The 57,671-nt window shown below is 42.6% G+C and carries 56 protein-coding genes (1 of these 56 running past the window's edge); 26 read left to right on the top strand and 30 right to left on the bottom strand.

The genetic code is table 11. From position 1 onward, the window contains the following. On the bottom strand, window positions 1–64 hold the beginning of the coding sequence (locus AC04NP_RS21195) for a TonB-dependent receptor (protein ID WP_482861946.1). Its footprint begins 2,111 nt before the window's first position; only the first 64 of its 2,175 coding nucleotides appear in the window; its start codon is at window positions 62–64; its stop codon lies beyond the left edge, outside the window. 76 nt (window positions 65–140) lie between these two features. After that, window positions 141–464, bottom strand: coding sequence for a hypothetical protein (locus tag AC04NP_RS21190; RefSeq protein WP_482861945.1), 324 nt, complete (start codon window positions 462–464; stop codon window positions 141–143). 353 nt (window positions 465–817) lie between these two features. Between AC04NP_RS21190 and AC04NP_RS21185 the strand changes: the two genes are divergently transcribed. Continuing rightward, window positions 818–1,111: a type II toxin-antitoxin system HigB family toxin gene (locus tag AC04NP_RS21185; protein WP_482861944.1), complete on the top strand. Its 294-nt coding sequence runs from the start codon at window positions 818–820 to the stop codon at window positions 1,109–1,111. Window positions 1,112–1,122: 11 nt separating this feature from the next. Continuing rightward, on the top strand, window positions 1,123–1,485 hold the full coding sequence (locus tag AC04NP_RS21180; protein WP_482861943.1) for a helix-turn-helix domain-containing protein: 363 nt from the start codon (window positions 1,123–1,125) through the stop codon (window positions 1,483–1,485). 34 nt (window positions 1,486–1,519) lie between these two features. Here the strand turns inward: AC04NP_RS21180 and AC04NP_RS21175 are convergent, their stop codons facing one another. Next, entirely contained in the window at window positions 1,520–1,843 is a 324-nt protein-coding gene (locus tag AC04NP_RS21175; protein ID WP_482861942.1) for a hypothetical protein, read from the bottom strand. Window positions 1,844–2,025: 182 nt separating this feature from the next. Between AC04NP_RS21175 and AC04NP_RS21170 the strand changes: the two genes are divergently transcribed. The 12 genes from AC04NP_RS21170 (at window position 2,026) to AC04NP_RS21115 (ending at window position 14,123) form a co-directional block, all read left to right on the top strand. Further along, the gene (locus tag AC04NP_RS21170) at window positions 2,026–2,454 is read left to right on the top strand and encodes a helix-turn-helix domain-containing protein (protein ID WP_482861941.1); all 429 of its coding nucleotides are present in this window, start codon (window positions 2,026–2,028) and stop codon (window positions 2,452–2,454) included. Between the two features lie 330 nt (window positions 2,455–2,784). Continuing rightward, a complete protein-coding gene (locus tag AC04NP_RS21165) occupies window positions 2,785–3,720 on the top strand; it encodes an ABC-three component system protein (protein ID WP_482861940.1) in 936 nt (311 codons plus the stop codon). Then, window positions 3,713–3,952 carry an ABC-three component system middle component 8 gene (locus AC04NP_RS21160; RefSeq protein ID WP_482861939.1) on the top strand — a complete coding sequence of 80 codons (240 nt, stop codon included), beginning with the start codon at window positions 3,713–3,715 and terminating at the stop codon, window positions 3,950–3,952. Before AC04NP_RS21165 ends, AC04NP_RS21160 begins: the two co-directional genes overlap by 8 nt. 185 nt (window positions 3,953–4,137) lie before the next feature. Beyond that, window positions 4,138–5,712, top strand: a complete 1,575-nt coding sequence (locus AC04NP_RS21155) for a DUF2326 domain-containing protein (protein WP_482861938.1) — start codon at window positions 4,138–4,140, stop codon at window positions 5,710–5,712. Between the two features lie 169 nt (window positions 5,713–5,881). Then, window positions 5,882–6,457 (top strand): Crp/Fnr family transcriptional regulator, encoded by a 576-nt coding sequence (locus AC04NP_RS21150; protein WP_482861937.1) that lies wholly within the window; start codon window positions 5,882–5,884, stop codon window positions 6,455–6,457. 156 nt (window positions 6,458–6,613) lie between these two features. Then, window positions 6,614–7,027 (top strand): RidA family protein, encoded by a 414-nt coding sequence (locus AC04NP_RS21145; RefSeq protein ID WP_482861936.1) that lies wholly within the window; start codon window positions 6,614–6,616, stop codon window positions 7,025–7,027. 419 nt (window positions 7,028–7,446) lie between these two features. Next, on the top strand, window positions 7,447–8,106 hold the full coding sequence (locus AC04NP_RS21140; RefSeq protein WP_482861935.1) for a response regulator transcription factor: 660 nt from the start codon (window positions 7,447–7,449) through the stop codon (window positions 8,104–8,106). 297 nt (window positions 8,107–8,403) lie between these two features. Then, complete coding sequence (locus AC04NP_RS21135; protein WP_482861934.1) at window positions 8,404–10,734, top strand: TonB-dependent receptor; 2,331 nt, start codon at window positions 8,404–8,406, stop codon at window positions 10,732–10,734. A gap of 32 nt (window positions 10,735–10,766) precedes the next feature. After that, window positions 10,767–12,029 (top strand): DUF4374 domain-containing protein, encoded by a 1,263-nt coding sequence (locus tag AC04NP_RS21130; RefSeq protein ID WP_482861933.1) that lies wholly within the window; start codon window positions 10,767–10,769, stop codon window positions 12,027–12,029. A gap of 108 nt (window positions 12,030–12,137) precedes the next feature. Then, on the top strand, window positions 12,138–13,370 hold the full coding sequence (locus AC04NP_RS21125) for a PepSY-associated TM helix domain-containing protein (protein ID WP_482861932.1): 1,233 nt from the start codon (window positions 12,138–12,140) through the stop codon (window positions 13,368–13,370). A gap of 387 nt (window positions 13,371–13,757) precedes the next feature. Further along, complete coding sequence (locus tag AC04NP_RS21120; RefSeq protein WP_482861931.1) at window positions 13,758–13,958, top strand: ABC transporter permease; 201 nt, start codon at window positions 13,758–13,760, stop codon at window positions 13,956–13,958. After that, a complete protein-coding gene (locus AC04NP_RS21115) occupies window positions 13,959–14,123 on the top strand; it encodes a hypothetical protein (protein WP_482861930.1) in 165 nt (54 codons plus the stop codon). A gap of 149 nt (window positions 14,124–14,272) precedes the next feature. On the opposite strand, the gene AC04NP_RS21110 is transcribed toward AC04NP_RS21115, so the two are convergent. Both AC04NP_RS21110 and AC04NP_RS21105 read right to left on the bottom strand, forming a co-directional pair. After that, window positions 14,273–15,133, bottom strand: coding sequence for a ChaN family lipoprotein (locus AC04NP_RS21110; protein WP_482861929.1), 861 nt, complete (start codon window positions 15,131–15,133; stop codon window positions 14,273–14,275). 13 nt (window positions 15,134–15,146) lie between these two features. Next, on the bottom strand, window positions 15,147–15,482 hold the full coding sequence (locus AC04NP_RS21105; protein WP_482861928.1) for a DUF6686 family protein: 336 nt from the start codon (window positions 15,480–15,482) through the stop codon (window positions 15,147–15,149). 377 nt (window positions 15,483–15,859) lie between these two features. Between AC04NP_RS21105 and AC04NP_RS21100 the strand changes: the two genes are divergently transcribed. Together AC04NP_RS21100 and AC04NP_RS21095 are read left to right on the top strand one after the other, a co-directional pair. After that, a complete protein-coding gene (locus AC04NP_RS21100) occupies window positions 15,860–16,048 on the top strand; it encodes a hypothetical protein (protein WP_482861927.1) in 189 nt (62 codons plus the stop codon). Then, the gene (locus AC04NP_RS21095) at window positions 16,038–16,364 is read left to right on the top strand and encodes a DUF6686 family protein (protein WP_482861926.1); all 327 of its coding nucleotides are present in this window, start codon (window positions 16,038–16,040) and stop codon (window positions 16,362–16,364) included. Before AC04NP_RS21100 ends, AC04NP_RS21095 begins: the two co-directional genes overlap by 11 nt. Window positions 16,365–16,701: 337 nt before the next feature. Here the strand turns inward: AC04NP_RS21095 and AC04NP_RS21090 are convergent, their stop codons facing one another. From AC04NP_RS21090 to AC04NP_RS21045, 10 genes are all read right to left on the bottom strand, one after another. Beyond that, entirely contained in the window at window positions 16,702–17,931 is a 1,230-nt protein-coding gene (locus AC04NP_RS21090; RefSeq protein ID WP_482861925.1) for an SMP-30/gluconolactonase/LRE family protein, read from the bottom strand. A 75-nt stretch (window positions 17,932–18,006) separates the two neighbouring features. Beyond that, complete coding sequence (locus tag AC04NP_RS21085) at window positions 18,007–19,260, bottom strand: PepSY-associated TM helix domain-containing protein (RefSeq protein WP_482861924.1); 1,254 nt, start codon at window positions 19,258–19,260, stop codon at window positions 18,007–18,009. A gap of 125 nt (window positions 19,261–19,385) precedes the next feature. Further along, window positions 19,386–19,649: a hypothetical protein gene (locus tag AC04NP_RS21080; protein WP_482861923.1), complete on the bottom strand. Its 264-nt coding sequence runs from the start codon at window positions 19,647–19,649 to the stop codon at window positions 19,386–19,388. A gap of 21 nt (window positions 19,650–19,670) precedes the next feature. Beyond that, on the bottom strand, window positions 19,671–21,737 hold the full coding sequence (mxcH, locus tag AC04NP_RS21075; RefSeq protein ID WP_482861922.1) for a TonB-dependent siderophore myxochelin receptor MxcH: 2,067 nt from the start codon (window positions 21,735–21,737) through the stop codon (window positions 19,671–19,673). A 45-nt stretch (window positions 21,738–21,782) separates the two neighbouring features. Then, on the bottom strand, window positions 21,783–22,016 hold the full coding sequence (locus AC04NP_RS21070; RefSeq protein ID WP_482861921.1) for a carboxypeptidase-like regulatory domain-containing protein: 234 nt from the start codon (window positions 22,014–22,016) through the stop codon (window positions 21,783–21,785). Between the two features lie 499 nt (window positions 22,017–22,515). After that, window positions 22,516–25,764, bottom strand: a complete 3,249-nt coding sequence (locus AC04NP_RS21065) for an ABC transporter permease/M1 family aminopeptidase (RefSeq protein WP_482861920.1) — start codon at window positions 25,762–25,764, stop codon at window positions 22,516–22,518. Between the two features lie 11 nt (window positions 25,765–25,775). Continuing rightward, window positions 25,776–26,663 (bottom strand): ABC transporter ATP-binding protein, encoded by an 888-nt coding sequence (locus tag AC04NP_RS21060; RefSeq protein WP_482861919.1) that lies wholly within the window; start codon window positions 26,661–26,663, stop codon window positions 25,776–25,778. A gap of 101 nt (window positions 26,664–26,764) precedes the next feature. After that, window positions 26,765–28,135 (bottom strand): MATE family efflux transporter, encoded by a 1,371-nt coding sequence (locus AC04NP_RS21055; RefSeq protein WP_482861918.1) that lies wholly within the window; start codon window positions 28,133–28,135, stop codon window positions 26,765–26,767. Continuing rightward, window positions 28,126–28,542 carry a MauE/DoxX family redox-associated membrane protein gene (locus AC04NP_RS21050; RefSeq protein ID WP_482861917.1) on the bottom strand — a complete coding sequence of 139 codons (417 nt, stop codon included), beginning with the start codon at window positions 28,540–28,542 and terminating at the stop codon, window positions 28,126–28,128. The genes AC04NP_RS21055 and AC04NP_RS21050 overlap by 10 nt, the downstream gene beginning before the upstream one ends. Beyond that, complete coding sequence (locus AC04NP_RS21045; RefSeq protein WP_482861916.1) at window positions 28,543–30,942, bottom strand: TonB-dependent receptor; 2,400 nt, start codon at window positions 30,940–30,942, stop codon at window positions 28,543–28,545. 149 nt (window positions 30,943–31,091) lie between these two features. On the opposite strand from AC04NP_RS21045, the gene AC04NP_RS21040 reads away from it, so the two are divergent. Further along, window positions 31,092–32,096, top strand: a complete 1,005-nt coding sequence (locus AC04NP_RS21040; RefSeq protein WP_482861915.1) for a helix-turn-helix domain-containing protein — start codon at window positions 31,092–31,094, stop codon at window positions 32,094–32,096. Window positions 32,097–32,245: 149 nt separating this feature from the next. On the opposite strand, the gene AC04NP_RS21035 is transcribed toward AC04NP_RS21040, so the two are convergent. The 6 genes from AC04NP_RS21035 to AC04NP_RS21010 all read right to left on the bottom strand — a co-directional run bounded on the left by AC04NP_RS21035 (window position 32,246) and on the right by AC04NP_RS21010 (window position 40,986). After that, window positions 32,246–32,989, bottom strand: coding sequence for an alpha-2-macroglobulin family protein (locus AC04NP_RS21035; protein WP_482861914.1), 744 nt, complete (start codon window positions 32,987–32,989; stop codon window positions 32,246–32,248). Between the two features lie 69 nt (window positions 32,990–33,058). Then, the gene (locus AC04NP_RS21030) at window positions 33,059–35,980 is read right to left on the bottom strand and encodes an alpha-2-macroglobulin family protein (protein WP_482861986.1); all 2,922 of its coding nucleotides are present in this window, start codon (window positions 35,978–35,980) and stop codon (window positions 33,059–33,061) included. Between the two features lie 49 nt (window positions 35,981–36,029). Then, on the bottom strand, window positions 36,030–38,639 hold the full coding sequence (locus tag AC04NP_RS21025; protein WP_482861913.1) for an MG2 domain-containing protein: 2,610 nt from the start codon (window positions 38,637–38,639) through the stop codon (window positions 36,030–36,032). Between the two features lie 580 nt (window positions 38,640–39,219). After that, a complete protein-coding gene (locus AC04NP_RS21020; protein WP_482861912.1) occupies window positions 39,220–39,483 on the bottom strand; it encodes a hypothetical protein in 264 nt (87 codons plus the stop codon). A gap of 165 nt (window positions 39,484–39,648) precedes the next feature. After that, entirely contained in the window at window positions 39,649–40,518 is an 870-nt protein-coding gene (locus AC04NP_RS21015; RefSeq protein ID WP_482861911.1) for an HAEPLYID family protein, read from the bottom strand. An 84-nt stretch (window positions 40,519–40,602) separates the two neighbouring features. After that, entirely contained in the window at window positions 40,603–40,986 is a 384-nt protein-coding gene (locus AC04NP_RS21010) for a hypothetical protein (RefSeq protein ID WP_482861910.1), read from the bottom strand. Window positions 40,987–41,277: 291 nt separating this feature from the next. Between AC04NP_RS21010 and AC04NP_RS21005 the strand changes: the two genes are divergently transcribed. Next, complete coding sequence (locus AC04NP_RS21005) at window positions 41,278–41,715, top strand: Hsp20/alpha crystallin family protein (RefSeq protein WP_482861909.1); 438 nt, start codon at window positions 41,278–41,280, stop codon at window positions 41,713–41,715. A gap of 46 nt (window positions 41,716–41,761) precedes the next feature. Here the strand turns inward: AC04NP_RS21005 and AC04NP_RS21000 are convergent, their stop codons facing one another. Then, window positions 41,762–42,319, bottom strand: coding sequence for an SRPBCC family protein (locus tag AC04NP_RS21000; RefSeq protein ID WP_482861908.1), 558 nt, complete (start codon window positions 42,317–42,319; stop codon window positions 41,762–41,764). A gap of 105 nt (window positions 42,320–42,424) precedes the next feature. Next, complete coding sequence (locus AC04NP_RS20995) at window positions 42,425–43,510, bottom strand: WD40/YVTN/BNR-like repeat-containing protein (protein ID WP_482861907.1); 1,086 nt, start codon at window positions 43,508–43,510, stop codon at window positions 42,425–42,427. A 209-nt stretch (window positions 43,511–43,719) separates the two neighbouring features. Here AC04NP_RS20995 and AC04NP_RS20990 point away from each other — a divergent pair, with 209 nt between their 5' ends. Continuing rightward, entirely contained in the window at window positions 43,720–44,757 is a 1,038-nt protein-coding gene (locus AC04NP_RS20990; RefSeq protein ID WP_482861906.1) for an XdhC family protein, read from the top strand. On the opposite strand, the gene sufU is transcribed toward AC04NP_RS20990, so the two are convergent. Then, a complete protein-coding gene (sufU, locus tag AC04NP_RS20985) occupies window positions 44,751–45,206 on the bottom strand; it encodes a Fe-S cluster assembly sulfur transfer protein SufU (protein WP_482861905.1) in 456 nt (151 codons plus the stop codon). The two genes, AC04NP_RS20990 and sufU, sit on opposite strands and share 7 nt — an antisense overlap. After that, window positions 45,203–46,411: an aminotransferase class V-fold PLP-dependent enzyme gene (locus AC04NP_RS20980; protein ID WP_482861904.1), complete on the bottom strand. Its 1,209-nt coding sequence runs from the start codon at window positions 46,409–46,411 to the stop codon at window positions 45,203–45,205. Before AC04NP_RS20980 ends, sufU begins: the two co-directional genes overlap by 4 nt. 115 nt (window positions 46,412–46,526) lie before the next feature. Between AC04NP_RS20980 and AC04NP_RS20975 the strand changes: the two genes are divergently transcribed. The 3 genes from AC04NP_RS20975 to AC04NP_RS20965 all read left to right on the top strand — a co-directional run bounded on the left by AC04NP_RS20975 (window position 46,527) and on the right by AC04NP_RS20965 (window position 49,605). After that, entirely contained in the window at window positions 46,527–47,723 is a 1,197-nt protein-coding gene (locus AC04NP_RS20975; protein ID WP_482861903.1) for a molybdopterin molybdotransferase MoeA, read from the top strand. Window positions 47,724–47,921: 198 nt separating this feature from the next. Beyond that, a complete protein-coding gene (locus AC04NP_RS20970) occupies window positions 47,922–49,181 on the top strand; it encodes a sensor histidine kinase (protein ID WP_482861902.1) in 1,260 nt (419 codons plus the stop codon). Between the two features lie 184 nt (window positions 49,182–49,365). After that, the gene (locus AC04NP_RS20965) at window positions 49,366–49,605 is read left to right on the top strand and encodes a LytTR family DNA-binding domain-containing protein (RefSeq protein WP_482861985.1); all 240 of its coding nucleotides are present in this window, start codon (window positions 49,366–49,368) and stop codon (window positions 49,603–49,605) included. Between the two features lie 57 nt (window positions 49,606–49,662). On the opposite strand, the gene AC04NP_RS20960 is transcribed toward AC04NP_RS20965, so the two are convergent. Then, a complete protein-coding gene (locus AC04NP_RS20960) occupies window positions 49,663–50,694 on the bottom strand; it encodes a threonine aldolase family protein (RefSeq protein WP_482861901.1) in 1,032 nt (343 codons plus the stop codon). 392 nt (window positions 50,695–51,086) lie between these two features. Between AC04NP_RS20960 and AC04NP_RS20955 the strand changes: the two genes are divergently transcribed. From AC04NP_RS20955 to AC04NP_RS20940, 4 genes are all read left to right on the top strand, one after another. Continuing rightward, a complete protein-coding gene (locus tag AC04NP_RS20955) occupies window positions 51,087–52,376 on the top strand; it encodes a M20/M25/M40 family metallo-hydrolase (protein WP_482861900.1) in 1,290 nt (429 codons plus the stop codon). Between the two features lie 18 nt (window positions 52,377–52,394). Next, the gene (locus tag AC04NP_RS20950; protein ID WP_482861899.1) at window positions 52,395–53,975 is read left to right on the top strand and encodes an N-acyl-D-amino-acid deacylase family protein; all 1,581 of its coding nucleotides are present in this window, start codon (window positions 52,395–52,397) and stop codon (window positions 53,973–53,975) included. Window positions 53,976–54,088: 113 nt separating this feature from the next. Beyond that, entirely contained in the window at window positions 54,089–54,301 is a 213-nt protein-coding gene (locus AC04NP_RS20945; protein ID WP_482861898.1) for a hypothetical protein, read from the top strand. 18 nt (window positions 54,302–54,319) lie between these two features. Then, on the top strand, window positions 54,320–55,411 hold the full coding sequence (locus AC04NP_RS20940) for a serine hydrolase domain-containing protein (protein WP_482861897.1): 1,092 nt from the start codon (window positions 54,320–54,322) through the stop codon (window positions 55,409–55,411). Here the strand turns inward: AC04NP_RS20940 and AC04NP_RS20935 are convergent. From AC04NP_RS20935 to AC04NP_RS20920, 4 genes are all read right to left on the bottom strand, one after another. Beyond that, window positions 55,395–55,556 (bottom strand): hypothetical protein, encoded by a 162-nt coding sequence (locus tag AC04NP_RS20935; protein ID WP_482861896.1) that lies wholly within the window; start codon window positions 55,554–55,556, stop codon window positions 55,395–55,397. The genes AC04NP_RS20940 and AC04NP_RS20935 overlap by 17 nt on opposite strands. Window positions 55,557–55,577: 21 nt before the next feature. After that, complete coding sequence (locus AC04NP_RS20930; protein WP_482861895.1) at window positions 55,578–55,880, bottom strand: hypothetical protein; 303 nt, start codon at window positions 55,878–55,880, stop codon at window positions 55,578–55,580. Window positions 55,881–55,923: 43 nt separating this feature from the next. Further along, window positions 55,924–56,955 carry an efflux RND transporter permease subunit gene (locus tag AC04NP_RS20925; RefSeq protein WP_482861894.1) on the bottom strand — a complete coding sequence of 344 codons (1,032 nt, stop codon included), beginning with the start codon at window positions 56,953–56,955 and terminating at the stop codon, window positions 55,924–55,926. Window positions 56,956–57,067: 112 nt separating this feature from the next. Beyond that, window positions 57,068–57,481 (bottom strand): MarR family winged helix-turn-helix transcriptional regulator, encoded by a 414-nt coding sequence (locus AC04NP_RS20920; protein WP_482861984.1) that lies wholly within the window; start codon window positions 57,479–57,481, stop codon window positions 57,068–57,070. Window positions 57,482–57,671 lie beyond the last annotated feature (190 nt).

The following is a 57,671-nucleotide window of genomic DNA, read 5'->3' as shown; positions in this document are numbered from 1 at the left end:
GTTGGGCAAAGACGGCCTGGCTCAATAGCAACGTAAGGCCGCCTAAAAGGTATTTTAGTTTCATTTTTCAGATTTAAACAATGGACAATAAGCGGACTGCTGCTCCTTAAGCAGGTCCGGTTTTACTGGGTTGCGTTAGTTTAAATCTGTATTGGAGGCTTGTTGGGTGGATGCAGGTGGCTTCCGTAAAAGCTTTCCGTATAAAAGCTGTTAAAGTCCTGTTCGATGAATGACAAGCAACAGGAAACAAAAGAGGAAGCCTGCTGGTAGACAAAGCCGAAACAGCTCCCACAGGCATAGAAAGGAGAAGAAGGCCGGTCATGATCGGCGTCATCCTGGCCTGTATCCGAATGTTCGGCGCATTCAGTAGCTGTTTCTTCCATACAATGGCTGTCTCCATCGCAACAGGGTGTCATGGAGAGCAGGAGGGTTATCAACGCGAGGAAGAATGCTAATACCTTCATGTGTGTAAGTTTATTTCCAAATGCAGGATGACCAAAGTTTATAATTGTTTCATGCGGTCAAATATAGTTAAATGGACTGAAATACTGGTACAGGCAGAAAACATTTTACGCTGATAAATCTGTAACCTGTCTTCTAAGACTAAAGCAAACAAATAAGTATAATTTTTTTAACAACTAAGCGCAGTTGGAAATTGACAGTTGACAATGAACAATGGACAATTATTTTATGGTATGCACCCTTGGACCCGCGATTATGAAATCATCTCATCATTAAGGCCAAAAACGGGACATTCCAGAACAAAATCCAAGCATTGTTTTTTATTAGTTACATAAAATGTAACTTTGTATCATAAATGAGGGTGGTCAGTAGAAAAAAGATAGTAGAATATTACAGGGATCATGCCATGAGCAAAACGGCTTTGGAAGTATGGTACAAAAAAGTATCTAAGTCTTCATGGGAAAATCTCAACGATTTGAAACAAGACTATTTGGGTGCTGATTATGTGGGTAATAATAGGGTAGTATTCAATATAAAGGGCAATGACTATCGGTTGGTTGCTATCATAATTTATATTTCTCAAAAGGTATACATCAGATGGATTGGTACCTATGCTGAATATGACAAAACAGATGTCAAAAATATTTAATATACAGTGCCATGAAAGCAGTAGAAACTAAAAAACAATATGAAGAAGCGCTCAAAAAAATTGATGCGCTAATGATTAAAATCGGAAATAATCACAGTTATGATAATCCGGATTTTGTAATGATGGACAGGCTCTCCGATCTGGTTGCTCAATATGAAGACAAACACTTCAAAATTGAAACGCCCTCCCTGATTGATGTGATTAAACTAAGGATGTATGAGTTAGGGTTGAAACAATCGGATTTGGCTCAAAAGCTTGACGTCCCCAAGACAAGAGTTAGCGAGTATTTAAGAGGTAAACGGGATATCACTATGGATGTGGCCAGAAAACTTCATAAACAACTAAACATCGATGGCGATATAATTTTGCAATAAAATCGTCACTAAACCTGCCTTATCTTTTGAATTTTTATAAATTAGATGGTTCAGTGAAGTCTAAAGCACGCTTTTTCGCCATTAAATCAATATAAAAATCAAAAGCCCGCTCCCGGAATTCTTTGGCGTCTTTAGGGTCGATGTTTTCAACCAGCTTGTTCTGGCAATTGGTGTACCAGGTATAAAACTCATCTGAAGTTTTATGTCCGGTAAAGCCTGTAATCTTTAAAATCAATGCACTGAGGTCAGACAAGTGGAAACTTGCGTCAATACCCGCCCGGTTCAGGTCGTTGATCAATTTCAAATTATGCAATTCCTCCTTGATCAAGGATATGGCAAACTCTGTAGTGTTAAGCATTTTTAAAAAATTTATGTGACCTTAAAAAATAAAAAGGGGGGCGTTACGAATTGGAATTAAGCAAAGGAATTGTGAAAATCAGTTGTATCCCACCCTGCAAAGTTGTATTTTACATTTTTTTAATTCCCCCTTCAACAAGTCCGGATTTTTGTTACAACCCTGGAATTAAATATATTTGCTTTATGAAACATAAAACCAAATCCCGTCCAAAACACCTGGGAAGGAAGATCGGCCGTATGCGTGAAGTATTAGGAATTAAACAGGAAGTAGTAGCCGATAAATTAGGCATCAGTCAACAGGCGGTTTCTAAAATTGAACAGAGTGATAATGTTGATAATGTTATGCTGGAAAGGATGGCTGAAGCCTTGGGAGTCAACCCGGAGGTAATAAAGAATTTTAATGAAGAGGCCACCATAAATTACATTCAACAAAATTATGAAGGGTCTAATCAAGACGCTTCCAATGTATTTGGATCGCACAATCAATTTACCTATAACCCACTCGACAAGTTGATGGAAGCCCTTGCAGAAAACAAAAAACTGTATGAGGAATTGTTGAAAAGTGAGCGGGAAAAGGTGGCGTTGTTACAGAAGCTTTTGGATGAAAAGTAAATTTCGGCCCAAAATGAGGTCTTTAATAGAATATAATACAGCACATACAATTTTTTGCATCAGTTTGATCTTCAAACCTCCTTTGTTCTGAATATAGCAAGGTGAGAAGTCAGACAGTTGTGTAAGGCGTATTGATTATTTTTATTCACTCCAATTCAGGGAATGGGGCATAAGTGCTTTACACAAATCATGTTAGATGTAGCTGTCTGAATTAAATTACCGGTTAACCAATATCGCTATACCTGGCAAGGGAAATTGATGTTGCTTTAAAGGAGATTTGTAGTTTATGCAGATCAGTTAATTTTTTAAACTTGCTATAAAATAAGATGAATGGATTATCCGCTCTATTTTTTGACAGATGAGGAATTTGAAGATCTTGTCACTTTAATTTGCCAGAAAATTCTTGGTGAAGCGACTGTAAATTTTGCCAAAGGTCCTGATGGAGGAAGAGATGCAAAATTTCACGGAACAACGAATGGATTTCCAAGCGCCACACAACCCTGGAGCGGTAAGCTTGTAATTCAAGCTAAGCATACAAATGTAGCCAACGCAAGTTGTTCTGATTCCAGGTTTCAAACAATCATAAAAAAAGAGGTATTACCAGCCATTCATAGGTTGATAAAAGCTGATCAGATTGAATACTACCTTCTTTTCACAAATCGGAAACTTCCAGGCAAGCAAGAAGAAAGTATTCATAAAACAATCATCGAAGAAACACAGATTAAAAATGTAATTTGCGGCCTTGAGTTTATTAACTTAAAACTAAAAGAATTCCCTGAAGTAGCTCGCACATTAAGTTTAAATAAGCTTTTACTCCCTTTACAATTTGATGAAGAAGACCTGAAGCATATAGTGCTTGCATTTAAGGAACAGAAGTTCCGGGAGATTCAGGAAAATATTAAGCATATTGAAAAAAATTTTGCTTATGTTGATATTGAGAGAAAAAATAAAATTAACAAATTAGGCAAAGATTATTTTGGTCAACACATGGTCAGGTATTACAGTTATTTTGAGTCAATAAAAGAATTTTTTACTGACCCGATTAATCATGAACTGAAATATTATTACGACAACACTGTTGATGAAATAAATCAGTTAGTGACTGTTAAAAGAAAGGAATTTGGTGCATTTGAGGAGATTATTAAATTTTTATTTGACTTTGTAGTAATGAACAATCAGGATTTGAAAAAGCACAAAAAATTAGTAAATGTTTTTTTGCACTATATGAATTGTATTTGTGATATTGGCGTCAAAGAAAATGATTAAACCCGATAAGCATACCGACCCCAAGCTAACAGCTATTTACGTAGCTGGATTAATTGTGAAAGAGCTAAAGTTAGCAGGGACATCCCGCTATGATGAGTTGCTTGATAAAACTGTATTACTTCTTGGAAATAAAGCTAAACAACTGTTTATTCCGGCTACTTCTTTATTATTTTTAATTGATAAAATTGAATATATAAGAGATAGTGACTCTTTCAGCCTTAAGTCGTCATGAAACTAAGCCGGATATATGCTAACAAAAAATTCAAAACAGTAAAGTTCAATGAAGGATTCAACGCGGTTCTTGCTACGATTCATGATGTGTCAAAAAAAAAGGACACCCATAATTTAGGGAAGACATCGCTAATCTATGTTATAGACTTCTTGCTTTTGGGAAAATTTGATAAACGCCGACATTTATTGAGTAATAGCAAGTTCTCAGGTTACCAATTTTATGGTGAGTTTGTCCTTAATAATGGTGAATATCTGATCATCCATAGAGCTGTTGATCTCCCAACTAAGGTATCTTTTAAAAGAAGGAACGCCAGGCTTAAGGAAAATCAGCTTAAATTTAACTGGGACTACCAGGAATTACCATTTAATCAAGCTAAACACCTATTAAATGAGTACCTTCGGTTTGATGTCCTTCCAAATTGGATATACAGGCAATCCATTACCTACTTTTTAAGAACTCAAAAAGATTTTGGTGATGTGTTTCAACTAAATAAATTTAAAGGTCAACATAAAGATTGGAAACCTTTAGTCTTTGACTTAATTGGATTTAACGGTGAACTAATTAAAGAAAAGGCAAATTTAGAAGAAAATAAAAGTGAAATTAACGAACGGATTAAAACCATTAAAAGTGAAATAAATGTAGATCTTTCTGAAAGGGATAAACTGCTTGGATTACTCGACATTAAACAAGGTGAGATAGCAAAACTGTCAAAAAGTTTAGACCGGTTTAATTTTTTTGAAAAAGATAAAAATATTAACGAGGATTTAATCCGGAAGCTTGACTTTGAATTGCAACAATTAAACTCACATCGATATACACTGTCCTCCGAATTGGAGAAAACAAATACGTCCATTCAATCCATAGAAGACGATGGCTTGAGCTTTGGTGATTTGGAAAGATTGTTTAATGAGACAGAAATTTACTTTGAAAGACAGCTAAGAAAGGAATTTTCCGAACTAGTGGCGTTTAACAGGAGTATTTCTGAAGAAAGATTAAGGTTCTTAAAGATAAATGCCTCAGAACTATCAAAAGAATTAAAGGCTGTGAACGTGCAAATAAAATCACTGGAGGAAGAAAAGAGCGCACTTCTTTCTTTTTTAGTAGAAAAAGACCGCTACCAAAAGTTTAAATCATATCAACAGGATTTAGCAAAAACAGCATCTGATGTCGATAGGTTGCAAGACAAAATAAAATACCTGGATCAGGTACAGCAGTATGAGGAAAAACTTGATTCGATAGAAAAAAAAATAAAAAAACAAACTGAAGTTTTAAGAAAGGCCATTGCTAACAGGAACCATGCCGAGGTAAATAAACAATTCGATCATATAATTTTTGATGTATTGCATACGCATGCTTTATTAATTGTAAACCAGAATAAACAAGGTAATGTTGAATTTAATGCTGAATATCAAAACCCGGCAGATCTCCTTGAGAACTCACAAAGTAAGGGATTTACATACAAGAAATTTCTGTGTATGGCATTTGACCTGTCAATTCTGATGAAGTATTCAAAAAACTCATTCTACAAGTTTGTGTATCACGATGGTGCCTTGGAGGCAATAGATGATAGAAGAAAAATCAATTATCTGAACAAGATTAAAGAAATCTGTGAAGATTATAAAATACAATATGTATTGACCTCCATTGATTCGGATTTACCCTACGAGGATGGGCAAAGGGTGGCTTTTCAAAATGACGAAATATGCCTGAAATTACATGATAAAGATGATTCCGGTAAATTATTTATGATGAGCTTCTGATCCTGACATACTTATATAGTATCTGTCAGGTTGTGCACAATGAAAGATAAATCTAGCATCTTGCAAGAAATAACAGGACTGATTCAGCCAGCTCATCCGGAATATTAAATTTGATGTAGCTTTATTAGGAATTTCTGGTAAAGCTACATAACAACCTCTGTTCAATAGTATGATAAACACATTCTCAGATTATTTTGAAAAATATGGTGCGCTCTCCGGAGAGACCAAAATAGCTGTCGAAAGTATCTCTACTCATGTTTCCCTCCCGGGTAATGAAAAAATACTTACCGCAGGAAGTACTATGAGGAGTATATACCTGGTCTTAAATGGATCAGCGAGACTTTATTACTATCATGAAGGGAAGGAAATCACCAATGAATTTTTCTTTGAGGGGGAAGTAATTGCCGACATGGAAAGTATTTACTCAAAAAAACGGAGTAACTATTACATTCAATTACTTGAAAACTGCCAGCTCATTGAAATAAAGTATCCTGAACTAGAAAAATTATACAGGCAGCACCACGACCTGGAACATGTAGGCAGAATGATCGCCATAGCCTGTTACCTTGAAGAGAACGAACGCAACCGGTCGTATCAAATGTTAACAGCTAAGGAAAGATATCTGAAATTGCTTGAAACACATCCGGATGCAGTGAACAGGGTAAACCTCGGTCATATATCATCTTATATCGGTATTACCCAGGTGCAGCTTAGTAGAATCCGATCAGAATTGGCTTCTTTTTAACAAATGTAAAAAGAAAAGGATACCGGGTTTTAGACATTTGCATGGTAAAATTCAAACATGAAATCGACATTAAAAATTCGGACTCGATTTTACACCAACCGAGGATAGATTTTTAATCAAAAATTCCATGTGGCCATTGAAAATCAACTCACACACATGAAAAATTCTATGATATCTAAAAAATTAATTAATCCCGACAAATTGTATGATGGTTCCGCATTTGGACTGTCTCAGGCCGTTCTTGAGCCGAATTCAAAGCTTGTATTTATCTCAGGCCAGGTGGACTGGAATCATCAATTTGAGGTGACATCTCATTCGGTAGAAGGGCAGTTTAAGAAAGCCCTCGAAAATTTGAGTATCGCTTTAAATGCCTCGAACTCGTCCATTGAAAATCTTTTACAAGTAAGGATCTACATAAAAGGTGAGCTTGGAGACCACCTGAATGTAGTAGGGCCACTACTGGCAGAATACCTCGGCTCATCCAGACCTGCAGTTACAGGAATTGGCGTCGCATCTCTTGCCTCGCCGGATATTTTAGTAGAAATAGAGGCCATGGCAATTTCAGCATAATATATAGTAAGCTGATCATCGAACTAATCATGTAGCTTACGACAACTACAATTCGCTCAACAATTTGAAGGGCTGTTGTCAGGCGATGACAAATCTTTATACACCGGTCCTGAAAGAACGCTTTTTCCTTTTTATCTGTTTCTATTCCTATCGACTTGCAATAGTCAACAAGTTCAGATTTATTCAGTCGTTCAACATTCATTCTTTAAATTTCGTGCTTTTATTGTATTTCTCCCAACTTGCCGGAAAATCAAATAAAAATACACGCTTTGACACAAAAAAGCTTGAGTTATACCAAGTATTTGATGGCCATTAGGTACCGATTGATTCCAAAAGATTTTTTTGAATGATTGGACAAATCGTTTCCGGGTAGTATTTTTATTTTTTGTTTAGAATAAATCTAAATAATTAGCCAAATAATGTCCCATACTACCTTGTTTATCGCAGATGCTCAGCATTTATTTAGAGATGGATTAAAACTATTACTTAAAAGTAAAAGAGATATTAGGATAATAGGAGAGGGAGGTGACAGGGAACAGCTTTTCACAGCTTTGAAAAAAAGCAAGCCAGACGTGGTGATTATCGACTGCAATCTTCCAGGCTATTTTATGCATAGGGACATTCAACATATTCACAGGTATTCTCCTTTAAGCAAAATACTTGTTATATCATCCGATAATGATAAAATGAACATATTCCGGATCCTCGAATATGGCGTAAACGGTTTTCTTACTAAAGAATGTGGTAAAGATCAAATTATCAAGGCCATTTACGCACTCGCCAAAGGTGAGAAATTTTTTTGTGACAAGGTATTGGACATGCTACTGACAAAAAAGATACCCGGCGGTGGCAGAAGCTATAAACCAGTGACTTTATCCGGTAGGGAAACAGAAATTGCAAAATCCATAGCAGCAGGGAAGACGACAAAAGATATAGCCAAAGAATTTTATATTAGCATACATACAGTTCGTACGCACCGCAAGAACATCATGAAAAAATTAGGGGTAAAATCTGTGTCGGAACTGGTGCTATATGCGGTTGAAAACGGCATGGTGAACCCTGAAAATTTCAATGCCTGAGCGTAAATCGTGTCCGGCAGCTTTCATATTGTACGGCCTTCGCATGTTTTGATTGTAAAAGGTCAGTAATCCAATGCTTCAAACCTTCGGAAACATCCTCGATTAGGGATACAAAGAAGGTAGTATCCCACTTTTAAGGTATACTAAATACCAAATGATAGGTATTGCAAGAAATCTTTCCAGGAAAGAAATTTGCAGTAAATGGAATTTATTTAGACTTGATCTAAATAAATTGTATTTAAAAGAGTGATATTGTATTTATCGAATGTGACAAAGAATAAAACAATACGGTTAATCATGATACTAGTCGGTATCTCGCTTGCAAGCATGGTAAAGGCGCAACAGGCGGGAATTCAAGGGAATGTTATCGATGAAAGAGGGAACCACCTTCCTTTCACCCTGGTTTCTTTAAATGGCACCGGAAAGGCGGCAGTTACCGATACTACCGGAAGATATCGGATACAGAACATCTCACCAGGCCGATACCTGGTCGGAATTACGAGAATCGGGTATAAACCGCAGGAAAAATCTGTAGAACTTTTACCGGGACAAGTACAACAGGTCGACTTTATCATGGAGGAAGATGTGACGCAACTCGAGCAGGTAGAGGTAACCGCTAAATCCGAATCGGAAGAGCTAAAAGAAACAGGATATGCCGTAGAGGTAGTGGAGGTCAAGGAACGCAAGAACCTGACTTCAGACATTAACCAGGTGCTTAAAAGCACCGCTGGAATCCACATCCGGGAAACCGGTGGTGTAGGTTCGGGATTCAGGTTGTCACTGAACGGATTATCGGGTAACCAGATCAGGTACTTTATCGATGGGGTTCCGATGGAGAACTTCGGGTCGGCATTGACTTTAAACAATTACCCGGTAAATCTCATTGAGAAAATCGAGGTCTACAAAGGGGTAGTACCTGTTTCACTGGGAGCCGATGCTTTAGGAGGCGCCATAAATATCACTACAGGTTACAGAAGGAAATCGTTCCTGGATGTCGCTTATTCCCACGGATCTTTTAATACACACCAGGCATCGGTCAATGGCCGGTACGTAGATCAGGAAAGAGGATATTTTGTCAAGCTTTCTTCATTCTTCAATCATTCTGACAATAACTACCGAATGGAAAATATGCCGGTTTTTGATCTCGAACTGGGCAACAGGTTAGGTACCATCGATACCCGGCGATTTCACAATGAATATACCTCCGGTATGGTCCAGGTAGAAGCCGGCTTACTCGATAAAAAGATGGCCGACAGATGGTCTCTTGCCCTAACCACGGCCGGTAACAGAAAAAACTATCAACATCCTGATAATACTATCACCCGTGCGTTTGGAGCGTTCCACACTAAGAACAGGACACTTTTAGCCTCTTCAACCTACAGGAAATATTTTAAAAACCTGGAATTGAGGGGTTATGCCTTAATGGGCAGGATTATGGAAAGCGTGGTAGATACCAGTTCGAAAAAGTACAATTGGGCGGGCGACTACATCATTCGTAAAGCCGATGACCCCAAAGGGGAATTATTTGAAAGAAGATCACTGATGGAATTAACCGACTTCGTGCTTAGGAGTAATCTGAATGCAGATTACCAGCTCGGTAATAACCATGCGTTGAGCGTAAACCTGACCCAAAACTATTTAAGGAGAACGGGTGAAGACCAAGTGGATGAATTCAATCGTTCTTTCGAAACGCCTAATTATATCCACAAAAACCTTTTGGGGATGGCTTACACTTTTAAAAACGAAACGGGAAATGTAGAAGCCACGGCGTTTGCCAAGCAGTATTGGTTTAGCGGTAACATCATTACCCAAGATTATCAGGATAACGACATTACAACCCGACCGGGTTTCAACAGCACCGGATACGGATCGGTATTTACCTGGCATGTTACCAAAGCGTTTCAAACAAAATCCTCTTTTGAACGAACTTTCCGTATACCGGAAAGCTATGAAATACTTGGAGATGGCGTCTATATCCGTCCTAACCCAACGTTGGCGCCTGAAACCAGTTATAATGCCAATCTGGGCATGCGGTATATAAAACAGTCGGGCAAGATCGGTTTGACGTTGGAAGCCAACTATTTTTATCGCTTTTCCAAAGATTTTATTCTGTTTAATCCCATAGGACCTTTTGGGACATTCGAAAATCTCAGCAATGTGAGGACCATAGGCACAGAAGGTGGACTCGATGTAAATTACAATGAATTTATTATGCTCAATGCCAATTTCACCTGGCAAAACCTTACTGATCAAACCGAATTCGACGAGGGACTCCCTAATACCAATTATAAAAGCAGGGTACCAAACACGCCTTATCTATTCGGCAATGCGCGTTTGGGTATAAACCCCATGAAAGGAACCGCCGGAAACAATGTTGTGATTTACTGGAACACCCGGTATGTACACGAGTTCTTTTTTACCTGGGAAAATCTGGGCGATGCTGATGGCAAAAGTACGATCCCCAGGCAACTGACCCATGATTTGCACTTGGAATACGCGATGGACGAAGGAAGATACAACCTATCTCTTTCTCTCATCAATATCACCGATGCGCTTGTCTTTGATAATTTCAACATTCAAAGACCGGGAAGGGCCGTATATGTCAAGTGCAGGTATTTTTTAAATTAACACATTTTATTTTAACACTTAATTAAAAGATAATGAAAAGTTACCTTAACCATAAATTCAGCACCTATTTAATCATGGCTTTAGCTGTAAGTAGTGTCCTATTATCAGCCTGTGACGACGACGATCCCAGCGCAGTACCCGATGATGGTGCTACTTCGACATCATCCGGGGGTATAGTCATGGCATTTAAATCTACCGGGGGCAATGAAACTGAATTTATCATTAGCCAGGACGATATCATGACAGGTGAAATTTCAGCCATAGGCACCGGTATTGAGCAAACCGGTTGGCGCTTCTTCTATCCTGTAGGTAAAACACTTTTTTCATCCGGGTTTAGTGTAGATAATCAAATGGCAGGATATGCCGATAACGGGGCCGGCTATATCACACAAATCGGTGAGTTTATTTTTGAAAATGCACTCGAAATGTTTGGTGCATCAGACGATGATCAAACTTTGCTGGCCATGGAAATCCCGCGATCCGGCTTTATGAACCGGCGTTTACATTTCGTAGATGCTAACACAATATTTGTCAAAAAAATTGTGGGAACAAGGATTTTTGAGTCTACCACCGACTCGCTGGTGGCCTGGCCGACTGCTCTACAAGTAAGAGGGGATAAACTGTTCATCCCATTCCAGGTATTGGATGCGAAAGGTAATTTCACCACGCCCAGGCCAGATACCGCCTACGTAGCGGTGTATTCTTATCCGGAAATGGAAACTGAACCTTTAAAGATCATAAAAGATGGAAGAACCTCCAATATAGGGGTAAATGGCGCTACAACTGGTTTGATAGAAGCCGATAACGGTGACTTGTACTCCTTCTCATGCGGTACCGAAATGGCAGGGTTCGCACCGGCTGCCACCAAGCCTTCAGGTATCCTGAGAATAAAAAACGGGGAAACGGACTTCGATAATTCTTATTTCTTTAACGTTGAAGCAGCTACAGGCGGAGGAAAACTCTTTTGGTTCGATTATGTAGGTGATAACAAAGCCATTGCCCGTATCTTAACACACGACGACGGAGGCCCATGGCAAGCATTTGAAAGAAATTACTTTAACCAGCGTTTAGTGATCATCGATCTGGAAGGTCAAACGATTACAGAGGTGGCTAACGTGCCCCTGCATGCCAAACGCTATACTTCGCCTGTGCTTGTAGAGGACGGAAAAGTGTACACAAGTATCGAAACAGACACCGAAGCATACGTATACCAGGTAGATATTGCCAATGCTACCGCTACTCAGGGAGCCAGGATTCTCGGAAAGACCATAAAAGGGTTTTTCAGGCTGCAGTAGGCCCGGGCCAGGCTTTGTCCCTGTCCTGTATGGCTATTTTAAGACCAGTTCGCTGGTGCCGGGGTAAAGCCCTGTTGTTATAGTACTGAATGAATAAAATGATATAGTATGAATAAAAAAGCCGCTCAAAACAGTTTTCGTAACATCGTTAGAAAAATACACCTGGTATTGGGGTTTTCTACGGGAATCGTTGTATTCATCGTGGCCATGACAGGTTGTTGTTGGGTATTTCAGGAGGAGATTCAGAGCTGGTCTCGCGATTATCGACAGGTCAGCGAAGAAAACAAACCATTGATTAGCCCAAGCGAAGCAAAGCAGATCGCAGAAAAGGTATACCCGGGCAGAAGTATCCACGGTGTACTCTACGGCAACCGCCGGGAGGCGGTCGAGGTAATCTTTTATCAAGAAAACCCGAAGTTTTACCGGGCAGTTTTCTTAAACCCATACAACGGTGAAATCATTAAGACTGAGGATTATTTGAGCGGCTTTTTTGCTTTTGTTTTGGACGGCCACCTTAACTTATGGCTACCTGAAAGCATCGGTTCTAAGATAGTTTCCTGGTCTACGTTGATATTCGTGATCATACTCCTCACCGGTATTGTGTTGTGGTGGCCACGCAATAAACAGGGCAGGAAACAGCGATTCAGGTTCGATTGGAAATCGACCACCCAATGGAAAAGAAAGAATTACGACCTCCACACTGTGATCGGATTCTACGCCAGCTTTATAGCAGTAATTATTGCATTTACCGGCTTAGTCATGGCCTTTGACTGGTTCGGAAAGGCAGCATACCAGGCATTCGGAGGCGATAAGCCACTTACTTTTACAATCCCGGATCATAAACCGCTATATGTTCCCGATACCACGGACACTCCGCCTATTGACCGTTTATTGCCGATACTTAAGACAGAATTTCCTCAGGCGCGACAGTTTGAAATCCATTATCCTTATACTGACTCGGCAAGCATATATGTCGAGATTTCTTATGAGGAAGGTATCCATTATAGTTCCGACTATCGTTACTACGATCAATATACACTTATGGAACTGGAAGCGACCAGCCTCTATGGGATTTATGAAAATACCGACCTTGCGGATAAGATGATCCTTATGAATTACGATACGCACATTGGTGCTATCCTGGGATTACCGGGAAAAATACTGGTTTTTTTCATCAGCCTCCAAATAGCCAGCCTACCGGTAACAGGCTTTATGATCTGGTGGGGCAGGAAAAATAAAGCCCGGAAAAGCAAAAAAACCCGTAAGGCACCTGCCGTGCAGCTTAACCTGGAATCAGCCAAGGAAAGAACTTCCTGGGTCACCTCATCTAAGGCTGACTAAGTCACCATAGGCATCGTCCCATAAGGTCCCATTTCCGGAAGGTTCGGGTTTTATATAAAAAAACAGTTTGAGCCGGTAGTACATTGGCTATGAAAAAAATTCCGACAAACAGGCCAGGTAGTTTTTGGTGGGGTTTCATATTTAAATTTATATACCTACAATTTCGTTCCATGATTTCTATGCGAGAGCAATCACAGATAAAATTGAGTTAGCAATGAATGAGGTTTTGCTGCCTGCCTGCACTCCCCATAGGTAGATTTTGATCAGGCCCTATTGTTTCATACCGGGCCATCTGTTCAATTTCGTACGCTTTAGCTCATTTTCAGGTTTTGATTCCTGGCCACAAACACTTATTTTTTAACCAAAGATTTTCTTTTGCTGGTGCTCATGGCCTTCTTTATTATCAGTCCTGTAGCCTGGTACCGGATGAGCAGATGGCTGGAAAACTATGTATACAGGACGGAAATTCATTGGTGGATCTTTGCTGTTACCGGGCTGGTGGTTTTAACGATTTCTTTGCTGACTATCAGTTATCAGTCCATCAGGACCGCCCGGGTTAACCCCGCCAGGATTTTACGCAGTGAATAAGTGCGGATATTACTTATTAACAATGTCAACCCCGATGAGGCGGCCGATCAAAATGGCAATGTGACACTGAACCCGGACTATAACAATGCTGAAGTGCTGTTCCCCACCGGTTCATTATTGGCCTTACCGATTTGGGCTACAGTTAATAAGCCGCATAAGCAATAATGCGACGATGAAGGATTGCGGGAAGCAATTAATTTCGGTGTACCTGCAATGCCAAAGACAAATTCCCGGGCATTGGCTCTTGGCAGGAATGGGAAAAAGGGTGCCGTGCCTTACAATAATTGATTAGAAAAAACAGGCATATAGAAAACTTAATACGTTTTAGTCATATCCTCTGGCACACATATTACAAAATCTGCCAGGCCATTATTTTTCTCATCGAGCTTCTTTATCTCTTTTTGTTCAACTACCTGAATTGTTTTAACAGCTAATGATGGCGCTGATTGATTAACATACCAAACAATCCCTTCTCTGTTTTGGCTATGATAGGAGCCATTGTAATGAATAATTTTGTCCGTACCTTTTAGATTTCGAATCAGAAAATGAGCCATGGTAGCATCTTTTATGGCCTGCGCTTTTGCTATATTCTGCGGATTGCCGCCGCCATGACCTCCCATCTGTTCAATCATATATTTGTAACCCGGAAGCTCAGCGTCAAACTGAATAGGCAACGGTGCTATCCATGCCTTTGATCGATCGCTCAAACTATCGAGGGCACTGAATCCCTCCCGGTAAACCAAATTTGCATAGCGTCTTGGAATATTTGAAGCAATTACACGAATACCATTCAATTTTGCATATTCGATGATCGGTCTATAATCGGTTGCATAATTATTCCAAACTTTTGCTTCGTTAATCAGGTGCTTTTCCTTAATGAAACCTTGCAAGTATTCGTCCAACACAATTTGGTCATCGGCTTCGAACATTTCCATAGCGATAGTTATGTTCTCGTACGTAGCAAAGACACTTTTAAGTAGCTGTAGCTTTAGCCAATGTGCCATAGCATTATTATGTAACTCTCCGAAGAATACTATTCGAGCATCCTTTATGCCTTTCTGCATTTTTTGATAATTACTTTTTTTTCCGCTTCCTTCAAAAATACTGTAGGCTTCAATGTTTTGCGACCATGAATGCAACGAAATGAATAATGCGCCAATAAGATATTTTGTCATGGGATAGCCTCTTTTAACCAAACATAATAATCCTTTTGGCTTCCACAATGATCATGGCCTCCTCGATCATGCCAAGGATTTCTTCAACTTCCTCATCATTAAAGGCCATGTAAAAATTGCTGGCGGGACCTTTGTATACCCTGTTTCTGTTGTGTTGTAAGGAAATGCTGGTATCAGGCTTTTTGATTCCTGCCTCTAACCAATGATAAAAATTTACCATACCATCCTCAGGAAAGGTGATAAGTAAATTTTTGTAGGCAAGATTAAACTCCCGGCAACATGTGCAAACCCCGATATACCCCTCTTTACAACTTGAGAGGATTTTAAACTTTTTTGATTCGGTATGCATTTTAAAGGATTTGGTGAATTAAGAAAATCATTTTCGGATTGTTCTCAAAGCTTTAAGATAACGCTGTCGGTCACTAATGTCAATCGCTAACAGTCGTGAAAAAAATAGCTATTGATAGTTATGAAAGAGAAGTTACCATAAATGGCCGCCTCAATGCAACCTTCTTACAGGAAAAACTAAAAATCGATCAATAATAACTACCAGTAGTGACTCAATATACCTAAGCATTGGGATTGACAAGTATATCACAGAAAGTGATATTTGTATTGTTATTTATTTAGAATTAATCTAAATAAAAATAACCGATTATTTTGAAGGCTGTAACCTGCCATGCAGGAAACATAACAGTTTGTCGGAAGACATAAACCTCCTGAACCATGAATAATAGTTATGATTATTTGATAAGCCAGTTGATACTTGAGTTAGACCATGAATATCCCAATATGTTAAAACTACAATCCATCATAAAGGAATCCAATTGTCCTTACCTGAAGGAAATTGTGCTAACAAAGGTCAACGCATTTAAAAATAAATTACCTTCAAAAAAAAAGAAAGATGACTTGTAACCCTGAAATGCTTTTAAATGGGACATATTTTAATGTTTCCCAATGCACCGGTTGTCAGCGTATAGGTTTATATTACAAAAACCTGCTGGTTGGTTTTAATCCTGAAGAATTTATAAGATTCGGTCGGTTATTTAGTGATATAGATTTTAAACTGGCGGCGTCAAGGTTTCCTGACGGCCTGGATCATATCGTGGTAAATACCTGCCACCAGGATATACAGTTTACTTTTACGGAAGCCGAGTTTGAAGAATTTAGGGACATAATGCAGAAGGCATTAATTATCCTGAAGGCTAATCAAATCATAAGAGTAAAATGAGACAAACCCCGGATCGGTCTTTTTTAATAGTCAACAACAATAATTAATCCCCGCTTCTATCGATAGCACCCAAATCCAATGCTTAAAGCGCCCCGCCTTCTTTTCTATCAGGCGGGTGCTTTTTGAATAGAGCGAGTATTTGGTATAAAAGCTTAGGCCACCTATGATGTATGGTATATCCATAGTCTGTACAATTGCTCATCTTTTTGAACCCAACCGCCAGCCTGACAAAAAAGTCCGGGCTGGCGGTTATACATATTTGTTTTTACCTTTTAAAAGGGATCATCGGTTAGTAAGTACTAAACTTGCTTAGCCGAAGATGATTTGTTCAATAATTTTAGCGCACTTTAACCACCAAATTTAACAAGCCACCTACTGTCAGCTTTTCTTCATGGTTGCCGTCTGCATTTAGCTTGAATACCGTGGTGCTGCCAAAATCGCTGAAGCTAAATATATACGGTTCACCGTCAATCAGCCGGGTATCGGCTCCGGGACCGGCAGCGGGAAGCCCCTGTTCCGGTTCAGCCTCACCGGTCCTCAGGTTAATTTTCCATTTCTCCCAGCCTGAAGAACTGATGTAAGAGCGAAAATCGGTAATGCCCGACCACGCAGTAGTCTCTTCTTTTAACAGGGTAGTGTAAGCGATCCCATCTCCGGGTGCACTGGCCAAACTTACCCCAATCCTATCCCCTGCGGTAAGGCTGGAGTAGGGAAGGTAATAATTGTCGTCAAAGGTTGTCTCTCCTGCCTTTACACGCAGTATGGCGCCATTTGGCCGGTTGATCCCATCCTTCACAAAGCCATGTGCCATATAGTAGCCGCTGGTTCCGAAATAAATATCCCCGTTGGTATCTACGACAAAGTTAGTGGCTGCCGGTGCTTTTTCAGTTTCCGTGTAGGAAAGTACCTGATCGGTTTGGGTGTTAATCACGACCAATCCGGTGGCTGGCCGTCCTTCATTTGTATCGAAGTTCAACCATTCCAGTGGAATGTACATTTGGTTACCCACCATTGGAAAATCATAAAATCCAACCGATGTATTGTACCCCTGATAGCCATCGGCTACTTGTTCCGGAAGCATAATGGTTTTGGTGATTGACATCTCTTCCGGATTCCAGACCACAATCTGCCCCTGTGTCACATCTACGTAATAAGCTTTCACAGGACTCAGGAACTTGTTCCGCCAATGCATTTGCGTGACACCTTCACCGGCAAATGAAATGCGATTTCCCCGGACAAACTCATTGTTCTCATTGATAGAATAACGGGTAATAGTCATATCTTCTCCGTCACCGATGGCAAAGAAGCCACCTTCCTCCGGGGCGTACATGCGTGAAAATCCGAGTACTTCAAGGGCTGTGGTAAAATCTACGGCTGTTTCTTGTTCCAGATCTTCGGTCAGGGCTACATAGTTAATACGCCCATCGGGATTGTCTACACGAATGAAAGTCGCATAAAGTGCCTCGTTGAATCGGCTATCGAGCCCTGGACCGTCATCGTCGTCACAACCTGAAAAGAAAAGGCCCAGAAGCAACAGTAAGCTAAATATTTTAATGGTTAAGTTCATAATTTTACTAGTAAGAATTTAGAATTGTAAGTATAGTTTTTTGATCTTTAAAGGGTATTGTGGAGAATTTTGTATTTAAACTTTTTCCCGTTCGGAATACGGAATTTCCGGATGAATGGCCTGCTCTTTCTCAGCATGTCTTTTTACCGGGACTTTGCGTGTTATCCGATCCTTGTTGTGTTTCTTTTTCTTCCTGCGTCCCCACCAGATCATGAATCCGGTAACAGGCTGGCTGGCCGAAACCAGGCTGGCCAAAAAGGCGATTATCTTACCAGGCAGCCCCAGGATACTGCCTACGTGGATGGGAAAATTCAACGCACGCACCTTCTCGCCATTGTTCATGTCCTCAAAATCTTTTTGCTCTAATAGCCGGCCTGTGTAAGGATCGAACTGGTAATTCAACCGGTTACCGTAACCCGACTGACTGAGCATTACATTGATGAATAACGGGGCGTCAGCCTTTCGGGGAAAACGTAAATAATACGACTGGGCTTCAGGATGAGCGGTAAACATTCCTGCCATGATATGATCGAGCGCCTCCTCGCTTTCTGTTGGGGATATCGTATATTCCGGCGCAGGCTTTTTAATGGTTTTACCTCCGTTAGCAAGCCATTGTATGCTGTGGTCTACCCAGTCAAAGGCCCACACCAAACCGGTGAGTGCGATAAGCAAGGCGACAATCATTGCATAAAATCCTGCAATATTATGCAAATCATAATTCTTACGCTTCCAGCGGGTAGCGGACTTCCATCGAAACCAAAAACGTTGCCTCGCAGCCGCTTTATGCTTGGGCCACCATAAGATTAATCCCGTAATAAGCATGATGACAAAAATAAGTACTGCGTAACCCACGATTACATGGCCAATGGAATAGCTTAGCAACAAGCTAAAGTGCAACCAAACAACGACATTAAAAAATTCCCACTTCGTATTCTCAATCTTGACTACCTCTCCCGAATAGGGGTTAAGAAATACCCTATAAAAATACGCCATGTAGTCTGCATACCATATCGGGCCACGCCCGTTTTCTTCTGTGTTAAATTTTCTAAACTGTACATAAACACTTTCATCCGGCCGGGTAGGAATGTGCATTCGTTCGGCTGAATATTGATTCCCCAACGCCGCTTCTGCCCGTTGTATCAGCACATCGACCGGAAGCCGGTGTGCCGAGGGAGGCACCTCCACATACATGCGGTCAGCATACAACAAGGGGCGAAGCTCCTCCTGGAATACCCAAAGGCAGCCTGTGATCGATACGATAAACGCCACGAGCCCTGAAAACATACCGAGGTAAAGATGGACCTGACCAACGGCTTTTTTAATTGTCATATCTTTGGGGTTTGGTTATCATGTCCGAAAAACCGGTTACCATAAGTTTCTCTTCAAAAATGTAAGGCAGGCGATTCATCCCTCCCCCGAATGGTAAGCTCAGCGTTTTAATCAATGATTTCATACTATCGACGCACCCTCGGAATTTCCAGGAAAAAACCAGGAAGCTCAACAGGCGTCTCGTAGTTTACTTCCGTCTTACTTTCCGGTGAAGTCAATGGCATATAATAATTGTTACGGCCACCAGATGTGCTCACACCGGCATGATGCCTGTAAAGTGTACCGTCATTATCGCCCCCCGGTCCCGGTCCATCATTGTCTTTATCAAAAGCCGTTACGAATGGTGTAGTAACCAACGATATTCCGGATATTCTTGAAATTGATTTCATGATTTTGTTTTTAATAACGCATTAAAATTGTGTTGTTAACTTGACAAAATAGGCCCTCCCCGGTCTTTGTACGCCAAAGAAATCAAAAACCTGCGCGTTTGTTAAGTTTTGAACCTCTGCGGTAAATGCTGTCTGGGTTGAAGCCCGTGTCAATTTATAGGTAAATCCCGCATTTTGTACTAATTGCGAAGGAATGGTCTGCTTAAACTCCCGCAGCCCGGCACTTTCCCAGTTTCTGAAAAATTCGTGTACATAACGACTGTTGATAAAGAAGCTCAGCTCATCGTTAGTACGAAGCACTTCCGGCAGCAGATACCTTGCCGCACCATTGGCAAAGAGATAGGGTCGGTTGGGAATCCGGTCTCCTTCAAAAGCTCCGAATGCCCCTTCATCGGCGCTATTGCGGAAGTCCTGGCCTGTCGCATTGGCTTCCAGCCTCAGCCGGTCATTGGCAGACGTCCATCCAAAGGTCAATTCCACGCCCAGAGAGGTCGCAGCAAATACATTCTGGTAGCTGAATACCTGGTCATTGCCCAGCAGTACAATGAGTTGATCAGCGCGTCTCAAAAAGCCGTTAACGCTCATGTTCCAATCTGCACCTGAAGGCGTAACACGTTGATAATTCAGCTCGAGGTTAGCATTATGACTACGTTCAGGTCGAAGTTGCAGATTGGCAATGATAAGTACGCCATTGCCGAAAATCTCACGTGGTCTGGGCATACGGGTAGCCCATTCGTAGGATGCCTTTGCGGTCCAATGGTCGTTCAGACGCACGCTTAAATTGTTACCAATACCTATATCGTGCGATTGGCGGTCCTGATGGCGGACACGATCCCCGGGCAGTGGTTCTTCGGCCTGCACATCTTGCAGGTAGTGCTTGACAAACAGAATATTTGCTAATTGTTCGTTAGCAGACTTCCACGCATACTCAATACCATTGATAAAGGTAAGCACATCCCGCTGAGCAGTCAGCGGATCACGGGCTTCCGGATCAGCTTGCAACCTTTCGTCACCGGTACGGGTTACGTAAGTCGGTGCCGATGAAAAACCGAGTACATGTCCGGGACTTAAAGTATATGCGAGGTTAACACGTCCGTACACGTTATCGTCCCATAACACCTGGTCAGAGGCCAGTCCCAACTCACCCGGACTTGCCCGCTGCCGGATACAATCACCCAACCAATTATACACACAAGCGCTGGTATCCACAAAGGCAATGCGGTTGTAGGAATATCCGCCCACCGTTTCCAGTGATAGTCCGGATTTAAAATCTCTCTGCCAGCGTATCAGTCCGCCATAAGTACGCTCGGCAGAAGTAGGCGCACCATAAGGTATAGTCATTACATTGTTGTGTTGAATATCCCTCGAATAATTGTTGGCAAATCCTTTTACCGACACCAAATCAGCCCCTAACCTGTTGGGCAGGCCCACTTCGAGGTTTACACCCATGGCTTCATAGTCATCATGAAAACGCGGTACGGTGACCTCCGAGAGCCTTCCACGCTCGTCAGGCACTTCCACGTTTATCTCATAATTATTTTTTGAAAAATCGTAAAATGCACTTCCCCGTATCAAGAAACCGGAGCTGTCGGCCTGGTGCTGCAGATTGAGTGCGACCCTGTGTGTTCCGAACGAACCCATCTGGTAGGAAGCTGACCCACCGGTACCCAAAAACCCTTCGGGAGAAACCAGATTAACGGCTCCACCCAAAGCATCGGCCCCGAAGCGTATCGGTACCACACCTTTGTATATTTCAACCCGGTCAATAAGATTTACAGGCACATTGGCTATACCAAAAGAGTAACCGACAAAATCCAATGGAATACCGTCTGAAAAAAACCGGATTTGATCGTCGGTGAGACCATTGAGTGAAAATCGGGTATCTGAGCCTAACCCGCCGCCGCGCTGTACGTTCACCCCTTGCACCTTGGCCATCACTTCACCGAGATCCGCTGTCTGAAGGCGGGCCGTCTGCGTCTCCAGTACTGCCACTGCCTGAGGCGATTGGCGAAGCGCAGTGGCTTCGCTTTTGACAATGACTACAATTTCATCTAATGCTTTATGAGACGCAGACAGTGTAATAGTCAAAAAGGATGGGTTTTCATTCCGGACAAGAACAGTAATGACTTTTTTTTAGTATCCCACCATTGAAACTGCTAACTCATAACTTCCGAACGATACTTTACTAAGCTTAAAATTTCCGTTATTATCGCTCGCAACACCTGATTGTGTTCCGGTTATCATAATCGTCGCGCCGGGCAAAGGCTGACCTTCCTGATCGGTTACCTTTCCGGAAAGTACGGCAAATTGGGCTGAAACACTGAAATTAAGCCCCAGGACAATTATTAAACTTATAAAAATTCTCATGCATTCAGATCAATTCTAGGAGGGTAAAGATAGCAAGCATAGTACTGCATGTAAATCGCCATTTATAGGTAACCGGGATAACTACAGGTAGGTATAATTACTCACCTGAGCGCTCAATGCCTGCTTAACTTCACCTCCAAAACCATCCGGTTGCCTGAGACGCTATAGTTATGTGCAAGCACACGAGTCGTTCATGCTATAAATGCAGTTACAGTTTTAGCTATATCTTGCTTGATACCCGATCTTGCTCGATACGAAAATTTACTATCACGGCTTATTCAGGAAGTTTTCAGCCCACATTTTATTGTTACATCTTTTAAAGAGCGATACCCGGGTATCAGGTCAACGTTTAAATGACGAAATGACGGGTAATGCGGCAGTAGGTTTGAGGGTAGATCAAACGCAAAAGACGTGCATAGCTTCGGCTATACACGTCTTTTCGCAATACGGAGATACCCCAATGTCACGGAGTACCCGACGGTTTAGGTTTGGCTTGACACTAGTTCACCTTTTCAAAGTCTTCTTTTATATCATTTGCCAAGTGCTCCGGAATTTTGGTCTTCATAAGGTCATATAACAGTCCAAACGGCATCGCCTGCTGCTTAAATTCATCAATCACCGCCACAAGTTCCTTATTAAAGGTGGAGAAACCCAGGCCCCGGCTTAAATGATAGAGCGCGATGGTACCCTTATTTTTCTCCAGATAGTCAATCCCATCGGCCTGTATCAATGGGGGTTCGGTATTCGGCTCATTTCCTCTTTCTTTACCATAGGCATCTTGCTTTTTCTTTAAAAGCCCCTCTACTGCCTCCTCTCCGTAGTGTTTATGGACGATTTGTAAGGCCATTGCTTCAGGCAATGCCACTTTAAGCATATCCGCGCCTTGCACATTGCCGATAGGCATGCGCTGAAATAACCAATGACGTATCACCTGGGTAGCAGTCGAAAACAAAATGTAAGCCTTTTCCGGTATCCCGGAGCTATCGGCTATCCATCCTTCTTTCTCTGATATGGCTATGCCATTAGGAAAAACATATTGTTCATTTTGATAAAACGGAATTTGTATCAACCGCACTTCGCTGAAAGGGTAGTTTCCCAATTGTTCATTCACAAAATCTATAGATGCTTGCATGGACTTTTGATAAAGCGGGAGGTTGTAGTTATGCCCTTTTTTGTAAAAAATCGAAACCGGTATATCCCGGGCCTGAAATTCGAATTTTTCAAAAGATGCCGAACAAAAATACCAGTCAAAAGGGGACGCTTTTTCCAATTCATATTCAAAATAATTTCTTTGATTTTTCTCCCAGGTACGCTTCAATACTCCCGGGGCTATCACCGTTTGTTCCTCAATGGTGCTCACAGTGATTTTGCCATTAAACCACCTGGCATCCGGAGAAAAAACATCTTGGGATAACGCCACACTATCTGTTACCGGAGCCATACGGGAAGTGATTTTTTCCAGGTTGTATGTTGACCGGTCCCGGTTTTTGTCCAGTTCCCGGTCAGCTTGGTAGCCAATAACCGGCAAGATATCCCTGGCGCCCATAAAAAGCCCGTTGAATGTTAAATCGGGTTGAGGATCACTTTGTGTGAAACCTGTATACTGTTTGTCGGCCGTAATAGTAAGTGTCGCTATTGCTCCGCTATCCAGCTTACGGGCTATCGCGAGAATATCCATTTCGGCATCTTCCCAAGCGATATCAACAGTTTTGTTATTCCACAATACCTCTCTAATCTCTACAAATTCTGCGGTATTGAGATACAGGGTATCGATAGCCATTCCGGATAGATTCGTCAATGTCAGATCAGCCTGATATGCCGCCCTCCGCTTATCAGGGAATAAATCCAGTGACAGGTTCACCCCTGTGATTTTTGGTTGAGGAATAGCTTCCAGCCATTTGTATTGTTTTTCATAATCAGCATCTTTAAGATTAGCCATCGCATCTGTTTCAAAGTTACCTTTATCATTTACCTGGCGTACAATAAATGACTGAAGAAAGAAAAAACCCACCAGGCAAATGAGGGCCACAGATTTTCCCTGCCAATTGATCTGATTGGTTTTAAACAGGAGCTTTTTGGTAAAATTCAATGACGCACCCCTCCTCCAAAAATGGATGCCCAGCAACAAAAACACACCGCCCAGCGCCGCCCATACCATAAAATACCAAAAAGCAGCCAAGGACCAGATACCGTATCCATTCATTTCCGAATAGTCTTCAATGCCCGGGGGTAACGCGAATCCAAACCTTAATTCTTCCATGATTCCCATATCAAAACTTATAATATTGAAGAAGTAATAGCCCACGCCAATAATATGGGTTAAGAACCTATTTCCGGTCAACCCGGCAAGAAAGAACACCCATGTAATATTCAGGATGTAGGTAAGCCAGCCCCATTTATAGCCAAGCAGGTCATCGGCATACAGGGCAAGGTCGATTTCGTTCCAACCACCGAGAAGAAGCTGGGACAGCATCCCACAGGCGATGATAGTGAGGGCCATGATGAGTGCCACGCCACACATAGCAACAAACTTGGAGAGTTGACTGACCCACACAGGCACTGGTAAAGCATCCGTAATTTGCCAGATATTGCAAGTCTTATCCTTAAAAAACAGCTCTCCGGCCCAAATCATCAAAATCATCATGATAAAGACACCCATAGTGAGCCTGGTCAGGGTCATAGAAGAAGTAACCGGTTGCTGGGGGCCAATATAATAGGTAGCATTCCACATCATATTTTGCAGGAAAAACATCAAGGCCAGAATTCCCAGAATGATTTTAAAGTTAACCGGCCTCACCACATTGCGCAGTTCAAGGATCGACAATCGCCAGAATTTCCGGATATATTCAATGGATGAAAATGTCAGCGTAACACCTGGAACAATGATTTGCTGATTGAACGGAGCACCACGCCTTTCAACCATTTTCTTTTTGGGTTTTGCAGACAGTGCCGTGATAAAGTTTTTGAATGAAAATCTTCTGTAAGCCATGAAGAACAATAAGAGGCCACCCCCTATCCAAATAAGCCTGTTCAGAAAGAAAACAGGTTGGAGTGGCAGATATGATGTATTTTTGGCCTGGGCCGGCAAAGCGTCGAGCACCTCGGTAGTATATACATAAGCAAAAGGATCTACCAGTTGTACCAGGGTTATGTTGGCCGCATTTCCACTAACTGCTTCAGCCATCAGAAACAACACCACCAAGGCAAATATACTCAGGTATCCCGCAGCCATCCGCTTAAAAATCACCAAAGAAGCAAAACACACCGTGGTAAGCATAAAAAGGTTGGTAACAGTCAGGATCAAAAACCCATGAATCATCTGCCCCCAAGGTGTAGGACCGAATTTATCAGGTGTGGCGATGCCTGAATAAGGGACGAGAACCATACCGGCAAACATGCCCGCAACAAGAACAAAATTGATCAGAAAAGCAGAAAAGAACCTGCCCAAAAAGAATCTCTTTTCGTGGATAGGCAGGGCGTAGATAAACTCGGCTGATTTGTACTGTATATCTTTATAAAGCAATGTACCGGTAATAATCGCAACAATCACGATCAGGATAATACCGCCTCCGGCAAAATTTTTATAAAACAATGCCGCTCCGTTCATCAGGGTAGCATCATTTACATAATATTCATAGTTACCCTGGGTGTACCAAATACCCTGAAAGGCCAACATCAGGAAAAATAACATAGTCAGCGGTTGCTTGAAGCGAGACTTGAGCTCGAATTTTAAAATTCCGGGGATCATAGACTTTCCTTTTAGGCTTGTACTGTAATTTTTTTGTTTGATAAAACATTGAAGTAAGCGTCTTCCAATGTTGGGTTTTTTGTCCAAAAATTACCATCGGGTAAGTCGTCAGCTACTACTGTAATCATCAGTTTGCCCAAATGAAAGCGGCTGGAAATAACAGTCATTTCGTTTTCATATTTGGCCAATTCATGCTTCTCTATTTGTTTTTCCCATAACTTTCCGCGCAAGGCCGATTCAACATGATCCGGTGTACCTGTCAGAAGCAGTTCACCTTTTCCGATGATGGCCATCTGATTGCAAAGCGTACTCACATCTTCAACGATATGCGTAGAGAGAATAACCACCGTGTTTTCCCCAATTTCCGAAAGCAGATTGTAAAACCTGTTTCTTTCCATCGGATCAAGACCTGCTGTCGGCTCATCTACAATGATCAGCTTGGGATTACCTAACAACGCCTGCGCTATTCCGAACCGCTGCTTCATCCCCCCGGAATATCCACCCAGTTTTTTGTTTCGCACATCCCACAGGTTGACTTTTTCCAGCAAGGCCTCCACCTGCATTTTTCTTTCGGCTGCATCTGATATCCCCTTCATATCGGCGATATGCGTAAGCAACTCCGTAGCCGTGGCCGTTGGATATACCCCGAATTCCTGTGGCAAATAGCCCAGTACTTCCCTTAATTTATCGGGTTGACTCCCTACGTCTATACCATTGAAATCGATCGAACCGCTATCGGCATCCTGAAGTGTGGCAATGGTTCGCATTAGGGTGGATTTGCCGGCGCCATTCTGACCTAGCAGGCCAAACATGCCCTTTTCTATGGTCAGGCTTACATTTTTAAGTGCTTGCACACCGTTACTATATGTTTTATTGAGGTTTTCTATTTTCAAATTCATGGTTAATAAAGTTGATGTTTGTATTCAGCTAAAAATATCTCGGTAAATTTTTAAGTGCTTTGAAAAGAAAAATCATGGGCATGCTTTCTTTTCCAAACCAGTCATGCCGGTTTGGGTGGTACAGGAGGCACCTTCAGTTTCGCAAATAACTTTTTGACCACCAGGAATATCCAGATTCCGACCGCCAAATCGATCAGTGTCGAGCCATAGTAGACCCAGTCAATACCAAAATACCTGGGAAGTATTAACATCACAGGTACATAAAACACCAGTTGCCGGGCCAAACCGATAATACTTCCGTACTTTTCCTCATTAATCGCCGGGAAAAAAGTCATCGACATCAATACAAATGGTAATACCGGCAACACCAGCATATAAATCCTTAAGTTGAAAAGATCCTGCATGGAGAACGCCATACCAGGAAGCACCAGGCGGATAGAAGCTTCCGGAAATATTGTAAGCATTAACCAAAAAGGGGCAACGATGAAAAAACCTGTTTTGGTAAAAAGGATAAAGCTGTCTTTCACACGGGTGTACAGCCCTGCACCGAAGTTTATACCGACAACAGGCTGCAGCGCTCGCATAAAACCAATTAACGGGGTCATGATGAATAGTAACATCCGGTTGGCCGCTGCGAAAAATGCCAGATCGGTGTCGTTTCCAATACCTACTATGGCATTAAATACAACAATGGCCTGCACCAGGCTCATGATCGTTAAAATGAAACCCGGAAAACCCATTTTTAAGATAGACCGAAAAACAGTTTTGTCATATACCAGCGAGTTGATATCACAACTGAAAGAGGCTTTTCTGCGATAAAAGTAGAAATAACCGACAATACAATAAATGAGCATACCGATATTGGTTGCCCATGCAGCACCGGCTACCCCCAAATCGAAATAATGAATAAAGATGGGTGTAAGTATCAGGTTAACGATCAGACCATAGCTCATCATCAAAGCAGCGGTTTTCATTTTTCCCTCCCCACGTATGATAAAGTTAAGTCCCAGGCCATAAATCCAGAAGGGTGACGCTAATAAGGTCGTTTTAAAATAACTGACCCCATAGGCCAGCACTTGTCCATTGCCACCCATCATGCTAATCAACGGCTCAGCCATGTAGTAGGATGGTATGGCAAAGATGGCCGTTGTAATCAGTATCATCAGGGTTGTGTTGCCTAGGATTCTTTCCTGCGTTTGGGTATCGTTCTTTCCAAGGGCAATACTGAGCAAATTAGCAGCGCCGGTCCCGGCCCAGGCACCAAAACCCATCATAATCGATGCAAGCGGGTAGGCCAAAGCGACGCCTGCCAAGGCTATTTCATCCATCAGTTGTCCTATATATACCGTGTCCATAAAGGCATTCAGACCAAAAAGTACCATGGCCAGGATCGCCGGTAAAGAGAGATGCCACATGACTTTGGTTAGTCCGGCGTTCAGTATCAGTTCCTTTTGTTGATTTTTTAAATCCATACGCTTTGAGATTTGAGAAAGGTTGCTTTTAAGATTTTATAATGTCGGAATACCAGGAAGCTATTGAGAGAAAACATGACGGCATCGAAAATGATAAAATCCATATACCCTGAAATGAATATATGCGTCATTAACAGGCAAAGCATCAACGGCACCATCATCACCGCCCCCAGCAAATAGGTCTGTCTAAAAATGAGCAACACCCCATTGAATAATTGGAAAAAACCTACAAAATAGAGGTAACCGGTAGCTTGCAGTAAATCGTAAAACTCAAAAAACCGGGGATCCGTCATCCCGGTGTCTGACTTGAAAACAGAGGGATTATAAGGAAGAAAAAGTTTTTCAATGCCCGCCCATATGAACAGGGCCGCTAAAAGAAAACGGATAATGTAAGTGGCAATTTTCATTTAAAACCTGACTGCTAATGTTGACCCATAGGTTTGTGGTAATCCGTAATTGGCAAAGCCGGCGGTACCTTCTACTCCATAACCATAGCTAAAATACACCTTATCAGTGATGTTTTTACCCCATAGTGATAATTCATATCTGTGATAAGAGATACCTGCCCGGCCATTTAACAACGCATAAGCTTCCTGACGTACGGTGTTTTCAGGATCAAAAAACATTTCAGACTGAAATATGTAATCAACCCCCAAAAAAATAGTGGTGTGCTGATTAACCTGCCAATCATAGTTAACAGCCAGATTTCCGTTCCATTCAGGAGCGTATCCCTGGCGATTGCCATTGTTATCGATAACATCTCCTGAGGAACTTATTACTTCAAAGTCTTTGATTTCTGTGGACAGGTAGCCAACATTAGCAACCAGATTAAGCCCCTTCAGCGGTACCCATTCGGTTTCGAGCTCCAGCCCCCGGCTCATCGATTTACCTAAGTTCTGCATACCGAAAAGAAGATTGTTAACGTCTAAGAGGGTAAATAGCTGCTGATCTCGCCAGGTAATGTAGAAGCCGGTGAGGTTCGCCCTGAGCTTGTTGTTAAACCAGGAAGTTTTAAGCCCGATCTCATAATTCCAACTGAATTCAGGATCGAATTTTGCATCATCCAAACGATCTACAAACTCGTTGAGTCCACCGGGCCGGTATCCCCGCGTAGCATGACCGAATACAAACACATTGTCAGACATGTTGTAAGTAGCTCCGATTTTAGGAGAAACAGCCTCAAAATGTTCTTCGGCACTGAATTGTGCGTTTAATATAGGAAAGGCTTCAGGACCGGCAGCACCGGGCACGGTGTTGTCAGGTGCTTCAAAGCGTTCTCCGTTTTGAAAATGATTTCGGATGACTTCTAATTCACTTTTTTCCCGCTCGAAACGCAGTCCGGCCAAAAGCCCCAACCTGTCCGTTAGCTTGTAATCGACCTGCCCAAAAAGAGCCAGCCCTGTTTGATTGATTTCGCTGTCCGTGATTTGTGTGAATTCACCCACCGAGTTTCCTGCCAGGGCAGTGTTTACCATGGGTCGGCGATTATCTATGGAGACATGATAAAAATAGACCCCTGCAATCCATTTTAATTTCGACTCGCCGTTGGAATTAAATCTTAACTCTTCGCTGATGGTTGTCTGGGTTCTGTTTCCCTCTTCAATATATTGTATGTCAAATGGGGTAAAATCAAAATCGTCGTTGTCAATATCGTTATTATATGCCTGTAAGGCAGTGATAGCGTTGATGGTTATTTTAGGCAATTCATACTTGACTTTCAAGGCACCGCTACCGGTAGTTGTATGGTATAATCCCTGCCGGTTAAAATTGACTTCATAAGGATGATTGTTCAAAAGGGAATCCAATAGGATTCCAGGAAAGCGGTAACCACCCACCAAAGCGTACGCATCTACTTTTCTGTCCTCGATATTCGTATGTAGTTCGACATGCAGTCTTTCCGAAGGGAAGTAACTAAGACGCAAACCACCTGAAAGGGTTTCCCGGCTCAGGAGGTTATCAGTGTTGAGCGCCACATTGTCAATGTATCCGTCTCGCTGCATGAAATTTCCATGAATTCTGGCATAGACTTTTTCCCGGAGTAAAGGGAAACTCACCCCGGCAGCCGCATTAAGTTGGTTAAGATTGCCATAACCGAACCTGACAAATCCGTTCGTGGTGTTCGTAGGCCTTTTGGTAATTATATTTACCGCTCCCGCAAGGGCATTTCTACCATAAAGGGTGCCTTGGGGCCCTTTTAGCACTTCTATACGTTCAATATCTGAAAACAATGTCGGAAAACCAAATACATTAAAGAAAGGAACATCATCCACATATAAACCGATGGCCGGGGTTAAATCGACGGAATAAATACCACGGCTGGCAAAGGTTTGAAAGTTGCCACCGCCATCGTCGTACGACTTGAAGTTGGCAGCAACCCGGTTTAGCTCTACCAATTCATTGATCTGCAATTGCTCTATCTGCTTAGGCCCTATGGCTGTCATGGCTATAGGCGTCTCCTGAATGTTTTGAAGCTGTTTATTGGCGGTTACAATGATTTCACCAAGTTGCATGATAGCAGCAGATAGTTCAAAATCCAGTTCGAGATCTCCGGTTATCTCCAATTTTTTTTGCAGAGGCTGATAGCCCACAAAGTTGACGCTGACAAAATAGACTCCTGATTGTATGGCTTCAATTGAAAAGTTACCCGCTGTATCCGATACAGCGCCTTTAACTGTATTGAGTAGCTGTATCGTAGCGCCGGGCAATCCTTCGCCGGCTCGATCTGTTATTTTACCTGATAACCGATATTGCCCAAATGCTGTGGAACTGATAATCAAGAAAAGAAATAGGAATAGTTTTCTTATCATTGCAATATTGTTGCATTAATTGTTATTTTGGTTCAGAGTTTTTATCTTTAATTTCATTATTTAGAATGATTCTAAATACACGCAAATATAGATGTTTGAAAGGTTCAAAGGCCTACGCAAAACGGAATAAAACTTACGTTTAAAGAAAATTGAAAACCCGGATAGAACTCACAGATCTCGAAGAACTATTTGCTGAAAACAGTTATCCCGATAATTTTGGGAAGGCGAACGGTGATATTATTGAGAGGACCTTCAACGCAGGACAATGGTTGGGTGAAGGCTATTACCATGAGATTTTTTTCAATGGCATGCATATAGGCTACGGGGATTTCAGTCTTGCCAATGCTACCTCGGTCAGATTTTTAAGCGACTTTGAAACGATAGAAATGCACTTTGCGCTAGCCGGGCACACACTTACCAGGGAATCTTTCTCAAGCCAGATATATGAGTTCAGGGGTGGTCAGCATAATATTGTTTACGCCTCGGCATTTAATGGCACTTCAGACTGGTCATACGGAGGGATGAAAACTTTTGAAATAAATCTGCTGCCGGAATTCTTCACAAAACGCCTGCCCGAAGGACTGGCTATATTCAAAAACTTTAAACAAGCCATCGACCAAAAATGTACTGCCCTGCTCAGCACCAGAAATTACCCGATCACCGCGCAGATGTTATTGATCATTCATGACATCCTCAAATGTGACCGTGCCGGGGAATTCAAAAAAATGTTTTTAGAATCCAAGGTGATGGAATTACTGCTGCTTCAACTGGAACAAATGGCTCACTTTGATAAACATCAGACATCAAAACTATTGCCCAGAGATATAGAAAAAATGTATGAGGTCAGGGAGTTGCTATTGAAAAAAATGGATCATTATCATTCATTGCACAGCCTGGCGAATGCGGTGGGTACCAACGAGTTTACCTTAAAGAAAGGGTTCAAGGAAGTATTTGGAAAAACGGTGTTTCAGTACCTGAACGAGCTCAAAATGAATCACGCTAAAGAAAAATTGATAAAAGATGATGTATCTGTTGCCGAAGTTTCGGCCATAGTGGGTTACAAGAATCCTCAGCATTTTTCAACAGCCTTTAAGAAACGTTACGGTGTGACGCCCACAGCATTAAAATCATGCCGCCGAAAATCGGTAAACTGATGTTTTGATGAAAAGCGGGCTTGTATGCCAAGACAAATGCAAACAAATAAGTACCATTTTTTTTAACAACCAGACGTAAGTGGTAATGGATAATTGACAATTATTTTATGGTATGCATCCGGGGCTTGTGATGATTTCATAGGAACTTTTCATTCCACCACCAACCTTACCCCCTCACTGTGACTGCTAAATTCAGGAGCATACATACTCTGAATGCTCGTGATGCCGTTTGAAAAATTGCCGCGGTTGTTTATTCTGAGATCATATTCGAAGACATACACGCCTTTCGGTAATTGGTCGAAAAAAAAGTCGGTGGAAGCATCGCGGGTGCTTTCATAATAACCCAGGCCATCCTGCCATTTATAGGTTGATAACACATTGACAGGTTCTGTTCCTGCTGCACGCATGTCTTTCATATGTACAAATTCCATGGGCCTGTCAGCCGTTAACGCAATACGTACCCGTACCAGGTCACCCACATTGAGTTTCATAGTGTCCGATACTTCATGAAGCAATTCCCCTGCTTCCGTATAAGAAACCCTGAAAAGTGATTTTGACAGTTTCAGTGGTGTTTCTGCCGGTGTGATTTTATCCAGCTCCTCAAAATACTGCCAATACAATCCGGCCCAGGCTGTGCCTTTTTCTTTTTTGGTAAGGTTTACTTCACTCATTGACGGATCGATTTGCTGACTTGTCCATGATTTTTTGAAATAACCCGTGGCTATTTCGGGTTTACCAATCAATGACGCTGCCGTGATCCTCTCACTGCCCAGCGTTACATCCACTTCTTCAGTGACGGAAAGCCAGTCACTGCCTTTTAGCAACAAGGGGTAGATGGCTTCAGTAGTAGACTTGGTGGTGTGCCATCGGTTAGTTTGCTTGTTTTTTAGCAACCAGATTTTCAGGTGATCGATAGTTTGCAGCTTCTCCTGGTCCGAAATGGTCGTATCGCCGGCTTCAATTTAAGAGAATGCTTCTATCAACAAGGCCTGGGTTTCAACGGGGGCATGGTTCCATCTCCAGCTATCCGCATTAGCTTTCCAATACATGCCCATTTCCTTATGGGTAATGCTGGTTTCCTTGAGCAAATTGAGGATAGCCCTGGCCTTCTTTATCTGGCCAGACCTGAATTTTTCAATGGCAATCATGCCCTGCATATAGGGTCCAAGGCTTTGCCAGTGAGTAAAAGATTGATTTTTATAATAATGGATCGCGGGCCCGACCTCATCCGTGAACATTGAATCGGGGAAATAACTACGCAGGTACAGATAGTGTATTTGATGGGCAGTAATATGCTTTTTATTCATAAACTCAGCCACGGCGCTTTTTGAATTATATTGGCGTTCAGCGCTTTCACGCAATAAATTATAATCATTCAAAATCTCCCTTTCTAGAAACTTTAACCCCTTACGGATGATGGCTTTGGTTTTATAACTCTTATCAACAACATGCAGATGCTGCAGGTGCGCCAATCCGGCAATGATGTGTTGGGTGATGTATCGATTGACCCTGGTGCTGCCACTAAACCAGGGGAAACCACCATCGCCCTGTTGCATTTGCTCCAACTGATAGATGGCAGATTCCAGCGATCTTTGTACTTGTGCACCATCAAAAAGCCTGGCGATATGCTCCTTTTGCTGCTTCTCGCTAAGCGCATCGCGCAGCCAGGGTGTTTCCTGTACCATGATGGATTTAAATGTTTCATTTTTCTCCAGGTTAGCGGACAAACCACCATTTTCAGCCCAGCTTTTAAACACCTTTTCAATGTCATCGTGCTGATTGACAATGTGCAAGGCCAGGGCATTGGCATAATACCTGGCAAAAGTTTGTTCTGCGCATTCGTATGGAAATTCCATCAGGTAAGGAAGTGCCTGAAGCACATACCACGTTGGGTTGGAAGTCACTTCCAGGGTAAGCCGATGATGCCGGAGTGTCGGGGAGTTGTTCTTTTTCAGTTTATTCAGGGTAAAAGTCCCGGACTCACCGGTTTTTACATGCATGGGCAGGGTTTCTGTCACCAATACGCGTTTGGAAAGTATGGGCAGCGCGTTTTGTTCCCCATCGCTAAAGTCACCTGACCTCGCTACGATTTTGTATTGTAGAGCGCTGGCGTTTTCCGGTACCAAAAACTGCCAGGAGACTTCGGTATTGCTACGGTTACTAACGCTAAATGGTTTATTTCTTTCAATATTTTGAAACAGGTCATCAGTAGCTTCGCCCGAGTAAGGGTCGCTCAACTGCAGGCCAATGAAGCCCTCCATTTCCCGGTTGGTCAGATTGGTGATTTTCGCCGAAATAACCACCTGATCACCCTGTCTTAAAAACCTGGGAGTATTGGGTGTGATCATCAGGTCTTTAGTGGTGATGGCTTGCAGCGTTTTGGTGGTAGCGATCAGGTTTTTGTCGTGTGCCAGCAATTGCAGCTTCCACCGGGTAAGTGCTTCAGGTGTGGTGAAAGAAAAGCTGACCTTTCCCTTTTTATCGGTTTTTAAATGGGGATAAAAGAAAGCTGTTTCTTTCAGATTCTTACGGGCCCGGACTTTGGCCAGCGCTTCATCTATTTTCTCTTGGCCCGATTTGGTCATAATCAGGATGACACCATGAGCGCTCCTGGCACCGTATAAAGCTTTGGCAGCATCCCTCTTTAACACAGAAACAGCAGCCAGATCATTTTCTGAAATGTTTGATGATTCCACAGGCACGCCATCTACAATGTATAAAGGAGCCTTTTCCCCATCAATAACAGAATGACCTTTCAGGGTTACCCAACGCGCCAAGCCCTGATGATCGGTAATACTTACACCTGGAACGCTTCCATCCAATTTCCATCTGGGAGCGACCTCGAATGAAACGTCCTCATGGATAACCTCCTCCTGTACAACTGTGACCACAGAACCGGTAATACTGGCCCTTTTCCGAACACCATGCCCTAAGACCACCACCTCAGATAACATGTTTACATCTTCTGCCAGTTGCACATCGATGATATTTCCTTTACCAATTTCATACTTGGCACTCACAAAACCGATAAAGCTGAATCCCAGTTCTTCCCCTTTGGCTGCCCGAATGGTGTATTGGCCATTTGTGTCGGTCACTGTGCCCCTGGTGGTGCCTTTGACCACGACATTGACACCGGGAAGTGGTTCCCCATCCATATTCCTGATATGTCCTGAAATAAACCCTGCTTGTTGTAGATAGTTATTAGAAATCGAAACTTTTGAAACCTGTCCGGTAGTATCAAAATAAATCACACGCAACCTGCTCAGGTACAGATACTGTGCGTTTTTATTATTGTCAATGGTAAATCCGAACCAATCCAGTCGATCGAATTGTTGTTCCCCTACATACACCGGGGGGGATGATAAGTTTCTCAAGACAAAAGTATTATTCCCAAAACTGTTGTTTGCATAGCTCCGGTAACGACTATAATAGGTGGGTTTTGGAAAAGGATTAAAACGCCATTTGTGCGGTTTAAACTGATCCAAGGAAGCATCATACATAGCCGCCAGTACTTCTGCTTCCAGTTTGCCCCTGTTGGGCCCTTTGATCTTAAAATTCCAGGTTTCCCTGGCTCCTGGTAGCAATTTGTCCCGGAAGGTCGCCGTCTCGATTTGCAGTTGTTCTTCTTTTTTTGAAACATTCACGATTTGTGTGCCTGTTTTGAAATCATTGAAATTGACCAAATGGTAATGGATGGCAAATCCCCCGATGTCATTTTGATCGATTGGAATCCGGAGTGTGTAACTATCATTGGACAAATGGATGACCTGCGTACTTACCGCCTTGTGGGCCTTTTCAATATCTATGGTGATGGTCGCATCTTTTAATGCCGTACCGATGGTGAATGCCGCTTTATCACCAACATAGTAGTTGGCTTTATCCAGGGAATAGAATACAACCGTGTTTTGAGGAATATCAGCATAACCGGCATCTCTAAGTCCGAATTTCCTTTTGCCCGTTAAGGTTCCGTGCTTTTAATTTGACGGGTTGGCCCTTCCGGTTTTTCGTAATGATATCCGGGGCATCGATACTAATATTCATGGTGTGATAGCCTACTTTCACGATGGCCTCAGCACTTCTTGTCTCGCCATTGATATCTGTCACATCAGCCGTAATTCGATATTTAAATACCGGAAACTCATCTTCAGGGACCTGTTCATCCGGGATGGCTTTGAAATCGATTAAAAAAACCCCATCTGAGGTGGTGGTAGTTTCACCACTGGTAATTTCCCTGGAGGGCGAGGTGATATAACTTTGCCGGTTTCTCCAATAATACCAGGGTGGATAGCGCACTGTTCTGGTAACTTTATACACTACCTTGGCGTTGGTGACCGCTGCCCCGGTAAATGCTATAGCCTTGCCTTCAATCGATACAGTATCCTTTAGTTTGAAAGAATTTGTTACCGCTTCAAATGAAACTTCAAACCTTGGCCTTTTATACTCTTCGACCGATATGTAGGCTTCATTCCATTCAAAATCATCGATTTCATCGTCATAGAATTGGCTGTCCCCTTCAACATCTTCTTCTGCCGAAATATTATATTTACCGGTAAGGCCCTTGGAGGGGATTTTAAATTCCCCGCTAAAAGAACCAAATTCATTGGTTTTTAATCGTAAGTAACTGATTTCATCATCATTGGGATCATTAAAATACACCTCCACAAATTCACCCGGAACCACAGATAGCTTATCAACTTGTTTTTTAGTAAGAATTCCCTTAAAAAAAACATTTTGTCCGGGGCGGTAAATGCTCCGGTCGGTAAGAATAAAAGGTTTGGCATGAATGGGTTGTATGTCATTTTCCTCACCTTTTATATAATGAGCCCTGGATATGTGGTAATTGCCAAATCTCGCTGTATCGCTTCCGGCAGTCACCATGGCCCTCAGGCCGTCATAGTGGTGGTCATCTTTTTTCACCATGGCAAAACCCTTTTCATCCGTAGTAAGTGTTTTATCAAAATCCAGCCTGTTATTATTACTCCTAAGGTGACTGAAATGAATATTTGCACCCTCGACAGGAGAACCATTATTTCTGTCAAGTACCTGATACCGGTTTATCTTGCTCATCGAATTTTCTACCAAAACAAGATCAGTAATTTGCGTCAGTGCATACCCGTAAACATTTTCCAGGTCAGGGGCTTTGGCGATGATTATATACTGCCCTTGTGGCAATGGGGGCAGGACGGCCTCTGTGGTATGTTCCTGGTAGTCATTCAGATCGGTCATGTTGAAATCCCAGAATTCAAGCTGTTTTAATTGCCCGATGAACGCTAATGCGGACGAATCATTTTTTAAGTGCCGGTATTCGATTTTTTGGTCTTCCCGAATGCGCCATACGGAAAATTGCAGATGGTCGAGGTTAGCATATCGGACAAGTATTCTCGAAGGCGTATTGATGGGAATAAAACCTTCGGCAACCAAAGACAAGGCTGGAGTCAGTATACGATTCTTTAGCTCGCGGCATTGTCTGGCACCTGTGCTTTCCGGAAATTTGTGAATGGCCTGCTCACATATTATCAGCGCTTCCTTTTTCTTAAATTGTGGTGCGTCATTCTTGTTTGGACTATAAGCCGCCCCTTGCTTGAATAAGATTTCGGCCAGTTTGAAATCTATCAAAGTACTGCCCGGATGTGTACCGAATTTATCCTTCAATTTATGCAAGGCATCGATATACAATTGATCCGGATCATCAAATATTCCATGATTTTTTAAAAACGCCAATCGCTCCACCTCCAACATCACGTAAGCCGAACTATCTTTCCTTAATTCATGAAACCGGCACAACTGGCGGTAGATTTTCAGGGCATTCAGAACCAAAGAAAGCGAGTCTGTGGTTATTGGAGATTCGTTAAAATCAGGATCATTGAAATAACCCTCATCACGCATTTCAAATTTATCGACAGGTTGTGTCAGACTACTTTCTGAGACCGTGTAGAAGGCCAGGGCATTATGTGCTATAAAATCGTATAAGGTGGGCCTGTATTGCCCGGAGCCCTGATACTTTATTAACAGTTCATCGATTTCTCCGAGATCAATTGCCTGTAAGTGTGCAGGATTTTGGAGAGAATTTTGAAAGTGATCGTGTATTTCCTGAAAAATGGTGCTTAAATCCCAGGTCCTGAAATCTTCTTTGTTCACCTTTTCACCCGTTCTGGTTCTTCGATAAAATTTCCAGCGATTCTTTTGATAATATTGCCAATAAATATGGGCCAGCATACTTTCAAGGATGTTTCGCAATGGGGTTTCACTGCTTGCCATTTCCTTTTTAAAGTGATTGACAATATGTATTTCATGATCTTCTTTTAAGGTTGTGGCAAACTTTGCCTGAAAGATCATGGCTTTCACCAACTGAACATAATTGTTGTCATTTTTAGCATGTATGTAAATGGAATCAGCTTTTGCCAGGGCGGATTTGGGTAAATACGCCAATTCATATTTGTGCACCTCGCTCCATTGGCTGGTATAAAAATCTGGCTTTTCCTGCCCAAAAATCCACGGAGTCGTTAGGAAAAACAGGGGGGCCAGGCGTAAAAATCTTTTCATAACTTTAAATAGTTAAAGATAAAAAGTTTAACCTGAAGTATATGCCTTACTTTATATAATACCTCGGTGAGGTAAAAAGTAACTATAAAAAGAATATGAAAAACAGGGTTAATCCATAAAAAAGTTAAAAAAATCTGAATTGGGTCATACTATTAATAATTTCACCTAACCCCCTCCGATTTTATTTCAAGAGCGAAACAATCATTTACAATACAGCTACACCATCATTCCCGGGATTATTTTTCCCGAATAAAAGCCGGCGCTTTCCATTGATATCTACCCTGTAAGTCTTTCGTTTGCTAATCAGTAAGGCCTCACTTTTTCCCTCCGAATGACGCGTGTCAATATTGATTACTTTGCCATCCCGGACACTGTATGCTATCTATTTATCTCCTTCCTGAAAAACATAAGGGTCATCTGATATGAGCTGTTGGGCAAAGGCGCTGCAACAGCCAACTAAAAAAACAAGGTTTGAAAAATTCTATTCATTGCAAAAAATTTATTTAAAACTCCCTAAGCCATGTCTTTAACGGAAACATGTAGAAAAATCCGGGAGCTAAAATATGAAAAAATGTGTCGATTAAAAATTATCTATTTGAATGGCTTTTAGGGTACTGTTACCTGCGTCATCATCAGCTACCCTAATCAATGGAATAGTGATATGCCCGAATACTTTTTCTCGCCCTCTTCTTAATGGATTAATCCGGAATGACGCCAGTATGCTATCTGAAACATCCAGATATTGAAAGTGATATTCCCGAATGCTGGCCGTGGTCATATTTCCCCTGGATATCCAGTCTTCTGGTTGGGCCAATGAGGCGGCGGAAAGCATGGTTTTATCCACAAATAGTTTTTTAAGAAAACTATTCAGTGCCTTTGAGTCGCCAGAGGCGTAGCTGAACGAACGCGACAGTCATGCTATTAATCCTTTTCAATTACAATTAAACAATCGATCATTATAGGTATATTATGAATTAAACTGATAGCAAAGCTGATGAAGGACCACTAATTAATGGTCCTTCTGGTGCCCCGGCTCGTAAATTAGTCTTAAAAAGGAACTGAATCGCTGGTTTTCCCGCTTTATGGGTATACCTGTAACAATACCAATGAGTAAGTTATCGGCAATGCCAACCCTCATTTGCGGTCTTATGGTCATATCGAAATCACCGTCTTCGACCGTTTTGTTAAATTCAATCCCTAAAAAATTTCTTGTTCCGGAAATCATATAGTGTATATTACTGTTTATCTCCCAGCTCACATTCGTTTCATTGCCATTGACAGGACGTTCAATGCCCGGTCCCGTATAAACCAGCGTATGGAAATTGTCGCCCCACCGTTTGGCGGCTATAAAGAAGGGGTTGAAAAGGTTTCCCTCAATAAGCCTTTCACGACCATAGTTATCAAATTCAGCCAGTTCAAATTCATGAATATACCCGATGGCCAGACTCGTCTTATGTTTTTCAGATACAAAAAACGAATACTGCGCCGCCAGCTTTAAGCTATTCAGTTTACTTCCCGGGGCACTTCCATTTTCCCCGGTAGGGTAGTAAAAAGTAAATGGGAGCTCTACTTCAAGACCAAGTCTGTTCAGAGGTGCCCATTCGTATTCTACCAGTGTTCCGTATTGGTCGAAGTCTTCATTATCAATGATTTCAATGCCAACGTTCCACTCTTTTTCCCCTTTTCGGGCACCGAGATCCCGGATAAGGTCAATATAAAGGGGTTCCGCGTGCAGCACTTTGGCAGGTTCGCGCTTCTCTTCTACTTCCTGAATATAAAGGCTGTCTTTTACGGTGTTAAGGTTTTCGGTTTGAGCGAAGGATGGATTGGAAAATACTATGCTTGTTAAGAGAATGTATATCAAAAATTCACTTTTCATCTTAATTTGTTTTATGTTATCAGACAAGAGGTATTTATCTGTCTTCAGGGTGAAAACAGCTTGAAATTGGTTCCGTGAAACAAATTAAGCTTCCGGTGGGGGCAGGTGAATTTCCAGGTAATGAACAGGAAAATGTAAAAAATAAACTGAGTTGTTTTGTTTTTTTCCTTTGTCGGGCCGATGGTCAAATTTTGATTTAAAAAAAGGCAAAACAAAATGGTCTATATGGCCTTTCACCGTCGTATCCTGGTGGGGATCGCTGTCATCGTGTTCGGGAATGGCTTCTTCATATCCTAAAACCTTTTCAACAATTAGCTCTATGAGGCTCTCCTGATCGTTAACAGACAAATCTTCAGGTATATCATTGGGCAAGGCATCAGGTGAATCGATGCATATGTTAAGCATGTAGAGCGCCATGAAGCCATAAAAAAGGTTTATGAATCTACTATTTCTTAACTTTCTTACCATTTAGCAAAAATAGAGGATTTGGATTTTTTTCCATTTATTTTTCACACTTTAAACAACGTCTTTTTTAACTCATATTGTTTCATGTTAACCAGGAAAAGAAAAAAAAACAATAAGCCATCTTCATAAAGCCCAAGAATGTTTAAAAAAATGCCATTATGGCATTTTTATCTAAAAAATTTAATCAATTAGCGCCATTTTGACTTAAAAACAATTGAAAATTGGATTGGTACAATTTTTACGCTAGGGTAAACTGAATTTGAAATTGAATGTAAAACCAAAAAAATTATAACAATGACACTAGTAAAATATAGAAACGACTTTAATGATTATGTACCTGCCAACTTCAGCTCACTATTGGATAATTTCTTTAACGAAAGGTTCAATGTAGCAGGTAGCACCAGGAGCTTTCTGCCCAAGGTAGATATCGCCGAAACTGAAACAGGCTTCGAAGTAAGCCTGGCGGCACCGGGAATGAAAAAAGAGGATTTCAACATTGAGGTGAATGATAACTTTTTAACCATCAGCGGTGAAAGGAAGTTTGTTAACGAAGATAAGGGTAAAAACTACCACAGCGTCGAAACACAATACGGAACCTTCAGCAAGTCTTTCAAATTACCAAAAAGTGTAAATGCGGAAAAGATCGAGGCTAAATATGAGGCCGGAATTCTGAATCTTTTTGTGCCGAAAGATGAAAAGAAGAAACTCAAAAATACCATCACGGTAAAATAATCATAATACATCACAGATTACAAAAGGCCGCCAGAGAGCGGTCTTTTTATGAGTTTTCCGAGTCCTTTTTTTCTTCACCAAAAATTCCGCCGAGCTTATGCTTCACCATCGTTCCCATTACCTTGCCGGCATTCATGGAATTATCCACATCTTTTCCTTGCAATAAATCCTTGAAGTTAGTTATAAACTGATTGAGTAGCTGATCGGAAACATCTTTGATAAGCCTCGCCCCGAATTGCGCCAACATACCGGTGATAGCTAATTCCATCGAAAAATCAACTTCCGTACCGTTGGCGTTCTCGTTCAGCTTTCCATGCATTTGCATTTCAGCACTTCCTTTTCCTTTAGCATCCAGGCCTTTGCCTTTCAACACCATTTTATAAGTCGAATCATCTGATGCTTCAATCGTAATCTCGCCATTATACCTGGCTTTAACCGGACCAAATTTGGCGACCACTTCGCCTTTGTACCGGCTGTCATCAATTTTTTCAGTAAGGGATGCCCCCGGCACACAATTTACAATTTTGGCCGGATCACTCAGATATTCCCAGGTTTTTGCCGCTGGCTCTTCCACCTGGAATGTCTTCTCTATAAGTGTCTTCATTCGTAAAGCTTTTAAATTAAGAAACAGTGACCTGATTATTAAAAATAATTTGTGTCCGGTTTGTTTGATTTTTTGATAATTACTTCGAGAAAAAGGGGTGAGCTTTCACAAAACTATTTTAATATAGTTGACAGGAGCCAGATCGCCTGAAACCCTCAACCAACTTTTTCCCTTGTCCTCTGATAAAAACAAATTGCCATTATTCGTGCCAAAAACCAGCAAAGCGTCTTCCTTTGCAAATGCATGCCTTAACACAATACCAAAAGCGTTGAAACCCGGCAACCCTGCTTCCTGCCGTATCCAGCTATTGCCGGCATCTGCGGTGTAACAGACCGACATGCGCAAATCGACCGCCACCCTGATCTCATCACTTTGTGCAGGAATCACCCAGGCCTCATCCGGGTTTTCTTCTTCGATAGCCAGGGCAAAACCGTAATGTGGATAGCCATTAGCGCCGCTCACTTTTTTCCATTGGCCCCCCTGATCCACCGTTCTGAAAATCCCACAATGATTTTGTTGCCACATAACATCCGGATTTGCCTTACAGGCCAGCATCGAATGCGGATCGTGGCCTACTTCAACATTCGGCTTTGGCAAATAAGTGGCTTCCAGGCCGTTGTTTCTGACCACCCAGCTTTTACCATTATCCCTGCTGCCAAAAACACCGGCGCAACTAACTGCGACAAACAGGGTATCCTGATCCCGTGGGTCTGTAACAATAGAATGAATAAAAGGGTGATCCCTGCCTGCACCGAACCACTGGTTTTCGTTAGCCCTGCTGGGATGATTCCAGAGGCCTGTATTCAACCGGAACGTCTGGCCGTTGTCATCACTGTAAAACAACCCTCCGGGCTCGGTACCCAGCCACAAACAACCGGGCCTGTCCGGACCGGCATTTTCCATAACCCATATTTTTTTTAGTTTCACCGTTTTATGCGCTTTGTTTTCCAGGCCTGTGTAGGCCGGCACCGCTACTTCATGCCATGTGTTTCCCTGGTCTTCGGTAAAGTGCAATTTTGATCCCCAGTGTTTATGATCCAAAGCCACCCACCACCTGCCGGTGACCGGATCGACAAACAACATGGAAACCGGCATTCCTAAAAACCGAATGTCAGCTATGTTCCATGCACCTTCTTTCTTTTCAACAATGACAACCCCCTTCGAAGTTCCAACCAATATCTTTAATGCCATATATCAAAAGCTTAAAACCCGTCCAATGAGCGGTATACATGTAAACAACAAATCCTGCGATGGGTTGGCATAATGCTCATACTTTTTTAGTTAACATTTTATCTGTATGGTCGATACAATTGGTTTGCATTTCGTATATTAACAAACAGTAGTATCCGAATATAGTGTTTTTTGATAAAATCCAACGTACAATTCATCGATAATTAGATATGAAAGAGTTACTACCATCCATTCAGGCCTGGCTCAGGGAAGATAAGCCGTTTGCACTGGCCAGGGTCATTTCCACCTGGGGCTCTTCGCCAAGGCCGGTGGGTTCTTCTATGATCGTCTCGGACAAAATGGAGATGGCCGGCTCAGTGAGTGGCGGATGTGTAGAGGGGGCTGTAATCAAGGCAGCACAGCACTTTATCAGTGAGGGTGGTGGAGAAAAGCTGTCTTACGGTGTGTCGGACGAAGATGCCTGGACGGTAGGATTAAGTTGCGGTGGTAAAATCATGGTTTTTGTCGAAAAATTCATGGCCTGCACCGGCCATCCGGAGCAACTGGAGGTTTGGGATCAACTGGAGAAAAATCTTGATTCCAATACAAGCTGCCTCCTGGTAACAAAACTGGCTACCGGTGAAAATTTAAATACCCTGGTTTCAACGGATAAGTCCTTTACCGGAGCACATTTACCGGAAGCGTTAATCGATCAAGCCATAGAAATTTTCAATCAACGAAAAAATGGTGTCGTTGAATTTGAAGATGATCAATATTTTGTACATGTCTTTCCGAGAAGGAATCAATTGCTTATCATCGGTGCAGCGCATATCACAGCAGATCTGGTGCAACTGGCCAAACTGTTTGATTTCGAGGTGATTGTTATTGATCCCAGGGGAGCATTTGCCCAAAAGACCGCTTTCAGGGTTGCGCCCGACAGGATTATTGAAAAGTATCCGTCGGAGGTACTGCAGGAATTTACGCTGGATGCCTGTACCTATGCAGCGGTTTTATCACACGACCCTAAAATAGATGACAACGCCCTTGAAATCCTTTTACCTGCTAACTTAACTTACATCGGCGCATTGGGCAGTCGTAAAACCCATGCCAAAAGGATCGAGAGACTAAAACAACTGGGATTTTCAGAAGCACTTATTACCGAGAGAATCGATGCCCCTATCGGTATGGATATCAAAGCTAAAACACCCAGGGAAATCGCGTTGAGTGTTATGGGCGCTATTGTTAAGGCTAAAAATGCTTTCTACTGAGCGCTGTACCGGACTTCTTTCATATTTTCCAGGAATTTTTTCATCTCGCGCCATCCCAGTGTAGCACAATCCATTCTGGATGGAAATTCATGAACCGCTGAAAAAGCTTCAAATGCAGGATCCGTCACCGTTTTCGGCGCATTGTTCCGGTTGTCCAGGTAATCAAGAAAAGCACAGCAGGTGACATAAGCTTTTTTCAAGTCCTGATCACTGATTAACTGTACCAAAACAGCGTTGGAAGCCTTGGAAATAGCACAGCCGAATCCATGAAAGTACACATCCTTGAGTGTTTGTTTTTCCGCATTGACGTAGAATTTATAATTGTCCCCGCAAACCGGATTATTGGCAACGATCACATGATCGCAATCCTCCTTTTTGCCAAAATGAAAAGGTTCCTTACTGTGCTGTAGTATCACTTCTTTGTACAATGCTTTTAACCTTTCATTCATGACCAAAACCTTTGAATTTCCGTTAGCTTGTCTGTCATCCGATCAATTTCCTCCCTGGTGTTATAGATTGAAAATGAGGCCCTCAAAGTGGCCCTGACGCCCATTTGCTCCAATAAGGGCTGCGTACAGTGGTGGCCTGCCCTCACGGCAATATTATCTTCGGCCAGAAAGGTCGCCACATCATGTGGATGGATGTTATCCAGTAAAAAAGAAACAATGCCAGTGCGTTCCTTGGGACTGGCAATCACCGCCGACTTCCCAATCTTGTTCAGCGCTTCTATGAAGTAGGCAGCGAGTCCGCTGACATGGTCGATAGCCTCTGTTTTATCGACCTGCCTCAGATAATCAATGGCCTCAGCCAGGCCGATCACCTCGGCGATCTGGGGAGTCCCGGCCTCGAGGTTATAAGGATAAGGCATAAACGTGCTTTCATCAAAACCAACATGAGTTATCATTCCTCCCCCGTAATTATAGGGTAGCATGTCTTCTATCAGATCCGGCCTTGTATACAGCACCCCCACCCCAAAAGGGCCGAATATCTTGTGACCTGAGAAAGCCAGAAATTCACAATCCAGGGAGGCCACTTCAAGCGGGTAAAAGCAGGCACTTTGGGCGGCGTCTATCAAAACAGGAACCTTTTTACGGTGCGCAATATCTACCATTTTATCGACAGGATTAACCGTGCCGAGGGTGTTGGAAATGTGCGTGATCGCCAACATCTTCGTTTTACGATCAAGATAGTCATTGACTGCATCAATGACCACCTCGCCGGTATCAGCCACCGGAATAATTCTCAATTCAGCATCTTTTTGCAGGCAAAGCTGCTGCCATGGAATCAGGTTGGAGTGATGCTCCATAGCGCTGATCACCACGTTGTCGCCTGCTCCGATCCTCGGCTTCAGGTAGGTATTGGCCACCACATTGATCGCTTCTGTGGTACCCCTGGTGAAGGCAACAGACTCCTTCGCTTTGCCTCCGATAAAATCCCTTACCTTTTCCCTGACCGCCTCATAATTGGTAGTAGCATTAACTGATAACCCATATAATCCCCTGTGTATGTTTGCATTTCCCCGGCTGTAAAAATCATTTAGCTTATCGATAACAACGCCCGGCCGCTGCGTGGTGGCCGCATTGTCGAAATAAATCAGCCCGGCATGATGCCTGAAAACCGGGAAATGTGATTTTATGAATTGAGGATCAATCATACATGAGACGGTATAGTTAAATATAGTAATTATCTTATCAAGAATTTATCAAATTATCTCTAATATTAAGCACTGAATCTCGGCACCCGGTTTAATCTGAAAATTGTATGCTACTATGATTACTGTTGAAGAAGCTGAAAACATTATACGAGACCACAAGCTCCCGGTAGCGGATGAATCCCTACCTCTGGATCGATGTTATGGCAAAGTCCTGCGGGAAGATTTATTTGCCGACAGGGATTTCCCTCCCTACAACCGTGTTACCATGGATGGCATTGCCATTGATTACAAATCATTTTCGGAGGGGAAAAGCACCATGGAAATTCAAGGTGTCGCGGCAGCCGGCTCACCGCAACTGGCGCTAGCCAACCGGGATGCCTGCCTCGAGGTGATGACCGGCTCCATTTTGCCAACCGGAACAGACACAGTAATCAGGTATGAAGATTTGGAAATCCGTGATAACAAAGCCACAATCCGGGAAGAAAACATTGTACAAGGCCAAAATATCCATTACCAGGGTGAAGACAGGGCAAAAGGAGACCTGATTGTCAAGAAAGGTACCACCCTCTCTGCCGCGGAAATCGGGATTTGTGCGACGATCGGTAAATCATGGCTAAAAGTCAGCCAACTGCCAAAAGTCATGGTTATATCCACAGGAGATGAGCTGGTAGACATTGATGAGGTTCCCAGGCCACATGAAATCAGGCGATCCAACATCTACCGGCTGAAATCGACGCTTGGCAACCTGGGCATACAGGCAGATACCGCCCATCTGCAAGATGACAAAGAAGAAATTCAAAAAAAATTAAGCCAATTTGTCAAAAGTTATGATGTCATCATGTTGAGTGGTGGGGTCTCAAAGGGAAAATTCGACTTTCTGCCAGCCGCACTGGAATCAGTGGGGGTTCAAAAACTATTTCATAAAATCAAACAAAGGCCGGGGAAGCCATTTTGGTTTGGTGTGCATGCCGATGGTTGTGTGGTATTTGCCTTGCCCGGAAACCCGGTTTCTTCATTTATGTGCATGCAAAGATATTTTATACCCTGGCTGAACCATAGCCTGGGAAAGAAGACCGGGCAGACACCTCACGCCGTATTAGCCCGACCTGTCGAATTTAAACCCGACCTGGTTTATTTCGTCCAGGTAAAAATCAATTTTAGCCACGAGGGAAAGCTATTGGCTTTCCCGGTAGAAGGACATGGTTCGGGTGACCTCGCCAATCTGGTAGAGGTCGATGGTTTTCTGGAACTGCCACGAGGGAAAAATGATTTCAAAAGTGGGGAGGCTTACCCCCTTATTACCTTTAGATAGGAAAAGTAATATATGATCAATGATTTATCCTAAACGTTAACTGATATTCGGAAAAACCGGGTTTAAAAACTGTAATTTTTAAGGCTAAACTATCTGTAAATCAGGTTATTTTGGATAAAAATGCTATATTTCGCAAATTTTTATAACTGTTTCATTTAAGTAATTTGTGAAATCCTGGATAAACCCTCATTTGACGGGATGAAAGAAGTATTTTCTAAAATTATAAATGCCGGTGTTGACAGCGAGCTTCCCAACAAAGAAAACCGGAGAGTAAGAATGCTCAATCTTTTTACGTTGGCTTTGTTTACACTGTTGATTGTTTATGTCATTTCCAATCTGTTTTTGAAAAGATACGATGTGCTTTTGTTGGAAACCGGGTTCGCAGTAATTACGCTGATTGTCATTTTTTTTAACAGCAAAGGAAAGTACAGGTGGGCCAAATTTTCCTTCTTTTACCTGATCAACGGATTTGTGTTTGTGTTTACCGTCTTTATTTTTCCAGGCAGAATGCTCGAGTATATTTATTTTCTGAATGCACAACTATTATTGATATTTTTCAGCAGACCGTTGATCATCTATTTGTTTTATATTGGTAATATGCTGTTGTTTTACCTGCCCCAGGTCGTGTTTCAGGTTTACCCCCCGGAAGTTTTTTCTTATACAAACCCTATCATTTTGTTTGTTACTTTTTTTGTGGTGATGAATTATTTTATTACTGAACAGGAAAAATATGAAAGACACATCTCCCTCCAAAATGCGCGGCTGATAAAGTTAAATGAAGAAAAAAACCAACTGATCGGTATCGCAGCTCATGATTTAAAAAGCCCTTTGAAAAGAATTGAAGGTTTAATATCGCTCATTAACATGTCATCCGACAACCTGACCGAAGAACAAAAAGGGCTCATTAAAAAAATTTCCCTCGTATCAAAAGAACAAAATGAGCTCATCCTGGAAATACTTGATCTGAACAAGATTGAAAGCCAAAGCACATCCATAGAACTAAAGAAAGGCAACGTCATCAAGGTACTTGAAGAGGTAATTGAGAGCTACTATCTGATTGCGGATAATAAAAATATCCGGATGGTTACCCGTTATGACAGCCATGACATCTACGCAAAAATTGAAAAGTATTATTTAAGGCAGGTTTTTGAAAATATCCTTTCCAACGCAATAAAATTCTCTCCACCCGACACCATAGTGGAAATAGCGGCCCAAAAGACCGGGAAAAAAGTTGTGATATCCATTAAAGACCAGGGCCCGGGTATTACGGCAGAAGACATGAAAAAGCTTTTTGGTAAATTCCAGAAGCTCAGCGCTCAGCCAACCGGTGGGGAAATATCCACAGGGTTGGGTCTGGCCATTACAAAAAAATACGTAGAAGCCATGAATGGCTCAATCCGGTGTGAAAGTGAATACGGCCATGGGGCCAAATTTATCGTTGAATTCAACCGCTCCTAGCGCAAGTGTCGTGTGGCTGTTGCACAACCTTTTTTCGAAAATAATAAAAGCTAGCGCGCGTTTAGCGGAGCGTGCTCATCGTCACAGGGGCACGCATTACCTCCGCTAAACGCGCGCCATCTTCTTTTGTTGCTTTTGTTATACGATGCGCAACACCCACGTTCCGTGGTTGTTTCACCATTAGATATTACTCTACGCTCATGTCATTAAGCAAACCTTGCCGGATCCGGAAAAGGGGCTGAACCTTGTCAATTTTTTCCGGGCAAACCGCAAATATCCGGTTAACATGGATGCCATCAGTAAATTAAAGGCCGGTAGCAGTAAAATTGCGCTGGATTTAATTCCCGACCCAAAGGATGAGGTGATTGTAAGCAAAGAGAGTGCCCCGAATTTCAAGCCTGGATCGGGGGGTAAAATAAGGTAATGTATTAAATAGGAATTTTACGGGCAGTCCTCAAATGGACGTAATGGCCAATCGCTCTTATGTGAGTACCTTTATGGCTTCGACAAATTTTCTGATATCATTTTCATCCGTATCGAAAGCACACATCAAACGCACTTCGTTAGTTAGCTCATTCCACACATAAAAGAACAGGTTGTCTTGCAGCTTTTCTGTCCAGGACTTTGGTATGATAGCGAAAACAGCATTGGCTTGTACAGGTTTTGTGACGGTAATACCGGGAATGGCTTTTATGCTTTCATGCAATAACGCAGCCATGTCATTGGCTTTTTTTGCATGTTTGTACCACAATTTATCTTTTAACAGGGCTTCAAACTGACAGGCTATAAAACGGTTTTTGGATGCCAGTTGCATCGCTCTTTTATGTTTGAATTTCAGATTTTTTGCCAGTTGATGGTTAAAAACAACCACTGCTTCGCCAAACAACATGCCAATTTTTGTGCCTCCAACAGATACAATATCGACACCGGCTTCTGAGGTCAGCGCTTTCAATGTACAGTTCAAAGCTGTTGCGGCATTAAAAATCCTGGCTCCGTCCATATGCAAAAACATGTGATGTTCTTTAAGTAAATCCGATATGGCCCTGATCTCTTTCAAACTGTAAAGTGTACCATACTCGGTCGGCTGCGTAATGGAAAGGACCCTTGCCTGGGGGTGGTGCTCGTCACCGACCCGGATGATTTTTTCTTTGATGGCTTCGATCTCAATCTTTCCCTCAGAATTGGTTTGCAGGGGAATTAACCGGCATCCGGTAAAAGATTCCGGGGAGGTGGATTCGTCAACATACAAATGTGAACAATCTGCACATAGTATGGACGAAAAGGGCTCAACTGCCGTGCTAAGCGAGAGGACATTCGCACCACTACCGTTAAACACAAACCTGACATCTGCAACATCACCAAAATGGTGACGGAAAAGTTCCCTGGATTTCCTGGTAAAATCATCACCTCCATAAGACCCGGCATGCCCGGTATTGGCCTCGATAATGGATTGAATTATTTCGGGCAAAGCGCCTGCATAGTTGTCACTGGCCAGTGTTTTTACTTTGTTCATTGAAGTGGAACGATCTGTTTAACGCTCTCAAATATAATGGATATTATCAGGAAAGTTAGTCAAACTGTCTCTTCAAATTTCTTATGGCGAGGCTGTCCGATAAGGTCCATTGTGACCAAAGGAACCCGGATTTTGTTTGGCCTGGCGTTTTTGATACCCTCCTAACCTTCTTCGAGGGAGGAGTAACTGCCCCTTTGAAGCTGGCCGAAACATACTACTTACCGGACAGCCCTAAAGTGAAAAAAAGCCAAACTCCGGAGTCATAGTACGACGCTAACTCATACTATGAGTGGTTGGCGATCAGGCTTCAAAAAATAAATAGAAATACATCCCAACATATAACTAAATTAATTAATTCTGTAATTTAGGGTTAATCAACCATACCGATACCAATGAAACCCGTAACCCTGATACTACTGTTATCTGTATTTTCGCCTTTATGGCTACACGGTCAAAATTCGACACAGATTGCTAAAACTTACCAGAAAGAAATTGCCAGACTCAGCAAAAACAAGGTTATGCAAAGCGCCTTTAATGCCATCGAAGCTTTAGAGCCTCAAACCAATAATGACCTTATCATGCTTACTGAAATCCCCGCACCCCCTTTCATGGAAAGCAAACGGGCCCAAAAGTTTAAGGCTATGCTGGAACAAACAGGGGCCACGAGGGTATGGATAGACGAAGCGGGCAATGTGCTGGCCTTGAAAAAGGGACGGTCCGGTCAGAAAACCGTTGCGCTGGATGCGCATATTGACACGGTATTTCCTATCGAAACAGATGTTAAGGTCAAAAAGAAAGGTGACACACTGTATGCTCCCGGTATTGGTGACGACACCCGTGGGCTGATGGTAGTATTGACAGTGCTGCGGGCCATGCAACAGGCTGGTCTGCAAACGGAGGCAGATTTGCTTTTCATCGGTACGGTCGGAGAAGAAGGGTTAGGTGACCTTCGGGGGGTCAGGCATTTGTTCGAAAAACCGGAAATTCCAATAGACGCCTGGATTTCCATCGATGGAGGACCTATGGGCCGCATCAACAACAAAGCTTTGGGGTCCAAAAGATATAAAGCCATATTTAGCGGTCCGGGTGGTCACTCATGGGGCGCTTTTGGTTTGGGAAACCCTGCCCATGCCATGGCCAAGGCGATTGATTACTTCACCGGGCAAGCCTCCGGGTTCACAGCAAAAGGCCCTAAAACAAGTTACAATGTAGGACGCATAGGAGGTGGCACTTCGGTGAATTCCATCCCTTTTGAAGCATGGATGGAGGTAGACATGCGTTCTGACGATCCGGAAAGCTTAAAACAAATAGACGCCATTTTCCGGGAGTCAGTCAAATCAGCATTAAACGACTATAACAGGTCAGGGGTTGAAGGCCCTCCGGTAACACTCGAGCTCGAAATGATCGGAGACCGGCCTTCGGGAGAAATACCGCCGGAAACGCCCCTGGTACAAAGAGCGATGGCGGTAACCGGGTTCTTTAACGTCACGCCCCGGCTTACCCGGGGTTCAACCAATGCCAATATTCCGATTTCCAAAGGAATTCCTGCGGTTACCCTGGGCAGAGGTGGCAAAGGCGGTGGTACCCATTCTTTAAACGAGTGGTGGCTCAATGAAAATGGCGCCGAAGCCATAAAGCTCACTTTATTATTAACCGTTGCTGAGGCTGGGTTAAGTAAATAATCATTTTAATTCAGTAGTATGAAAAAGTCATTAACCCAATTTTTCGCCCTTGTTTTCGCCATGTCCCTATTGACGAATTGTATCCGGGAAAAGCCTTACGATTTAATCATACGGAATGGAAAAATCTATGATGGCACCGGGGCAGAGGCGTTTGAAGCCGATATCGCCATCAACGGGGACCAAATTATAAAAATCGGTGACCTGCAAAACAGTAAAGCTGCGAAACAGATCGATGCCCAAAACCTGGCCGTCGCCCCTGGTTTTATAGACCTCCATGCCCATATTGAGCCCTTGCTTACACTCCCCGGCTGTGAAAGCCTCGTTCGCCAGGGAGTAACTACGGCATTAGGCGGTCCTGATGGCAGTGGTCCGTGGCCATTGGGTGATTATCTGGATACCCTTGAAACGGTTGGAATCGGCATGAATGTAGCATTTCTGGTTGGCCACAACACCGTAAGAAAGCATGTGATGTCTCTTGACCAACGTGCCCCCACGGCTGATGAACTGGCGCAAATGAAACAGCAGATTGAACAAGGCATGAAAGAGGGGGCATTTGGCATTTCCACAGGGCTGAAATATCTTCCGGGTGCTTTTTCGGAAGTAGACGAAGTAATCGCACTTTCGAAAGTGGCAAGTGCCTATGGAGGCTTTTATACCTCACACCTGCGCGAAGAGGGCTTAGGTCTTATAGATGCTGTCAGGGAGGCTATATTGATAGGCCGGGAGGCAGACATTCCCATTGTGCTAACCCACCATAAAGTTATCGGAAAACCCATGTGGGGCAAAAGTGTAAAAACACTGGCGCTGGTTGACTCGGCCAGAAATCTGGGATTGGACGTTATGATGGATCAATATCCTTATGATGCAAGTTATACGAGCCTATCCATCATCCTTCCGGCCTGGGCCAGGGCCGGCGGGGAAGAGGCTTTCCGGGAAAGGACCAGGAATCCCAAGCTCCGGGACAGTATCCGGTCCGGTACAATTTTTAATATATTGAATGACCGCGGTGGAGCAGACCTGCGAAGGGTGCAATTTGCTAAAGTAGACTGGATGCCGGCATTGGAAGGAAAGACACTCCACGACTGGGCCATCAGCAAAAATATGGAACCTACCGTGGAAAACGGAGCGGATTTAGTCATAGAAGCCCAGCTCAATGGTGGCGCCCGCTGTATTTTTCATGTGATGGATGAAAATGATGTGGAAAGAATTATGCAACATCCACAAACCATGATCGCCTCCGATGGCAGGCTGGTGGCCCCGGGCATGGGACATCCGCATCCACGATGGTATGGCGCTTTTCCAAGAGTATTGGGGCATTATGTAAGGGAAAAAAAGATAATCACACTGCCGGCTGCTATCCATAAAATGACAGGCATGCCCGCCAAAAGGCTCGGATTAGCCGACAGGGGAACAATTGCCGAAGGCATGAAAGCTGATATGGTTGTCTTCGATCCCGAAAAAGTGATAGACAAAGCCACTTTCGAAAACCCTCATCAATACCCTGAAGGAATTGACTATGTGTTGGTTAACGGTGTATTAGCAGTTGATAAGGGTGAGTTTAAAGACCACAGAAGTGGCAACGTATTGAAAAAAAATTGATCCGGCTCATTTTATAATGTCCCGCGGGGACAAAACATTGGTAACAAAATGATAAATTTGGAGCGACATCTCCCAAAAACACAACATCGAAATAGGAAAAAACAGGATAAATCATGATCCGAATTCAGGGAGGAGCAAAACAAACAAATCCTGAATTCGGACGAAACGAATCAAAGAAATCACCCGGATGGTGGGCAGTCATGACACGTGGTCGTATCATCAGGTTCGCCGGCCGGGCTTCGCAATTTCGTGAGAGTCATAGTATGGCTTTGAACCATGCTATGACAGAATATTGGTTTTATGGTAGTATATTTAACCGAAAGTGATCATATCAGAGACATAAAATGAAAAGAAAACTATTTTTAATCAAGGTATTATTGTCAATCGTATTGTTGAACACGCAGTGCACTGTTAAAGCTCCGGAGGACGAGGCTGTTGAAAAATCCAGGTCGCTTGTGGCTGGATTCGTGAAAAAAAACAGGATTCCCGGCTTGAGTGTTTCGGTTTCAAAAGACGGAACAATGGTTTGGTCCGAAGGGTTTGGCTATGGCAATGTAGAGCAACAGGTAAAGGTCGATCCTTCTGCCACCCGGTTTAGAATAGGAAGTGTCTCTAAAACACTGACAGCCACAGCTATTGGCCTGCTGCATGAAAATAATAAGATGGACATCGATCTTCCTGTCCGGCATTATGTTCCGTCTTTTCCCCAAAAAAGATGGGAAATCAACATCAGACAGATTGCCGGGCATATTGCCGGGATCAGGCATTACCGCGGTCCGGAATACCTGAGTGACAAAAGATATGCAACAGTAACAGAAGGTCTGGTGATGTTTCAGAATGACTCCCTGCTGTTTGAACCGGGCACCGACTATACTTACTCCAGCTACGGATGGAACCTGATCAGCGCAGCCGTGGAGACTGCATCGGGCACGGAATTTTTGCAGTTCATGAAACAAAATGTTTTTGAACCGGTGAAAATGACACGCACCGTTCCTGACTATGGAGAGGTCCTTACCCCTTTCAGGACCGGATTTTATGCACTGTCTGAAGACAGTACCTGGTGCAATGCACCGTCCGTAGATAATAGCTACAAATGGGCCGGAGGCGGATTTTTGTCTACCACCGAGGACCTGGTGAAATTCGGAAATGCCATCCTTACAGGCAGCCTGCTCAATAAAGCAACCACGGAGCTGCTTTTTACTCCCCTGACCATTTCCAACGGAAAATCAACGGATTATGGTTTAGGGTGGAGAAAATATGAAGGCAACGGGGGTGGCGAATGGTATGGTCACAGCGGTGGCTCTGTAGGTGGTACAGCCATTTTTATCCTTTCCCCAAAAGAAAAAATGGTTGTTGCCATCTTGTCGAACTTATCCGAAGTTGGCTATGACCGCCTGCATTTTACCATTGCTGAAAACTTTATGAATTATCGATAAAGTATCTTTTCGATTGCCTGTTAGCCTCGTGTGCCGGGGACTCGATTTTTATCACCTCCTCTGGCCTGTACCGGTTTTCGAGGACAAGTAAGGCTAAATTCCATTGTGCAAGATCCCAACCGTTACGGTAGTTTACTGTGGTCATAATATATACTTTAGATTTTTTTTAAAAGAATTTTGACAAGCCGAATTGCGCAAAGCTGTCATCCCTGAAAAAATACAGGAACTCCTCTTCCTGCAGGTTGTCGAATATCCTGGCCTCCACCTCGACTTTCCAGCTATCACCTATTCTACGGCTTGTTTCAACAGAAAACAATCCGGATTTATAATCCAGGTCATAAATCACCCCACCCAATATTTCGGTGCTGTTTACATCGTTAAAAGCAAATCTGGCACCCAGAAATAAGTCATTGGCCAGGCCTGAAATAGCCAGTTCATCACGCTCGTCATACAAATATTCGACAAGCACCCCAATGTCAAGACCACTCGAGGCTATATTGCTGAAAGTATATTCAACGCCCGCCGCAATGGCCAGAAAATCCTGGAACCCGGTATCCCTGTAAATTGACTCTCAAACTCTCTGCAATAGCTTCCCTTTTGGCCAGCCCCCTTCTCATACCCTGCATCATGGTAATGAGAATATGAATACTGTCTGCCACCGCCAGTGTCATGATAATAATAGGTGCTGCACCAGAGGGTGGTGTGAGCCTGAGCCCGAGGTGTCCGGCAAAACCCATACCGGCAGCAATGGAAAAAATGATGATAATCAGGGCAGAAAAAGTGCCTGAAACAGTTCTGGTTGCAAGAAAAATCGTAATAACAATCGCCAAAAACATTAAAGGAATCAAGGTGCCGGAGTCCTTGGCAGACGCTTCGAAAAAGGCACTATTGAGCATAATGATGCCAGACAGGTGAGTTTTTAAGCCAAGATGCTCCTTTTCAAATTCAGCGACCATCTCCCGTACATAGGCGGTTACCTCCAGGCCCTCGGTTATGGCCTCTCCCGGCAGCTTTACGGTAATGTTGACTGCCGAAACCGTTCCCTGTTCGTTAAGAAGCCTGTTGACCAGCAAAGGTTCGTTTAGTGCTATTCTTTCAATTTTTTTGATCTCCTCATCGGCGCGTTCCCCTACATGATCTGCCAGATCTTCCACGTATAGTTCATCACCGATGGCATAGGTATGCTGAAAATTCGTGATGGCATCTACACGGCTTGAGTACGGTGTTTGCCATGATTTCCCGGTCAGTTCCTCAATGGCGGCAAGCGACTCTTTGGTGAATGTATGACCGTCCTGAGGTTCGATGACAATCAGCACATTATCATCCTGAGTATACTTTTTCTGAAAAGCCTCATAGGCCAGCAACTGTGGGTTATCTTTGCTAAAAAACACACGATAATCGCCATCAAATGCCAGTTTTGACATGCCAAAGCCCAGGATCATAAAAGTAAGCACTGAAACAATAAGTACCAGCCACTTTCTTTTTATGACCCACTTTGCCCAGGCAATTCCGAATTGCCCCGACACTTTCTTTAGTTTTTCCATAAGTTATTTGTTGATTTAAGTTTGTTGTTATCAATTTGAGGTAATGGCTATTTTGTTTTTGTACATTTCAAAATTTATATATTACGATTTTTGAAATAATACGGTAAAAAAATTAAGCAGCCGCCTTTTCAAGCAATTGCACCAGCTTCTTTTTCTCTGCCTCGCCCAGCTTATCCATCACACCCCTGGCAAAATTTTTCATTTTGGATGTTAGTGATAAATAAATAGATTTCCCCTCCTGGCTTAACACCACCACAATGATCCTCCTGTCACTCGAAGAATGAATCCTTCTCAAATACCCTTTTTCGCTTAGTTTATCGATGATGGCCGTAGCTGAACTAACGGGTATTCCCAGGAAATCAGCCACCTCTCTCATAATCATTTTTTCAGATTTACCCAGCATGATCAATAAATTGAATTCCCGTTTGGATACATCCCCATATGCCTGTTGGCAAGTGGCATCTACTTGCTGCATTTTAAAGATCAGGGTTTCAAACGCTTCAATAAACCTGTCATCGTAATCCATTATTTTCAAATAAATACAGATTTAAAATATTGAATTATATGAAATACGAAATAAATGCTGCAGGATTTTGAAAGCTCGGTTATTTTTTAAAAAAAATATGGCAGCCGTTTCATTTTATTAACAAACCCTCCGTGTCCCTTCGTGTCTTGGTGCCTCCATGGTGGAAAACGGTTTACCACCGAGGAACCAA

The sequence above is a fragment of the Agaribacillus sp. DX54 genome (assembly GCF_056858335.1).
Note: the sequence above shows the minus strand (reverse complement) of the source record. Positions and strands in the feature narration are given on the sequence as shown.

Excerpts from the sequence above, each read along its gene's own strand:
- AC04NP_RS21025 (WP_482861913.1), bottom strand. The coding sequence starts at position 38,639 with ATGAAAAGATTTTTACGCCTGGCCCCCCTGTTTTTCCTAACGACTCCG.
- AC04NP_RS21135 (WP_482861934.1), top strand. The coding sequence starts at position 8,404 with ATGATACTAGTCGGTATCTCGCTTGCAAGCATGGTAAAGGCGCAACAG.
- AC04NP_RS21145 (WP_482861936.1), top strand. The coding sequence starts at position 6,614 with ATGAAAAATTCTATGATATCTAAAAAATTAATTAATCCCGACAAATTG.
- AC04NP_RS21150 (WP_482861937.1), top strand. The coding sequence starts at position 5,882 with ATGATAAACACATTCTCAGATTATTTTGAAAAATATGGTGCGCTCTCC.
- AC04NP_RS21110 (WP_482861929.1), bottom strand. The coding sequence starts at position 15,133 with ATGACAAAATATCTTATTGGCGCATTATTCATTTCGTTGCATTCATGG.
- AC04NP_RS21140 (WP_482861935.1), top strand. The coding sequence starts at position 7,447 with ATGTCCCATACTACCTTGTTTATCGCAGATGCTCAGCATTTATTTAGA.
- AC04NP_RS20970 (WP_482861902.1), top strand. The coding sequence starts at position 47,922 with ATGAAAGAAGTATTTTCTAAAATTATAAATGCCGGTGTTGACAGCGAG.
- AC04NP_RS20955 (WP_482861900.1), top strand. The coding sequence starts at position 51,087 with ATGAAACCCGTAACCCTGATACTACTGTTATCTGTATTTTCGCCTTTA.
- AC04NP_RS21090 (WP_482861925.1), bottom strand. The coding sequence starts at position 17,931 with ATGAACTTAACCATTAAAATATTTAGCTTACTGTTGCTTCTGGGCCTT.
- AC04NP_RS20950 (WP_482861899.1), top strand. The coding sequence starts at position 52,395 with ATGAAAAAGTCATTAACCCAATTTTTCGCCCTTGTTTTCGCCATGTCC.
- AC04NP_RS21185 (WP_482861944.1), top strand. The coding sequence starts at position 818 with ATGAGGGTGGTCAGTAGAAAAAAGATAGTAGAATATTACAGGGATCAT.
- AC04NP_RS21180 (WP_482861943.1), top strand. The coding sequence starts at position 1,123 with ATGAAAGCAGTAGAAACTAAAAAACAATATGAAGAAGCGCTCAAAAAA.
- AC04NP_RS21170 (WP_482861941.1), top strand. The coding sequence starts at position 2,026 with ATGAAACATAAAACCAAATCCCGTCCAAAACACCTGGGAAGGAAGATC.
- AC04NP_RS21175 (WP_482861942.1), bottom strand. The coding sequence starts at position 1,843 with ATGCTTAACACTACAGAGTTTGCCATATCCTTGATCAAGGAGGAATTG.
- AC04NP_RS21045 (WP_482861916.1), bottom strand. The coding sequence starts at position 30,942 with ATGATAAGAAAACTATTCCTATTTCTTTTCTTGATTATCAGTTCCACA.
- AC04NP_RS21085 (WP_482861924.1), bottom strand. The coding sequence starts at position 19,260 with ATGACAATTAAAAAAGCCGTTGGTCAGGTCCATCTTTACCTCGGTATG.
- sufU (WP_482861905.1), bottom strand. The coding sequence starts at position 45,206 with ATGAATGAAAGGTTAAAAGCATTGTACAAAGAAGTGATACTACAGCAC.
- AC04NP_RS21165 (WP_482861940.1), top strand. The coding sequence starts at position 2,785 with ATGGATTATCCGCTCTATTTTTTGACAGATGAGGAATTTGAAGATCTT.
- AC04NP_RS21105 (WP_482861928.1), bottom strand. The coding sequence starts at position 15,482 with ATGCATACCGAATCAAAAAAGTTTAAAATCCTCTCAAGTTGTAAAGAG.
- AC04NP_RS20980 (WP_482861904.1), bottom strand. The coding sequence starts at position 46,411 with ATGATTGATCCTCAATTCATAAAATCACATTTCCCGGTTTTCAGGCAT.
- AC04NP_RS20995 (WP_482861907.1), bottom strand. The coding sequence starts at position 43,510 with ATGGCATTAAAGATATTGGTTGGAACTTCGAAGGGGGTTGTCATTGTT.
- AC04NP_RS21095 (WP_482861926.1), top strand. The coding sequence starts at position 16,038 with ATGACTTGTAACCCTGAAATGCTTTTAAATGGGACATATTTTAATGTT.
- AC04NP_RS21055 (WP_482861918.1), bottom strand. The coding sequence starts at position 28,135 with ATGGATTTAAAAAATCAACAAAAGGAACTGATACTGAACGCCGGACTA.
- AC04NP_RS20975 (WP_482861903.1), top strand. The coding sequence starts at position 46,527 with ATGATTACTGTTGAAGAAGCTGAAAACATTATACGAGACCACAAGCTC.
- AC04NP_RS20925 (WP_482861894.1), bottom strand. The coding sequence starts at position 56,955 with ATGGAAAAACTAAAGAAAGTGTCGGGGCAATTCGGAATTGCCTGGGCA.
- AC04NP_RS21130 (WP_482861933.1), top strand. The coding sequence starts at position 10,767 with ATGAAAAGTTACCTTAACCATAAATTCAGCACCTATTTAATCATGGCT.
- AC04NP_RS21100 (WP_482861927.1), top strand. The coding sequence starts at position 15,860 with ATGAATAATAGTTATGATTATTTGATAAGCCAGTTGATACTTGAGTTA.
- AC04NP_RS21065 (WP_482861920.1), bottom strand. The coding sequence starts at position 25,764 with ATGATCCCCGGAATTTTAAAATTCGAGCTCAAGTCTCGCTTCAAGCAA.
- AC04NP_RS20945 (WP_482861898.1), top strand. The coding sequence starts at position 54,089 with ATGATCCGAATTCAGGGAGGAGCAAAACAAACAAATCCTGAATTCGGA.
- AC04NP_RS21125 (WP_482861932.1), top strand. The coding sequence starts at position 12,138 with ATGAATAAAAAAGCCGCTCAAAACAGTTTTCGTAACATCGTTAGAAAA.
- AC04NP_RS21070 (WP_482861921.1), bottom strand. The coding sequence starts at position 22,016 with ATGAGAATTTTTATAAGTTTAATAATTGTCCTGGGGCTTAATTTCAGT.
- AC04NP_RS21050 (WP_482861917.1), bottom strand. The coding sequence starts at position 28,542 with ATGAAAATTGCCACTTACATTATCCGTTTTCTTTTAGCGGCCCTGTTC.
- AC04NP_RS21120 (WP_482861931.1), top strand. The coding sequence starts at position 13,758 with ATGGCCTTCTTTATTATCAGTCCTGTAGCCTGGTACCGGATGAGCAGA.
- AC04NP_RS20990 (WP_482861906.1), top strand. The coding sequence starts at position 43,720 with ATGAAAGAGTTACTACCATCCATTCAGGCCTGGCTCAGGGAAGATAAG.
- AC04NP_RS21160 (WP_482861939.1), top strand. The coding sequence starts at position 3,713 with ATGATTAAACCCGATAAGCATACCGACCCCAAGCTAACAGCTATTTAC.
- AC04NP_RS21060 (WP_482861919.1), bottom strand. The coding sequence starts at position 26,663 with ATGAATTTGAAAATAGAAAACCTCAATAAAACATATAGTAACGGTGTG.
- AC04NP_RS21010 (WP_482861910.1), bottom strand. The coding sequence starts at position 40,986 with ATGGTAAGAAAGTTAAGAAATAGTAGATTCATAAACCTTTTTTATGGC.
- AC04NP_RS21190 (WP_482861945.1), bottom strand. The coding sequence starts at position 464 with ATGAAGGTATTAGCATTCTTCCTCGCGTTGATAACCCTCCTGCTCTCC.
- AC04NP_RS21000 (WP_482861908.1), bottom strand. The coding sequence starts at position 42,319 with ATGAAGACACTTATAGAGAAGACATTCCAGGTGGAAGAGCCAGCGGCA.
- AC04NP_RS20935 (WP_482861896.1), bottom strand. The coding sequence starts at position 55,556 with ATGACCACAGTAAACTACCGTAACGGTTGGGATCTTGCACAATGGAAT.
- AC04NP_RS21015 (WP_482861911.1), bottom strand. The coding sequence starts at position 40,518 with ATGAAAAGTGAATTTTTGATATACATTCTCTTAACAAGCATAGTATTT.
- AC04NP_RS21080 (WP_482861923.1), bottom strand. The coding sequence starts at position 19,649 with ATGAAATCAATTTCAAGAATATCCGGAATATCGTTGGTTACTACACCA.
- AC04NP_RS20960 (WP_482861901.1), bottom strand. The coding sequence starts at position 50,694 with ATGAACAAAGTAAAAACACTGGCCAGTGACAACTATGCAGGCGCTTTG.
- AC04NP_RS20920 (WP_482861984.1), bottom strand. The coding sequence starts at position 57,481 with ATGGATTACGATGACAGGTTTATTGAAGCGTTTGAAACCCTGATCTTT.
- AC04NP_RS21005 (WP_482861909.1), top strand. The coding sequence starts at position 41,278 with ATGACACTAGTAAAATATAGAAACGACTTTAATGATTATGTACCTGCC.
- AC04NP_RS20940 (WP_482861897.1), top strand. The coding sequence starts at position 54,320 with ATGAAAAGAAAACTATTTTTAATCAAGGTATTATTGTCAATCGTATTG.